The 54,616-nt window shown below is 68.8% G+C and carries 59 protein-coding genes and 2 pseudogenes (1 of these 61 cut by a window edge); 30 read left to right on the forward strand and 31 right to left on the reverse strand.

Going from position 1 to position 54,616, the window contains the following annotated elements; genetic code table 11:
* Positions 1 to 826: 826 nt before the first annotated feature.
* The 3 genes from FLV34_RS13680 to FLV34_RS13690 are packed head-to-tail and all read right to left on the reverse strand — an operon-like array spanning position 827 to position 3,368.
* The gene (locus FLV34_RS13680) at positions 827 to 1,930 is read right to left on the reverse strand and encodes a hypothetical protein (protein ID WP_147943269.1); all 1,104 of its coding nucleotides are present in this window, start codon (positions 1,928 to 1,930) and stop codon (positions 827 to 829) included.
* 14 nt (positions 1,931 to 1,944) lie between these two features.
* Positions 1,945 to 2,613 (reverse strand): metallophosphoesterase, encoded by a 669-nt coding sequence (locus FLV34_RS13685; protein ID WP_168066662.1) that lies wholly within the window; start codon positions 2,611 to 2,613, stop codon positions 1,945 to 1,947.
* 5 nt (positions 2,614 to 2,618) lie between these two features.
* Positions 2,619 to 3,368: a nucleotidyltransferase domain-containing protein gene (locus FLV34_RS13690; RefSeq protein ID WP_147943271.1), complete on the reverse strand. Its 750-nt coding sequence runs from the start codon at positions 3,366 to 3,368 to the stop codon at positions 2,619 to 2,621.
* A gap of 224 nt (positions 3,369 to 3,592) precedes the next feature.
* On the opposite strand from FLV34_RS13690, the gene FLV34_RS13695 reads away from it, so the two are divergent.
* Positions 3,593 to 3,796, forward strand: a complete 204-nt coding sequence (locus FLV34_RS13695; RefSeq protein ID WP_142652681.1) for a hypothetical protein — start codon at positions 3,593 to 3,595, stop codon at positions 3,794 to 3,796.
* A gap of 529 nt (positions 3,797 to 4,325) precedes the next feature.
* Here the strand turns inward: FLV34_RS13695 and FLV34_RS13700 are convergent.
* Positions 4,326 to 4,952 (reverse strand): site-specific integrase, encoded by a 627-nt coding sequence (locus FLV34_RS13700; RefSeq protein ID WP_147943272.1) that lies wholly within the window; start codon positions 4,950 to 4,952, stop codon positions 4,326 to 4,328.
* Between the two features lie 197 nt (positions 4,953 to 5,149).
* Between FLV34_RS13700 and FLV34_RS13705 the strand changes: the two genes are divergently transcribed.
* Together FLV34_RS13705 and FLV34_RS13710 are read left to right on the forward strand one after the other, a co-directional pair.
* On the forward strand, positions 5,150 to 5,521 hold the full coding sequence (locus FLV34_RS13705) for a transposase domain-containing protein (protein ID WP_187280633.1): 372 nt from the start codon (positions 5,150 to 5,152) through the stop codon (positions 5,519 to 5,521).
* On the forward strand, positions 5,473 to 6,777 hold the full coding sequence (locus FLV34_RS13710; RefSeq protein ID WP_147943274.1) for a transposase: 1,305 nt from the start codon (positions 5,473 to 5,475) through the stop codon (positions 6,775 to 6,777). Before FLV34_RS13705 ends, FLV34_RS13710 begins: the two co-directional genes overlap by 49 nt.
* Positions 6,778 to 6,877: 100 nt before the next feature.
* On the opposite strand, the gene FLV34_RS13715 is transcribed toward FLV34_RS13710, so the two are convergent.
* Complete coding sequence (locus FLV34_RS13715; protein ID WP_142619197.1) at positions 6,878 to 7,312, reverse strand: VOC family protein; 435 nt, start codon at positions 7,310 to 7,312, stop codon at positions 6,878 to 6,880.
* Positions 7,313 to 7,434: 122 nt separating this feature from the next.
* On the opposite strand from FLV34_RS13715, the pseudogene FLV34_RS13720 reads away from it, so the two are divergent.
* Positions 7,435 to 7,746, forward strand: a pseudogene (locus FLV34_RS13720) (cell division protein FtsK); the annotation flags it as partial.
* Positions 7,747 to 8,496: 750 nt separating this feature from the next.
* On the opposite strand, the gene FLV34_RS13725 reads toward FLV34_RS13720, so the two are convergent.
* On the reverse strand, positions 8,497 to 9,198 hold the full coding sequence (locus FLV34_RS13725; RefSeq protein ID WP_147943275.1) for a TetR/AcrR family transcriptional regulator: 702 nt from the start codon (positions 9,196 to 9,198) through the stop codon (positions 8,497 to 8,499).
* Positions 9,199 to 9,286: 88 nt separating this feature from the next.
* Between FLV34_RS13725 and FLV34_RS13730 the strand changes: the two genes are divergently transcribed.
* A complete protein-coding gene (locus FLV34_RS13730; RefSeq protein ID WP_147943276.1) occupies positions 9,287 to 10,198 on the forward strand; it encodes an aldo/keto reductase in 912 nt (303 codons plus the stop codon).
* A gap of 186 nt (positions 10,199 to 10,384) precedes the next feature.
* Here the strand turns inward: FLV34_RS13730 and FLV34_RS13735 are convergent, their stop codons facing one another.
* Positions 10,385 to 10,747: a metalloregulator ArsR/SmtB family transcription factor gene (locus FLV34_RS13735; RefSeq protein ID WP_142649110.1), complete on the reverse strand. Its 363-nt coding sequence runs from the start codon at positions 10,745 to 10,747 to the stop codon at positions 10,385 to 10,387.
* Between the two features lie 67 nt (positions 10,748 to 10,814).
* On the opposite strand from FLV34_RS13735, the gene FLV34_RS13740 reads away from it, so the two are divergent.
* Together FLV34_RS13740 and FLV34_RS13745 are read left to right on the forward strand one after the other, a co-directional pair.
* Positions 10,815 to 12,545, forward strand: coding sequence for a heavy metal translocating P-type ATPase (locus FLV34_RS13740; RefSeq protein WP_315985189.1), 1,731 nt, complete (start codon positions 10,815 to 10,817; stop codon positions 12,543 to 12,545).
* A 439-nt stretch (positions 12,546 to 12,984) separates the two neighbouring features.
* Complete coding sequence (locus FLV34_RS13745) at positions 12,985 to 13,452, forward strand: GNAT family N-acetyltransferase (RefSeq protein WP_205830530.1); 468 nt, start codon at positions 12,985 to 12,987, stop codon at positions 13,450 to 13,452.
* 136 nt (positions 13,453 to 13,588) lie between these two features.
* On the opposite strand, the gene FLV34_RS13750 is transcribed toward FLV34_RS13745, so the two are convergent.
* The gene (locus tag FLV34_RS13750) at positions 13,589 to 14,224 is read right to left on the reverse strand and encodes a response regulator transcription factor (protein ID WP_260617364.1); all 636 of its coding nucleotides are present in this window, start codon (positions 14,222 to 14,224) and stop codon (positions 13,589 to 13,591) included.
* Positions 14,224 to 15,414 (reverse strand): sensor histidine kinase, encoded by a 1,191-nt coding sequence (locus FLV34_RS13755; protein WP_205830531.1) that lies wholly within the window; start codon positions 15,412 to 15,414, stop codon positions 14,224 to 14,226. The genes FLV34_RS13750 and FLV34_RS13755 overlap by 1 nt, the downstream gene beginning before the upstream one ends.
* Positions 15,415 to 15,706: 292 nt before the next feature.
* Here FLV34_RS13755 and FLV34_RS13760 point away from each other — a divergent pair, with 292 nt between their 5' ends.
* Positions 15,707 to 16,807 carry an acyltransferase family protein gene (locus FLV34_RS13760; RefSeq protein WP_222709500.1) on the forward strand — a complete coding sequence of 367 codons (1,101 nt, stop codon included), beginning with the start codon at positions 15,707 to 15,709 and terminating at the stop codon, positions 16,805 to 16,807.
* 50 nt (positions 16,808 to 16,857) lie between these two features.
* On the opposite strand, the gene FLV34_RS13765 is transcribed toward FLV34_RS13760, so the two are convergent.
* Both FLV34_RS13765 and FLV34_RS13770 read right to left on the reverse strand, forming a co-directional pair.
* Positions 16,858 to 17,712 carry an aminoglycoside N(3)-acetyltransferase gene (locus FLV34_RS13765; RefSeq protein ID WP_147943277.1) on the reverse strand — a complete coding sequence of 285 codons (855 nt, stop codon included), beginning with the start codon at positions 17,710 to 17,712 and terminating at the stop codon, positions 16,858 to 16,860.
* An 88-nt stretch (positions 17,713 to 17,800) separates the two neighbouring features.
* A complete protein-coding gene (locus FLV34_RS13770; RefSeq protein WP_261985770.1) occupies positions 17,801 to 18,220 on the reverse strand; it encodes a hypothetical protein in 420 nt (139 codons plus the stop codon).
* 195 nt (positions 18,221 to 18,415) lie between these two features.
* Between FLV34_RS13770 and FLV34_RS13775 the strand changes: the two genes are divergently transcribed.
* Positions 18,416 to 19,666 carry a hypothetical protein gene (locus FLV34_RS13775; protein WP_147943278.1) on the forward strand — a complete coding sequence of 417 codons (1,251 nt, stop codon included), beginning with the start codon at positions 18,416 to 18,418 and terminating at the stop codon, positions 19,664 to 19,666.
* 89 nt (positions 19,667 to 19,755) lie between these two features.
* Here FLV34_RS13775 and FLV34_RS13780 read toward each other — a convergent pair whose 3' ends face one another.
* On the reverse strand, positions 19,756 to 20,268 hold the full coding sequence (locus tag FLV34_RS13780; RefSeq protein WP_142649116.1) for a DUF6461 domain-containing protein: 513 nt from the start codon (positions 20,266 to 20,268) through the stop codon (positions 19,756 to 19,758).
* Positions 20,269 to 20,413: 145 nt separating this feature from the next.
* Positions 20,414 to 21,052, reverse strand: a complete 639-nt coding sequence (locus FLV34_RS13785) for an FCD domain-containing protein (RefSeq protein ID WP_315985190.1) — start codon at positions 21,050 to 21,052, stop codon at positions 20,414 to 20,416.
* Positions 21,053 to 21,136: 84 nt separating this feature from the next.
* On the opposite strand from FLV34_RS13785, the gene FLV34_RS13790 reads away from it, so the two are divergent.
* Positions 21,137 to 22,399, forward strand: coding sequence for a CynX/NimT family MFS transporter (locus tag FLV34_RS13790; protein ID WP_205830533.1), 1,263 nt, complete (start codon positions 21,137 to 21,139; stop codon positions 22,397 to 22,399).
* A gap of 76 nt (positions 22,400 to 22,475) precedes the next feature.
* On the opposite strand, the gene FLV34_RS42400 is transcribed toward FLV34_RS13790, so the two are convergent.
* Complete coding sequence (locus FLV34_RS42400; protein WP_142649118.1) at positions 22,476 to 23,786, reverse strand: RICIN domain-containing protein; 1,311 nt, start codon at positions 23,784 to 23,786, stop codon at positions 22,476 to 22,478.
* 524 nt (positions 23,787 to 24,310) lie between these two features.
* Entirely contained in the window at positions 24,311 to 25,357 is a 1,047-nt protein-coding gene (locus FLV34_RS13800; protein WP_205830534.1) for a PaaX family transcriptional regulator C-terminal domain-containing protein, read from the reverse strand.
* Between the two features lie 458 nt (positions 25,358 to 25,815).
* Here FLV34_RS13800 and FLV34_RS13805 point away from each other — a divergent pair, with 458 nt between their 5' ends.
* The 4 genes from FLV34_RS13805 to FLV34_RS13820 all read left to right on the forward strand — a co-directional run bounded on the left by FLV34_RS13805 (position 25,816) and on the right by FLV34_RS13820 (position 30,006).
* A complete protein-coding gene (locus tag FLV34_RS13805) occupies positions 25,816 to 27,093 on the forward strand; it encodes an ABC transporter substrate-binding protein (protein ID WP_142649120.1) in 1,278 nt (425 codons plus the stop codon).
* Positions 27,094 to 27,179: 86 nt separating this feature from the next.
* The gene (locus FLV34_RS13810) at positions 27,180 to 28,136 is read left to right on the forward strand and encodes a carbohydrate ABC transporter permease (protein WP_260617357.1); all 957 of its coding nucleotides are present in this window, start codon (positions 27,180 to 27,182) and stop codon (positions 28,134 to 28,136) included.
* 10 nt (positions 28,137 to 28,146) lie between these two features.
* A complete protein-coding gene (locus tag FLV34_RS13815) occupies positions 28,147 to 28,989 on the forward strand; it encodes a carbohydrate ABC transporter permease (protein ID WP_142649121.1) in 843 nt (280 codons plus the stop codon).
* 216 nt (positions 28,990 to 29,205) lie between these two features.
* Complete coding sequence (locus tag FLV34_RS13820) at positions 29,206 to 30,006, forward strand: aminotransferase class IV family protein (protein ID WP_147943280.1); 801 nt, start codon at positions 29,206 to 29,208, stop codon at positions 30,004 to 30,006.
* 175 nt (positions 30,007 to 30,181) lie between these two features.
* Here the strand turns inward: FLV34_RS13820 and FLV34_RS13825 are convergent, their stop codons facing one another.
* Positions 30,182 to 31,060, reverse strand: a complete 879-nt coding sequence (locus tag FLV34_RS13825; protein WP_147943281.1) for an alpha/beta fold hydrolase — start codon at positions 31,058 to 31,060, stop codon at positions 30,182 to 30,184.
* 14 nt (positions 31,061 to 31,074) lie between these two features.
* Entirely contained in the window at positions 31,075 to 31,440 is a 366-nt protein-coding gene (locus FLV34_RS13830) for a DUF1330 domain-containing protein (RefSeq protein WP_147943282.1), read from the reverse strand.
* A 241-nt stretch (positions 31,441 to 31,681) separates the two neighbouring features.
* Between FLV34_RS13830 and FLV34_RS13835 the strand changes: the two genes are divergently transcribed.
* Positions 31,682 to 32,245 carry a TetR/AcrR family transcriptional regulator gene (locus FLV34_RS13835; protein WP_147943283.1) on the forward strand — a complete coding sequence of 188 codons (564 nt, stop codon included), beginning with the start codon at positions 31,682 to 31,684 and terminating at the stop codon, positions 32,243 to 32,245.
* A gap of 89 nt (positions 32,246 to 32,334) precedes the next feature.
* Positions 32,335 to 32,559, forward strand: coding sequence for a hypothetical protein (locus FLV34_RS13840; RefSeq protein WP_187280634.1), 225 nt, complete (start codon positions 32,335 to 32,337; stop codon positions 32,557 to 32,559).
* On the opposite strand, the gene FLV34_RS13845 is transcribed toward FLV34_RS13840, so the two are convergent.
* Entirely contained in the window at positions 32,508 to 33,053 is a 546-nt protein-coding gene (locus FLV34_RS13845) for a DinB family protein (RefSeq protein WP_261985771.1), read from the reverse strand. The two genes, FLV34_RS13840 and FLV34_RS13845, sit on opposite strands and share 52 nt — an antisense overlap.
* A gap of 96 nt (positions 33,054 to 33,149) precedes the next feature.
* Between FLV34_RS13845 and FLV34_RS13850 the strand changes: the two genes are divergently transcribed.
* Positions 33,150 to 33,464 (forward strand): WYL domain-containing protein, encoded by a 315-nt coding sequence (locus FLV34_RS13850; RefSeq protein WP_147943285.1) that lies wholly within the window; start codon positions 33,150 to 33,152, stop codon positions 33,462 to 33,464.
* Positions 33,465 to 33,467: 3 nt separating this feature from the next.
* On the opposite strand, the gene FLV34_RS13855 is transcribed toward FLV34_RS13850, so the two are convergent.
* The gene (locus tag FLV34_RS13855; protein ID WP_147943286.1) at positions 33,468 to 35,738 is read right to left on the reverse strand and encodes an LLM class flavin-dependent oxidoreductase; all 2,271 of its coding nucleotides are present in this window, start codon (positions 35,736 to 35,738) and stop codon (positions 33,468 to 33,470) included.
* An 88-nt stretch (positions 35,739 to 35,826) separates the two neighbouring features.
* Between FLV34_RS13855 and FLV34_RS13860 the strand changes: the two genes are divergently transcribed.
* Positions 35,827 to 36,354 carry a MarR family winged helix-turn-helix transcriptional regulator gene (locus FLV34_RS13860; RefSeq protein ID WP_142649132.1) on the forward strand — a complete coding sequence of 176 codons (528 nt, stop codon included), beginning with the start codon at positions 35,827 to 35,829 and terminating at the stop codon, positions 36,352 to 36,354.
* A gap of 15 nt (positions 36,355 to 36,369) precedes the next feature.
* Here FLV34_RS13860 and FLV34_RS13865 read toward each other — a convergent pair whose 3' ends face one another.
* Complete coding sequence (locus FLV34_RS13865; protein WP_261985772.1) at positions 36,370 to 36,822, reverse strand: MarR family winged helix-turn-helix transcriptional regulator; 453 nt, start codon at positions 36,820 to 36,822, stop codon at positions 36,370 to 36,372.
* 92 nt (positions 36,823 to 36,914) lie between these two features.
* Here FLV34_RS13865 and FLV34_RS13870 point away from each other — a divergent pair, with 92 nt between their 5' ends.
* Positions 36,915 to 37,370, forward strand: coding sequence for an SgcJ/EcaC family oxidoreductase (locus FLV34_RS13870; protein ID WP_147943287.1), 456 nt, complete (start codon positions 36,915 to 36,917; stop codon positions 37,368 to 37,370).
* A gap of 19 nt (positions 37,371 to 37,389) precedes the next feature.
* Here FLV34_RS13870 and FLV34_RS13875 read toward each other — a convergent pair whose 3' ends face one another.
* Complete coding sequence (locus FLV34_RS13875) at positions 37,390 to 37,851, reverse strand: Lrp/AsnC family transcriptional regulator (RefSeq protein WP_147943288.1); 462 nt, start codon at positions 37,849 to 37,851, stop codon at positions 37,390 to 37,392.
* Between the two features lie 93 nt (positions 37,852 to 37,944).
* Here FLV34_RS13875 and FLV34_RS13880 point away from each other — a divergent pair, with 93 nt between their 5' ends.
* Complete coding sequence (locus FLV34_RS13880; RefSeq protein WP_147943289.1) at positions 37,945 to 38,793, forward strand: LLM class flavin-dependent oxidoreductase; 849 nt, start codon at positions 37,945 to 37,947, stop codon at positions 38,791 to 38,793.
* Entirely contained in the window at positions 38,790 to 39,215 is a 426-nt protein-coding gene (locus FLV34_RS13885) for a nucleoside deaminase (protein ID WP_142649135.1), read from the forward strand. The genes FLV34_RS13880 and FLV34_RS13885 overlap by 4 nt, the downstream gene beginning before the upstream one ends.
* Positions 39,216 to 39,225: 10 nt before the next feature.
* On the opposite strand, the gene FLV34_RS13890 is transcribed toward FLV34_RS13885, so the two are convergent.
* The 3 genes from FLV34_RS13890 to FLV34_RS13900 form a co-directional block, all read right to left on the reverse strand.
* Positions 39,226 to 39,774, reverse strand: a complete 549-nt coding sequence (locus FLV34_RS13890) for a dihydrofolate reductase family protein (RefSeq protein WP_142649136.1) — start codon at positions 39,772 to 39,774, stop codon at positions 39,226 to 39,228.
* A gap of 94 nt (positions 39,775 to 39,868) precedes the next feature.
* On the reverse strand, positions 39,869 to 40,408 hold the full coding sequence (locus FLV34_RS13895; RefSeq protein WP_260617359.1) for an NUDIX hydrolase: 540 nt from the start codon (positions 40,406 to 40,408) through the stop codon (positions 39,869 to 39,871).
* Positions 40,409 to 40,476: 68 nt separating this feature from the next.
* On the reverse strand, positions 40,477 to 41,040 hold the full coding sequence (locus tag FLV34_RS13900) for a dihydrofolate reductase family protein (protein ID WP_142649137.1): 564 nt from the start codon (positions 41,038 to 41,040) through the stop codon (positions 40,477 to 40,479).
* A gap of 177 nt (positions 41,041 to 41,217) precedes the next feature.
* Here FLV34_RS13900 and FLV34_RS42405 point away from each other — a divergent pair.
* The 3 genes and pseudogenes from FLV34_RS42405 to FLV34_RS13910 form a co-directional block, all read left to right on the forward strand.
* A pseudogene (locus FLV34_RS42405) lies at positions 41,218 to 41,277 on the forward strand (WD40 repeat domain-containing protein); the annotation flags it as partial.
* Positions 41,275 to 41,424, forward strand: coding sequence for a WD40 repeat domain-containing protein (locus tag FLV34_RS13905; RefSeq protein WP_260617365.1), 150 nt, complete (start codon positions 41,275 to 41,277; stop codon positions 41,422 to 41,424). The pseudogene FLV34_RS42405 and the gene FLV34_RS13905, both read left to right, overlap by 3 nt.
* Positions 41,425 to 41,468: 44 nt before the next feature.
* Entirely contained in the window at positions 41,469 to 42,140 is a 672-nt protein-coding gene (locus tag FLV34_RS13910) for a hypothetical protein (RefSeq protein ID WP_142649138.1), read from the forward strand.
* A gap of 37 nt (positions 42,141 to 42,177) precedes the next feature.
* Here FLV34_RS13910 and FLV34_RS13915 read toward each other — a convergent pair whose 3' ends face one another.
* The 5 genes from FLV34_RS13915 to FLV34_RS13935 are packed head-to-tail and all read right to left on the reverse strand — an operon-like array spanning position 42,178 to position 46,386.
* The gene (locus tag FLV34_RS13915) at positions 42,178 to 43,122 is read right to left on the reverse strand and encodes a sugar kinase (protein WP_142649139.1); all 945 of its coding nucleotides are present in this window, start codon (positions 43,120 to 43,122) and stop codon (positions 42,178 to 42,180) included.
* Positions 43,119 to 43,751 (reverse strand): bifunctional 4-hydroxy-2-oxoglutarate aldolase/2-dehydro-3-deoxy-phosphogluconate aldolase, encoded by a 633-nt coding sequence (locus FLV34_RS13920; protein ID WP_222709501.1) that lies wholly within the window; start codon positions 43,749 to 43,751, stop codon positions 43,119 to 43,121. The genes FLV34_RS13915 and FLV34_RS13920 overlap by 4 nt, the downstream gene beginning before the upstream one ends.
* Positions 43,752 to 43,756: 5 nt before the next feature.
* Positions 43,757 to 44,902 carry a galactonate dehydratase gene (gene dgoD, locus FLV34_RS13925; protein ID WP_142649141.1) on the reverse strand — a complete coding sequence of 382 codons (1,146 nt, stop codon included), beginning with the start codon at positions 44,900 to 44,902 and terminating at the stop codon, positions 43,757 to 43,759.
* Positions 44,899 to 45,603, reverse strand: coding sequence for a FadR/GntR family transcriptional regulator (locus FLV34_RS13930; RefSeq protein WP_142649142.1), 705 nt, complete (start codon positions 45,601 to 45,603; stop codon positions 44,899 to 44,901). Before FLV34_RS13930 ends, dgoD begins: the two co-directional genes overlap by 4 nt.
* Before the next feature lie 18 nt (positions 45,604 to 45,621).
* Positions 45,622 to 46,386 (reverse strand): SDR family NAD(P)-dependent oxidoreductase, encoded by a 765-nt coding sequence (locus FLV34_RS13935; protein WP_142649143.1) that lies wholly within the window; start codon positions 46,384 to 46,386, stop codon positions 45,622 to 45,624.
* A gap of 162 nt (positions 46,387 to 46,548) precedes the next feature.
* On the opposite strand from FLV34_RS13935, the gene FLV34_RS13940 reads away from it, so the two are divergent.
* From FLV34_RS13940 to FLV34_RS13965, 6 genes are read left to right on the forward strand one after another with little or no spacing between them, the layout of a single operon-like run.
* The gene (locus FLV34_RS13940; protein ID WP_142649144.1) at positions 46,549 to 47,538 is read left to right on the forward strand and encodes a substrate-binding domain-containing protein; all 990 of its coding nucleotides are present in this window, start codon (positions 46,549 to 46,551) and stop codon (positions 47,536 to 47,538) included.
* Positions 47,539 to 47,585: 47 nt separating this feature from the next.
* Complete coding sequence (locus FLV34_RS13945; protein ID WP_147943291.1) at positions 47,586 to 49,079, forward strand: sugar ABC transporter ATP-binding protein; 1,494 nt, start codon at positions 47,586 to 47,588, stop codon at positions 49,077 to 49,079.
* An 8-nt stretch (positions 49,080 to 49,087) separates the two neighbouring features.
* Positions 49,088 to 50,095: an ABC transporter permease gene (locus tag FLV34_RS13950; RefSeq protein ID WP_142649146.1), complete on the forward strand. Its 1,008-nt coding sequence runs from the start codon at positions 49,088 to 49,090 to the stop codon at positions 50,093 to 50,095.
* Positions 50,092 to 51,159, forward strand: a complete 1,068-nt coding sequence (locus FLV34_RS13955; RefSeq protein ID WP_205830536.1) for a zinc-binding dehydrogenase — start codon at positions 50,092 to 50,094, stop codon at positions 51,157 to 51,159. The genes FLV34_RS13950 and FLV34_RS13955 overlap by 4 nt, the downstream gene beginning before the upstream one ends.
* On the forward strand, positions 51,159 to 52,100 hold the full coding sequence (locus FLV34_RS13960; RefSeq protein WP_147943292.1) for a DUF4380 domain-containing protein: 942 nt from the start codon (positions 51,159 to 51,161) through the stop codon (positions 52,098 to 52,100). Before FLV34_RS13955 ends, FLV34_RS13960 begins: the two co-directional genes overlap by 1 nt.
* Before the next feature lie 28 nt (positions 52,101 to 52,128).
* Positions 52,129 to 52,992: a DUF72 domain-containing protein gene (locus FLV34_RS13965; RefSeq protein WP_147943293.1), complete on the forward strand. Its 864-nt coding sequence runs from the start codon at positions 52,129 to 52,131 to the stop codon at positions 52,990 to 52,992.
* Between the two features lie 48 nt (positions 52,993 to 53,040).
* Here FLV34_RS13965 and FLV34_RS13970 read toward each other — a convergent pair whose 3' ends face one another.
* Positions 53,041 to 54,195 (reverse strand): methyltransferase, encoded by a 1,155-nt coding sequence (locus FLV34_RS13970; protein WP_147943294.1) that lies wholly within the window; start codon positions 54,193 to 54,195, stop codon positions 53,041 to 53,043.
* 127 nt (positions 54,196 to 54,322) lie between these two features.
* A protein-coding gene (locus tag FLV34_RS13975) for a helix-turn-helix domain-containing protein (RefSeq protein ID WP_142649233.1) crosses the window boundary here: on the reverse strand, positions 54,323 to 54,616 show its end. It continues 441 nt past the right edge of the window; only the last 294 of its 735 coding nucleotides appear in the window; its start codon lies off the right edge, out of view; its stop codon occupies positions 54,323 to 54,325.

The raw sequence follows: 54,616 nt of genomic DNA on the forward strand, positions 1-54,616 counted from the left end.
ATGATCGATTTAGTGCGCACTTTTCGCCGTTCCGAACCGGGAACCACGAGGTCAGCGCCTCGCGCTCAGCGGCGATCTTGAAACGTGAGCCAAGTCAGGTTCTACCACTAGCGCTCTACCAGGTGGCGCACGATCACGCGGAACTCTGCTGAATTGCGCTCATAAGGATCAAGGCGGCGGCGTGGCGCGCCGCCGTACGGCCCAGCGTCGCGGACCCCGGCCGCGCTGCGGCCTGGGGGCCGGTCACGGCCGGGGCCGCACTTGAGCCGCCCAACCGCCTGCCGGCCCCGCTATATTCACCCGACTCGCCACACGTGGGCCGCGCCACCGCCCGGTAGCACGAACTGTCACAGCTCGCAGGAACCTCACAGCCCGACCTGTAACCGCACCATCAAGACCACGCTCATGGGCTACGACTGCGATCACCCGCTCCGACGACTGGCTCGACAGCGCCGACCATCCCATCTCGCCCGAGGAATGGGAGGCGTTCACGGCCAGCCAGCCCGAACTCCGATAAGACGGCTGGATCGAATACAGCGGATCCGCCCTGGCGCTCCGGCTCCGGGATGACCACCACGGTCGTGCTCACCACCGCCGGACTGTCGGTGGCTGGGGTGAGGGGCCTGTTCATCCCGTCTGCCCTCAACTCGGGACAAGCCGAGCCGGCCCGCGCTCTGCTTCCCCTGCGGGCGGGTCGACGGCATACGGGATGAACAGGCAGGTAAACGGATCCTTTCTGCCTTTCTAACAACATGAGCAGAGCTTATTGCATGTCCGTTCAGGCTCAGCTATCCCGAGTCACAGCCTACCTTTTCGCTCAGACCGATTACCGATCGTAGATCCGAACCGTGACCGCCATATCCGGAGAAGATGTTTCGGAGCGAAGGTCTTCTTCGATAGCACGTGGGTTCCTCAAGCAGCCATCGTAATCGAAAACGAGACAGATGAGGTGTGTCACTGAATTGTGAGCTAGATATCGATCGCGATCCACAATAAGTTGTTCGCCCAGCTTACCATCTTTCAAACTTTCACGAGTATGCTTTAGTTCGATCGCAAGCTTATACTTGGGAAGTAGGAAATCTATGCGAGAATTTTGACCTGCATATGATGGCGTATACTCTTCTTCTCTGATGTCGTCGAAGAATTGGGACAGCAAAGCCCTGAAAAGATATTGATCATCATACTCATTCTCGAACTTTATCGGATTGCCATGAGAACGCACTTTTAAGCTTCGCCGCACCAAGAGCATACGCTCACCGAGTTCTAGAACGAGTGAGACTGCATCAATTTTTGCTCCGGCGAATGAGACGGTACCCGCAGACTCGGCAGTCTTAGCCTTTCCCTCAATAAGCAGTCGAAGGAGCAGGCCAATTATTTTTGCTTTGCTAGCGGCTGAGCGAGCGAGAGCACCCCAATCTTGACGCTCATAGAGCCCGGCCTCGGTCTTGCCATTTTTGAATGATCGAGTATCTAGACCGTTTAGACGCGCAACACTCTCGAGCTTTCCATGCGGTGCGTAATCTTCACCGTAGCGCGCCGCGAATAACCCGTCGACATCCACCCGACGTTCAGGAGTTCGAAACGTCGGAGCCTTCCCAGTGAGATATTCGTATCGTGCAGCAAGGGCGGCGAACCCGTACTCGGGACGATTCATATTCCAGTGCAGGAAATAAGAATCTTCTCGGGATGAGACGTCATGATAGAACCGCTCAAGAAGATGAATCTCACGATCATTTCCTTCTACCGTAGGCGGAGCATCCGACATGCTAAATGCATTGGTGTCTCCTGTCTGGAGGTCGTACAGAGCGATCGATGCTATACCCGCTGGATGAGCGGTTAGGAAAGATTCACAGGCATAATGAATCGCGACCATCGCTTCATTGCGCGCCAGGGCCCTGGTTAATTCCTGAAATACGAGATCAACGTTCATCCTATCTCCCATCTTTAATATTGAATAAGTTTTCTTTCGGGCAATATTACTACAGTGAGAGGTGCTTGGTTGATGGTTCCACAACCGGTATCGATGCAGATGAGATTGGGTGAAATATATGGAACGCCTTGTTCCTGCACGTAGTGACCACATACAGTCAGCGACTTTGGCCACGGTCCACTATAGTGAAACAACCCCGGATGTCCGCGACGATACATTGAATCAGGCGTTCTTGAGTTGATGTCATGGGGATCGAAGCCACAATGCGATATTAGGAAATCCGAATCCTCGTATACGACCTGCGTATTTCGGAGAAGGTCAAAATGCTCACTTGGGAAGGATGAACGAAATTTTTCAATCGCATTTGAATCAACCGTCTCAAGGTATGATCGGATAGTTGATATCCCATTGTGAGCGGCAAAGTTAGCAACATTTCCATCATCAAGAAAATTTAGAAGAGCTTCATCATGATTCCCCCGCAAAAGAGTTATCCTGTCCGGGTATTTATTTATGGCGCTTAGCAATAAGTCTAAAACGGCCTTGGTGTTCAATCCGCGATTGACGTAATCCCCCACAAAAATCAGATGGAGTGAGTCGTCCAGTAGAAGTGAATTGAGCGCTCTAGATAGCCTTACGCTGTCACCATGAATATCGCCGATTACTGCCAACTTGAATTTCTTCAAGAGAATCACACTATCGGCAATGTCAATGACGTATAGTCAATAGTGGAAGCGCCCGCTAGGGCCGATTCCAGCAAGCGGCCAGCAAGCGAATAATCACCCCTTGCCCAAATTGCAAGGGAAGGTAGATCGCGCGGGATACCGTCCGTTGGGCGCTCCTCAAGTAGCCTGTAACCATATTCACGCAATTCGCGAATATGGTCATAACGATCCGTGCGAAGGAGAGTTGCGAGTTTGGGGTACCCAGCTATTTCTGCCGACTGGTCTCTATCGAAAGTGAGATTTCCCAACTCGGCGCATTTTATATAAACCGCAGACCTTACCACGTAGATTGTCATCCTCAGAAGGCCTCTGGCGTACTGGTCTGCATCCAGAGCTTCGGTGCCAGCCAAAGCTAGGCACAGGTTCCTTTTTAGCCTGTTGTAATTTTTCGGTGGCTGATATGAAGCGAGAATACCGGAAAGGACATCATTTGGATCACTGATTATTTTTCCTTCATCCTTAAGATGTCGAACAAACAGGCTGCCACGAGTTGCCAACAGCGTCAGATGATCCGCGGTGTAGGATGCAATATTGATACTGCCGTGAGAGTAAGATCTCGGCCGGTCTTTAACAATTTGCAAAACGTCTATATCGCTATCAGTGCGAGCGCTCCCCCTCGCCCTGCTACCGTAGATCATCATCGCAATAGACTCTCCTCTTAAGTGCGGGTAAATCAGTTCTGTAAGACAGTTAATATCTGTTGTCGGTTCGATCATTGGAGGATTATCCCTGTGCATGCCATCCAGGTTAGGGGAAGCCACCGACAGAACCCGATTGACATGCATCGAGTTGTTCAAGATCAAAGTTCCTCCACGGGCCTCGAGGGATCAGATCGCAGTGGGTACCTTCCCAGCTTGGCAGGATCTTGAGCTTGGCATGCTCCTGTTCGAGAGCGATAGAGGTGCGACACACAGCCCAGGCTGGCCACGTGGAAGAGATCATGCTCCGACTGAATCGGGAGACTACAACGGTCCTGCGTGACCACCTCTACATGCTCGGCGAGCACTTCGCCGCCGGCACGCCCATGGTGCAGTTCCCACCGGAAGACGAGGAACGATTCGCCAAGGTCACATGCGGCCTGGACAAGGCACTCGGCGGCCGTGGCTGCCTCGCATGCGCCATGGGCGGACACTCCCACCGCTGACCGCCTGCGGCCATCAGCAAGATCCGGAACATACGTGGAACACCTGCTCTCTCCCCCAGGCGATCGCACAAGACACCAGCAGATTAGCCCGAGATCAGACTGGGAAACGGCGATCCACTTCTAATCCGATGGTCCTTCGTCCTCCTCGCCGCCTGAGTGTCCCGGCCGTGACCGCCGAGTCAAGGGCGCCTGCGGCGTCGCTTCGCGATCAGCTTCGCTGACCCTTGACGCGGCGGTCCCGTCCCGGGAGTCGGCAGCTACGAGGAGGACGGGGGCGGACCAGGAGACGGGCCGCGCCCGGTACTGGTCGGGGCAGGTCGCGGGCTTGATCGTCGTGCCATTAGCGTGCCATTAAGAGTGGTCAACAGGGGGCACTCACGGTCACTCGCGGACGGCCTCTCGTCCAGGTCGGGGCCGTTGTCCCTGGTGATCGGGCCGATTTGCAAGCAGGAAGTCAGGGGTTCGAATCCCCTAGGCTCCACCTCGAAAAACACCGCCTCCCTGATCTTGGGAAGCGGTGTCCGGGCCATTAGCCCTCAGCACTGCTCTCCTTCTTGTCGTTGGCCGCCTTCCGGTCGGCCTCCACACGAGCGCTCAGTGCGTCCGCGATCCTCTGGTCGGCGTCACGCGTCGCGTGCTGATAGATCAGCGCGGCCCGGTCGCTGTCGTGCCCCATCCGAGCCTTGAGGTCGGCCAGGCTCGCGCCCGACTGCGCGGCGAGCGTGTTGCCGGTGTGCCGCAGGTCGTGGAAGTGCAGCCCCTTGACGCCCATCTCCTTGAGCGCTTCCGCCCACTTGGCCTCACGCCGAAAGTTGCCACCGCGGAGGAACGCACCGCGCTTGCCGAGAAAGACGAACGCGTCCTCGCCTGTGCCGGTGAACTGGTCGAGGTGGTCGACGAGCGCCGGGACGATGGCCGAAGGGATGCTGACCGTCCGCTTGCCGGCCCGCGACTTGGGCGGCGCGAGCACCATGTCTCCCCCGTCCAGCTCGATGAGCTGTTCACGCACGCGGACGGTGCGCGCCTCGATGTCGATGTCCGAGCGCCGCAGCGCGATCACTTCGCCCCAACGCAGGCTCGCGAAGGTGGCCAGCAGGATCAGCGCGCGGAAGCGCCCGTCGGCCATCTTGTCGGCCAGCTCGAAGACCTGGGTCACGGTGAGGATGGGCCGCTCTGGTGTCTGCTCGTTGTCCGCACCCTTGATCCGGCACGGGTTCCGGCTGATCAGCTTGTCGGGGGTTCCCCCAAGGCCAGGTAGTTAAGAGGATCTGGTTCTTGTCAATCGGCTGAGACGGGCAACGGGACTCCTGTAGATCAGATATCGGCGAAGATCATCTGAAGAGTGGAGTCCCGTTGCGGGATCAGTCTGTCATTTCCCGGGTGGTGCGCGTGGCCGCGGGAGTGTTCGCACCGGGCCACCTGGGAGAACTCACCCAGGTTGTGCCGTTCGAGCTGGTGGACGCGGTGCTGGCGGAGACGTGCCGGGTTCAGCACCGGCTCCGAGCGCTTCCCTCCCGGGTCGGGGTGTATTTCCTGCTGGCGATGTGCCTGTTCCCGGAGGTCGGACACCGGCTCGTCTGGGACAAGATGACCAGCGCTCTGGCGGGGCTGCCCGCTGTTGCCGCACCGACCGCCAAGGTGTTCGCGACCTGCGCCGCCGGGTGGGCGTTGCGCCGATGCGAGCGCTGTTCGAGGTTGTGTGCGGTCCGCTGGCGCAGCCGGTGACGCCCGGGGTGCGGTTCGGCCGCTATCGGATGGTCTCCTTCGACGGCTGCAGCTCACTGAAGGTGCCCGATACCGGCCGGAACCGGGCCTGGCTGGATCGGCTCGCGCATGGCGGTTATACCCAGCTGGAGCTGATGACCCTGGTCGAAACCGGCACCCGAGCAGTGATCGGCGCTGTCTTCGGGTCCACCGCCACAGGCGAGACCGACTACGCCGGGCGGCTGCTGCACCTGCTGAGACCGGACATGCTGGTGCTGTGGGACAAGGGCTTCGACGGCAACGACTTCCTCGCCGCGGTGACGGACACCGGAGCCCAAGTCCTGGGCCGGCTACGCAGCAACCGCCGCGCGCCGATCCTGTCCCGCCTGGCCGACGGCTCCTACCTGTCCCTGATCGGCACGGTCAACGTGCGGATCATCGACGCGCAGATCACCGTGACCTGCGTCGACGGCACCGCCTTCACCGGCTTCTACCGGCTGGTCACCACCTTGACCGACGCCCGCCGCTACCCGGCCGCCGTCCTGGTCAGGCTCTACCACCAGCGGTGGGAGCACGAATCGGCGTACTACGCCCTGCGCCACACCCTCATGCATGGGCGAGTCCTGCGTTCCGGCGACCCGGCCGGCTTGGAGCAGGAGATGTGGGCGTTGCTCACGCTCTACCAACTCTTGCGCACTGTCATGGTCGACGCCGCGGAGTCTCTGCCGGGTACCGACCCGGACCGCTGCTCCTTCACCATCGCCCTGCAAAGCGCCCGCGACCAGGTCATCCAAGCCGCCGGCGTGACCGGCGACGACCCCAACCCAGCCACCGGAGCCATCGCCCGCGCCCTTCTGGCCGGACTGCTCCCAGCCCGCCGACTGCGGGTGAGCACCCGGAAGGTCAAATCACCCGTCTCCCGCTACAAAGAACGACTCGATGACGGCAGACCCAACCACAGCCGCACGATCACCGGCCTGGTCATCACTTTCCTGCAACCGACGCCCATGCCGCCTGCCGTCTCCCGGGACGAACGACCCCTGGTCACAGCCGACCGCCGCCGGCAACAACAGGTCCTGGCCCTCCCCCACCAAGATCCCGACCGCTCCTGGCAGGCCCGCGACATCGCCCGTCACCTCGGTGATGTCACCCTGAACACCATGTACCGGCAGCTGTCCCGCTGGGCCAACAGCCAGCTCATCCACAAGATCGGACCCGGCATCTACACCGCCCGGTCAATCTCCCCACCACTCTTGCCAGCAGCCCAAAAACCTTAACTACCTGGCCTTGGGGGAGGGCCCGGGAGAGCTGACGGACAGCCATCCCCGTGGAAGCCGATCAGCGAGTCAGGTACGCGTTCAACGAGGTAGACGTTCGTCAGCTCAGGCAGAACTCGTTGCCCTCGATGTCCTGCATCACGAGGCACGACTCGTTTTCTTCATCGGCGGGCAGGAGCCGCACGCGTTTCGCGCCGAGAGGGATCAATCGTGCGCATTCGGCCTCGAGGGCTGCCAGGCGCTCTGCACCGACGAGTCCGGTGCCGACCCGCACGTCAAGGTGCAGCCGATTCTTGGCGACCTTGCTTTCGGGAACGCGCTGGAAGTACAGCCGCGGACCGACACCCGAGGGGTCGCTGCATGCGAACCATGAGTCCCGCTGCTCGGGCGGCAGCGTGCGATTGAAGTCGTCCCAACTGGCGAACCCCTCAGGCGGCGCCGGCGCGACATACCCCAACACCTCGCACCAGAAGCGACCGACACGCTCAGGTGAAGCGCAATCGAAGGCGACTTGAATCTGCTTAACGGATACCATGGGAAAATCCTGCCATAGATCACTATGCATACCGTAATCGCCCACCGTGCACCCTGGCCGGATTGGCGAAGTCCTGAAAAGATCCACACCTCCAGCCTGAACGCCTCGCCCGTCGAAGGGTCCTGGTGCAGGTCTGGGCGCTCGACCCCCAGCGGATGGAACTGTCCTTCGGTCGGGCGCTGTTCGGCTCCCGGTACGCCGCCGATCCGAAGGAGTGCGCCGACCTGCTCGATGAGGCGGTCTCGGTGATGCAGGAGCGGGCCGACCGGTTCGCCGGCCTCCAGCGCTCCCACACACCAACCCCCGCTGACCCGTTCGTCCTGGTGCTCGTGGACGAGGTGGCGTTCCTGACCGCCTACCAATCCGACAAGCAGCTTCGCCAGCGCATCACGGCGGCCCTGGCCACTCTGACTACGCAAGGGCGCGCGGTGGGCGAGAGTGCTGAAGTCAATCCTGGTCTTAGGATCTCGCGTCCACATCACATGGAATGGCGCAGTTCGTAGCGGGGATGATTAGGTTGAGTTGGATTCCCAGTGAATCAACGGCCTTTGTGCGCCGATGTAGATGGTTCTAGGTGCTCAAAGGAAAGAATGACTGTCACGGGAAGAGGTACCTTCGTGCTCGATCCTGACTACTCCAGGCTCAACTTCGACAGATCGTAGGCGAATGGATTCCTCTGTGCCTTCTGGCCAGACTGTCGAGGATGACCATAGCGCCCCAGCGATTTTGTAGAGCGAGAGCTTGACCGAAGAAAGATCTACGTTCCTGAGATCGGCTCCTGATAGGTCGAGTGTCAGAGCGCGCGCCAGAGCATCGGCGAGGGCATGAGCGCGCTCTAAATCATGTGCGGGGTCTCTCGCCCAGGTCGGGGCCGTTTCCCCTGGTGATCAGGCCGATTTGCAAGCAGGAAGTCAGGGGTTCGAATCCCCTAGGCTCCACCAGCCAAAACGCCGCTTCCACGATCACGGGAAGCGGCGTTCGTGCCATTAACGGGCCATCAGCTCTCAGCACTGCTCTCCTTCTTGCCGTTGGCCGCCTTCCGGTCGGTCTCTACCCGGGCGCTCAGTGCGTCAGCGATTCTCTGGTCGGCTTGCGCTTGTCGGCCTCGAAGTCCTGTGGAATCCGCTTTCCCGGATGAGCCTGTGGCTCAGTTGGCTCGTGATTTTGATGGCATGGCTGGGCGATCAGTGGGCGAGTTGGTGGAGCCAGTCGCGGAGGAGGGCGGTTTCGGTCGGGCGGAGCGGGAGGGGGGCCCCGTCCGCGGCGGTGAGGGCGGCATCGAGGGCGAGGGCGCGGGAGGCGAGGCCGGGGTCGGTGGCCGGGGGCGGGTCGGTGGTGAGGGAGTCGATGAGGGTGTCGCGCATTCTCGTGGAGATCTCCGGGTCGCGGTCCTCGGCAGGCACGCAGATCAGCGACAGGGTGGCGCCCGTGACGGCGGCCAGCAAGAGGCGGGCGGCGAGGGCGGGGGGGATCCGGAGGCGGCCGGCGGTGGCGGCGCGGTCGAGGAACTTCAGTAGGAGGTCGTGGGCCCTGTCGGCGGCGGGTGGGCGGCGGCCGGGCCGGTCGGTGCCGTACATCAGCAGGTAGAAGGCGGGGTGGCGCAGGCCGAAGTCGACGTGGATGTCCCAGCCGCGGCGCATGTCGTCGACCGGGTCATCGGTGTGCGCCAGGGTGCGCTTCTCGGCCAGGTAGAGCTCGAAGGCGTGGATGGCCAAGGCCGCGAGGAGGCCGTCCTTGTCGCCGAAGAGCTGGTAGAGGGATGCGGCGCGGATGCCGGCCGCCGCGGCGACCGAGCGGGTGGAGACCGCCTGGGTGCCCTCCCGTTCCAGGATGTCGGCCGCTACCTCGAGGATGTGCCGCCGGGTACGGGTCTTCGCATCGTCCACGGTTGCAATGCTACGGCATTTCGCGTATCACTGAAACGAACAGTGATACGCGGATCGGCGTGGCAGTGATACATCGAGGGGGAAGCCAGTGGATCGTGTCGGATACGGCGCCATGCAGCTCGCCGGACCGAACGTGTGGGGGCCGCCGGTCGACCCCGGGTCGGCGCGGCGGGTGCTGCGCCTGGCGGTCGAGCTGGGAGTCACGTTCTTCGACACCGCGAACGCCTACGGGCCGCGTACGGTGAACCGGCTGATCGGGGAGGCGCTGCGGCCGTTCCCGGAGGGGGTGATCGTCGGCAACAAGGTCGGCGCCGGGCGCGGCCCAGGCGGGTCGTGGATCATCACCGACCACCCGGACACGGTCCGCCGGCAGGTCCACGAGGCGCTGACCGACCTGGGTACGGAGGTGAGCGAGCTGACGTACCTGCGGCTCGGCGGCGACACTCCTGGTGCGCAGAGCGAGGAGAGCGACGTGCCGCTGGAGGACTCGCTCGGCGTGCTCGTCGAACTGCGCGACCAGGGGCTCATCCGCCGCATCGGTCTGTCCGGCGCGACGCCGCAGATGCTGGCTCGCGCGCAGAAGATGACGCCGATCGCGGCCGTGCAGAACCGCTTCAACCTGCTCGACCGCAGCGGTGTCCAGGTCCTCGCCGACTGCGAGGCGCAGGGCATCATGTTCGTTCCCTACTTCCCGCTGGCCTCTGGGCGGCTCACCAGCTACGACGCGCTGACCGGCCCCGCGGAGCGCCTCGGCGCGACGCTGGCCCAGGTAGCGCTGGCCTGGCTGCTACGCCGTTCCCCTGCCATGGTCGTCATCCCCGGCACGACCAACCCCGATCACCTGCGCACCAACATCGCCGCGGCCGAGGTCGCCGAGAACCTGACCGACGCCGAGGTAGCCCGCCTGACCGGCCTCGTCGACGAGTCGAAGGCCGTCCTCGACCAGCCACACCAGTCCACGCTCGACGCGCTCAGGTCCGCGGCGGAGAGCCACCGCTGAACAACAGCTCGACGGCGGCGGCCACCTCGCCGGCTGGCCGCCGCCCGTCGAGCTCCACCGAGGCATCCCGCCCGAGCAGCGGCCCGACCTCGCAGACGTGACGTCAGAACATCACTTCTGATTGATCGCCTTCGGCGCCAGGCCGAACCTGGGTACGTCCCTCCTCGGCACACAGCCTGAGAACTGCTAGGCAGGCGTGCGTGTCGATCCGGGTGAGATCGCGGACTCATCGCGGTCAATGTGATCAGCATGGTAGAGAGCCTGTGCCAGCAAGCGTCGGACGTGTTCGTCAGCGGCGGTGTAGTAGACGAAGGTCCCTTCGCGCCGGCCCTTGACCAATCCGGCGAGGCGAAGCTTGGCCAAGTGCTGGCTGACTGCCGTGGGGGCGGCCTGGGCGAGTTCGGCCAGGCAGGCCACGGACGACTCCCCTTGCAGCAACGCCCACATGATTTTTATCCGCGTCGGGTCGGACAGCAGTCGGAACGACTCGGCGGCCAGCTGCACCTGTTCCTCGTTCGGCATGTCGAAGTCGGGCAGCGAGGTGTGCATGCCGCCAGCATAACCCGAAAGGCCACTTGCTTGCGTATCTGCATAAGTGCGCATATACGATGACACAATGACTGTGGACCTGGAAACCTCCCCGCAGCCTGACGCCACGTCAGCACTGCCTGATCGGCTGCCTTCCCGTCGCTCCAGCACCTGGGCGCTGCCTGAGGTGCGTTGGGCGCTGGCGGCAACGGCGCTGTTCGCAGCGGGTGGTATCTGCCAACTCGGCGGAGCGCCATCGTGGCTGTGGTGGAGCCTCTACCTGGCCTGCTACGCCGCTGGAGGATGGGAGCCCGGCCTGGCAGGGCTCAAGGCGCTACGTAACAGAACATTGGATGTCGATCTGCTGATGGTGGCTGCGGCGATCGGCGCCGCCGCGATCGGGCAGGTCTTCGACGGCGCACTGTTGATCGTCATCTTTGCCACCTCCGGAGCGTTGGAAGCGGTGGCCACCAAGCGCACCTCCGACTCTGTCCGAGGGTTGCTCGACCTGACGCCCGACCGGGCGACGCGCGTGACCGATTCCGGTGACGAACACATCGTTGAGGCCGTCGCGCTGGCCGTTGGCGACATCATCGTGGTGCGGCCTGGAGAGCGGATCAGCGCTGACGGCGAAGTGGTCGCCGGTGCCGGCGACGTCGACCAGGCGTCCATCACCGGGGAGAGCCTGCCCGTCGACAAGCAGCCGGGCGACGAGGTCTTCGCGGGAACCCTGAACGGCACCGGCGTTTTGCGCGTACGGGTGACCCGACCAGCGAGCGAGACGGTAATCGCCCGGATTGTCGCCATGGTGGAGCAGGCCAGCGCCACCAGGGCCCGTACTCAATTGCTCATCGAGAAGGTCGAGCAGCGATATTCCCTGGTCATGGTCATCGCCACCATCGCCTTGTTCGCGCTGCCGCTGCTGTGGGGCGTGGCTGTGCAGGACAGTTTGCTCCGCGCGATGACCTTCATGATCGTCGCATCGCCGTGCGCGGTCGTGCTCGCCACCATGCCCCCGCTCTTGGCCGCCATCGCCACCGCCGGCCGTCATGGAGTGCTGGTCAAGTCCGCTGTGGTGATGGAACACCTCGCCTCCATCACTCGGGTCGCCTTCGACAAGACCGGCACCCTCACCGAGGGCCGCCCCCACATCGCCCAGATCCGCCCTCTGCCCGGCACCAGCATGAGCCGTGATGACCTGCTCACGCTGGCCGCATCAGCCGAGGCGGGCTCGGAGCATCCGCTGGGCCGCGCGATCGTGCAAGCCGCCCGTCACGCCAACCTGACCTGGCCTACCGCCGAAACATTCGAATCGCTACCCGGACGTGGTGTCCGTGCCCAGGTGAACGGACATTCAGTGGAGATCGGCAGCCCCGTACGCCTCCCCGACCGCTCAGGCGCGGCGCACGCGGTAGTGACCGAACTGGAGGACAGCGGCCACAGTGCCGTGCTGATGCACCTGGACAGTCAGCCGGTCGCCGTCTTGGCTCTGGCCGACCGTATTCGAGCCGGCGCCGCGGATGTGATCGCCCGCCTGAACGCCATGACCGATTCCCCACCAGTCCTGTTGACCGGTGACAACCCTCATGCCGCAAATCGGCTGGCCGGCTTGGTCGGCATCAGGGACGTACGTGCCGGACTACTGCCCGAACAGAAAGTGGAGGAAGTACGCCGGCTGGAGAACGGAGAGGCACGGGTGGCGCTGGTCGGCGACGGCGTGAACGACGTCCCCGCGCTGGCATCCGCACACGTGGGCATCGCCATGGGCCGTCACGGGTCCGACCTCGCTCGACACGGCCGACGCGGTCATCACCCGTGATGACCTCGGCACCATACCCGCTGTAATAGCTCTGGCCCGACGCGCCCGCCGTCTGGTCGTCGCCAACCTCGTCGTTGCCGCGACATTCATCGCCGTTCTGGTCGCCTGGGACCTGATCGGCGAGCTGCCCCTCCCACTCGGCGTGGCCGGTCACGAGGGCTCCACGGTAATCGTCGGTCTCAACGGCCTGCGCCTGCTGCGCGACGCGGCCTGGCGACGAGCATCCGCCGCCCCTTCGACCCAAGGCGAAGGTCTTGGGCCGAGTGAACGCATTGAGGTCGTGACGTGAGCCCGCTGGACATCGACCACTCCGAAAACCGTTGGACACGGTCCGGGGCGCTCCGCAATCATCCGCGCTGTGACAGATGAGCCCGAACGCCGGCCACCAGCACGTACCGACCTGAGGTCAGTGAGATTTGTCGATCTGACGAGCACGGCCATGGCCGCCTTGCTGGAGGACGACCTTGCCCGGGCCAGTGCCGAGGCAGGAGTCGAGCTCACGGACTACTTCCTCACCGATCAGGCAAAGTGGGTCTGGCGGTATCGGGTCAATCAGCTGGCCACGGACCCGGGTAGCGCGGGGTGGCTCACCCGAGCCGTAGTGGCCGAGCCCGAGGGCGTCGTGGTGGGGTATGCCGGGTTCCATGGGCCGCCGGATGAGACGGGCATGGTGGAGATCGGTTATTCGGTGGCTCCCGGCTACCGCCGTCAGGGGTACGCCAGGACGATGTTGACCGAGTTGATGCGTCGGGCCGTAGCCGAATCCGGAGTGAGAACCGCGCGGGTGACGATCAGCCCCGAGAACACCGCGTCCCTGGCCACTATCTCCGGATTCGGCTTCGTCGAGGTCGGAGAGCAGTGGGACGAGGTGGACGGCCTCGAGCTCATATTCGAAGTCCCTGTCTGAATGAGCTGCTGCCAGAAAGCGAGGTCGCGAGCCTGATCGCCGGGCCATTAGCGGCCATGAAGGGGCGGTCAGCAGCGGGCACTCGTGGACTGTTTCTCGCCCAGGTCGGGGCCGTTGTCCGCCGTAGCCCGGCGGCTCAATCGACCAGGCGGTGTTCCCACGCCCAGGCCGCGATCTCCACCCGGTTGCGGGCGCCCAGCTTCATGTGCACGCTGCCCAGATGCGTCTTGACGGTGCCGACGGCGATGAACAGATGCTCGGCGATTTCCGCGTTGGTCAGGCCTCGGGCGATCAACTTCACCACGTCGAGTTCCCGCGGCGACAGGCCCGCGTCGTCGTGCGCCCGGGCCGGGGGGCTGAGATGCTTCAGCAGCCGCACCGTGATCGACGGGCTGATCATGGCATCGCCCGACACCGCCGCCCGGACCGCCTCCACCAGTAGTGCCGGCCCCGAGTCCTTGAGCAGGAACCCGCACGCGCCGGTGCTCAGTGCCGTGTGCACGTATTCGTCGAGATCGAAGGTGGTCACCACGACCACTTTGATCGGGTCGGCGACATCCTTGCCCGCCAGCAGCCGGAGCGCCTCCAGGCCGTCCATCCGGGGCATCCGGATGTCCAGCAGCACCACATCGGGCCGGAGCCGCCGGGCCAGGTCGACCGCGGCCACGCCGTCCGCCGCCTCGCCCACCACTTCCATGTCCGGCTGGCTGTCGATGATCATGCTGAAGCCGGTCCGGACCATGGCCTGATCGTCGGCGATCACTACTCGAATCACCGCGCCGCCTCGTGTTCGAGCGGCAGCTCCGCGTCGACCACCCAGCCACCCCCGGCACCGGGCCCGGCGGAGAACCGTCCGCCGAGGGCATGGACCCGCTCGGTGAGGCCCATGAGACCGTACCGGTGCTGTCGCCGGGGCCCGGCGGCGCGCGGGGTGGCGCCATCATCCGTCACCCGGACGAAAAGGGACTCCGGGCCGCGGGAGATCTGCACGTCGATCGATCGGGCGCCGGCCGCGTGTCTGCGGGTGTTCGTCAACGCCTCCATCACCACCCGGTAGGCCGTCGTGGAGACCTCGACGGGAATCCCGTCCAGATCTCCGTCAACGTTCAGGTGGGCCACCGGCGCACCTGAACCGTTGAAGCCCGCCAGCAACGGGTTGAGCTCCGTGAGCCCGGCCAGCGGCGTCAACGGCGCGTCCGGTGCGGCGTGCGGGTCGCGCAGCACGCCCACCATCCGCCGCATCGAGTTCATCGTCTCCGCGCCGGCCTGCTCGATCTGTTCCAGGGCGAGGATCACCCGCTGCGGATCCTGCTCGGCGATGAACCGCGCGCCCTGTGCCTGAACCACGATTCCCGTGACGTGGTGGGCGATGAAGTCATGCAGTTCCCGGGCGAACTCGGCGCGCTGCTCGGCCCGCATCGTGACGAGAACCTGCTCCCGCCCACGGTCCAGGAACCGCAGGTAGGCCCCACCCGCGCTCGCGCCGGCCACGCCGAGGGCGACGAGGAGCGCGGCTATGACGTACTGGTCGTCGGCGACACCGCGCAACGGCAGCAGGACCCCGGCCAGCCCAAGGGCCAGAACCGCGGCGACCGACGACCTGGGCGCCCCCCGGCGCGCCACCACGTAAATGCTCGCGAGCAGGCCGCACGTCTCGGCGAAGCCCCACGCGCCCGCCGGGCCGAACCCGGCCCTCAGCGTGGCGACGGTGCCGGCGATCGACGCGGCGGCGAGCAGCAGAGCCAGCGACGGCAGGCGTCGGGAGTTCTGCGGGTGTTCGGGGAGCCAGACGCCTACGGTGGCCACGGCCAGCCCCACCCGCGCCAGGGACAGCACAAGGCCGACAGGGGAGAGCTGGAGCATGCCGTAGCGCAGGTCGATGATCCCGAGCAACGCCATCACGATCAGCCCGGCCACCTGGCCCAGGCGTAACCACAAGCGTCGGATCTGCGGCATCGTCATCGTGACCAGCGTAGTCAGAGTGCGGGATGCCGAAATCGGCCGAAAGGTAGAGCCGGTGCCGGGCAGATCCCTGCCCTGAGGCCGATGCGCCGTCCCGTGCCCGGCAGCGAAGCTTTTCCAGAGCCGACAGCCGCCTTCAAGAGGCCCCCCGGTCCGCTCAGCGGGACCTCCCACTCCCACGCGCCCTGGCCCTGACAGGCCGCTGCCCCCCGAAGCAGGAAACCCGGCCGGAAACCGAATCAGCCGCCCGGGGGCTCCCGCGCGCCCTTCCTCACGCTGACCAAGGAGAATCGTGACGACCGTTCGGATTCACGACGGGAACGCCCGGACCACGCCCGGTGCCGACGCGACCCGGCAACGGGCACAGTGGGCGGACGTCGCCAAGGGCGCCTGCATCATCCTCGTGGTGTTGTGGCATGTCATCGTCAAGGACTATCTGCAGATCAGATGGCATGCCGGCTCTCCCGTCCCCAGTGCCTGGGGAACACTGGGCGAGCAGCTTCTGCCGCTTCGGATGCCGCTGTTCTTCACCATCTCAGGGGTTTTCGCGGCGAACGCCGTAAACCGCCCGTGGCGGGTGCTGGGCAGATCCCGCGTCGCCAAATTCCTGTACTTGTACGCCGTCTGGCTGCTCATCCACACCGTGATCCTGGCCGCGGTCCCGGATTTCGACACCGCCCACGCCGATTCCGTGCTCGGGCTGGTGGAACAGCTGACCATCACCCCGTCCAACCTCTGGTACCTGTACGCCCTCGCGCTCTATTTCGCGTTCGCCAGGGCCGTACGGCGGGTGCCGTGGCCGGTGATCTTCGCGGCCGCCGCGGCCCTGTCCGTCATCGCGGCCGCCGGCGTGCTCGCCACCCCGGGCGACCGTGGCGGTGTCTACCAGAACCTGGTGTTCTTCCTCGGCGGTCTGTACTTCAAGCCGTACGTCGAACGGTGGGCGACGACCGCCACGAACCGCCGCCTGGCCCTGACCCTCGTGGCGTACGCCGCGGCGCTGACGGTCATGGCCGTGACCGGCGGTCAGCGGTGGGTGGGGGTGTGGCCGGCGGTGTCCGTCGCGGCGGTGGCCTTCGGCGTGACCGCCGCCGCGCGAGTGGGCAGGTGGCGCCCGGTGGGGGACGCGCTCGCCGCCCTCGGACGACGAACGCTGCCGATCTACGTCATCCACATGCCGCTGCTCGCCCTGCTGCACGGGTTCCTCGTCGGTCCGATGTCCGGGCTGGGTGGCATCGGACAGGCGCTTATGGTGGCGGAGTATCCGATTCTGCTGACCGCCGCGGTGATCGGCCTGAGCCTGGCGATCCACTGCGGGCTGCTCGCAGTGCGCGCGACGTGGCTGTTCGAAGTTCCCCGACGGCGGCGACAGGCCACACCGCGGCGGACCTGAGCGCTTCACCCGTGGAGCGCTCGACGGAGGCGCATCCGGGGTGTCGGCGGCTACGAAGAGGACGGGGTGGAACAGGGAGCGCCCGTGCTCGCCGACAGGTCTGGCCGCTGCTTCGCCGAGGGACGATGGGCGGCCATCCAGTCTGTCGCGAAGTCGACCAGAGCGCGCTGGGACATCAAGCGTGCCGTCGCACAGCCGACCTTGCCGGACATGGCCGCGCCCGTGGCCTCGAAATCGGTGCCGAGCCGCTCGAAGTCGTCCGTATCGGGCACCACGTCGATCCAGGTGATCCACTGGCTTGCCCCGTCGGGCTGCCGGACAGAGGCGCCGGTGATGGCGCGTGGCGGTGATGCCTGCCGCCACTCGGCCAGATGGAGCGACGTGTTCGAGCCGTGCTCGCACCCCAGCAGCAGCACCTTCCCATCCAGCCGGTATACCGCGCCCAGCGGTGAGCGCTCCCCCAGCGCGTCGTCGAGCCGGTGCCCGTCGACGATGTCCGCGGCGTGCCTGCCAAGCGCGGCGAACGAGACATGTGGGTGATCGCTGCGCCGGGCGCCGGGCCATCTGCGCACCGTTTCGGCGATGACGCCCATCCACTGACTCGGTGTACGCAACGGGTCGAAGCCGGGCGCCTGTTCGCGGATCACCGGCCACCACGCCTCAAGGACGGGCGGATGCCGCCAGCCGGCCGGATCGGTGTTCGCAGGCGTGTGGGTCGGTACGACGAGGGTGCCTTCCGGGCCGAGCACGTCGAGCAACGCCTGCACGACGGCATGGGGGCCGCCGGCGACAAAGCCGATGCTTCTCATCGACGAGTGCAGGAGCACGACGTCGCCCGCGGTCACGCCGAGCGCGTGCAGGTCCGCCGCAAGAGACCGAGCCGTGTGGGGCAGGGGCTGATCCATTCGGCGGAGTGTAGCCGGGGCGCGCCCGCAGGCCCGCCGCCCGTCGCGGGGCCGTCCTCTCTAACACTGCACGCGCTGCCTGCGGCGGCTACTGGAGCCGGTGGCGCACCCAGACGTTGGGTTCGACGTACACCGCGCGGCCGTGGTCGGTGTCGCAGTGGACGGGCACCAGCGCCCCCGGAACCTCTACGTCGCCCGTCCTGTCGAACGGAAGGCCGGTCCAGCCTCGCCACTCCTCAAGGGTGCCCGCCACCACCATGGAGCGCCGGGCGATCTTTTCGATCACTCCGCCGGCACGTACGTGCACGCGCAGCCAGGGATCGACGGGCAGGCCGTCCTCGCGGCGAAGCGCGGCGTAGTCGGCCATAGGGACGCGGGGCTGGAGGTGCTTCCTGTTGGGACGTACGGGGGCGAACAGCTCGCTGAAGATCGCCGCAGTGCGTTCGGCCGCGTCGCGTGCGGGCTGCCAGTGCGGATCGGTCGGGATGATCGACAAGATGTCGCTCACAGATTCGCTCGATTCGCCGTTGTCTCATCAAGCATGCTGACGGTGCACGATAGCCGGTCGCGCCCCCTCACCGACCGGCTCCGCCGCTGTGCCCGCGATGCGATCAGGCTGTGTGCGGCGCGACGCGGATTGTCGGTGGTATGGGTCATACTCCGCCAAGCCAGGATGATCACCGACAAGGGCGAAGGCGCTGACATGGCACAGTTGCTGCGCAGGCTCGACGACCAGATCCACATCGAGTACAACACGTTCGGGCTGGACGGCACCGACCTGCCGGCGTGGAGCTCCCCGACCGAGGAGATCCTCCACTTCCCCGCGGCCGTACGGATGGAGTCCTGGGACGCCGAGCCCGAGCGCGCGGATGCCTCGTGGACGCCGGTCAGCTCGGCGACGTTCGTCGCGGAGAGCGGCGTGGTCTCGATCGACTCGATGGCGGACGGCAGGAGACATGACTTCCTGATCGGGCCGCCGCATTTCGAGTACGGCGTGGACATGTACCTGCGTGAGCCCGAGCCGGGCGACGGACATGGCACAGGCGAGTGCGAGGAGTCGTGGCTGCTGAGGTTCTGGCCGATCCGGGATGTCTTCGACCCGATCAAGCATGCGGCGCCGTTCTCCTATATCGCGCGCGGGGTTCTGTACTACTCGATCGACCTCGAGCCCGAGCAGCTCGTGCAACCGCCGGCGAGGCGGGAGGTGCCGGTGCCGGTCTCGGCGGTGGCGGACTGGGCGTCGCTGCGCACGGACCCGGACCTGGACACCTTCGACGGCTGGCTGCACAGGATGCGCCGCAAGGCCGAGGAGAGGGGCGGCTCCCTGTACGAGTTGCTGCGCGCGGCGGGGGCGGACATCGAGGACGGCATGGACCTCACTCCGGCCTCCTGCACACCGCCGCTCGCGCGTGCGGGGCGGTTCAAGGATCCGCTGATCGACCGCTACTACGCCGAGCAGGCACGGTGGGGCTCGTTGCCGGGGCGGCACCTGGGCGAGGAGCAGCTGCGTGAGTACGCCGACGGCGAGCGCATCGCCAAGGAGCTGTGCCGCAGCGGCACCCTGACGTTCTCCGTGCCCGTCGAAGGCCGCGGCGCCCTGCATATACCGCCGGGTGTCAGCCGCCGTGTGTGGCGGTGGGAGGACGACCTGCTCGGCGGCGAGCTCATGGACGGCGGGCTGACAGTGGACCGGCAGATTCTGGCCAGGAACCCGTGGACCAGGCAGATCCTCGTCTCCGGCATCGTGACGATCCTCCGCCGCGATCACGAGAGGCCAAGCCGCGGCGAGAGCGTCTGGTACGTGGTGCGCGATGCCGAGCCGCACGAGGCGGCCAGGGTTCTGTGCGCGGAGGCCACCTGGGAGGAGGACCCGGATCAGCGCCGGGCCCTGGACGAGGTGGCCCGGGAGAAGCTGATCGAGCTGCGGGCCACCTACCGGAGCCGGGAAAGATGAGGGCCGTCCCTGTCGCTCACGGAGGGCGTGTCCGGGCCGGAAACAGGGCGAGGGCCGCCGCGCCCGCCGCCGGTGGCGGCGGAAGCGGCTCAGTATTCGAGAACGGCGTGGGCGGCCACGGTGTCGCTGGAGGCGTTGGGCCGCACTTCGGTGATGCGCTCGGCCAGCAGCAGCGCAGCGGCGAGCCCGCCCTCCGACTTGTCACCGACCAATCCGAGCTCGGCCCGGTCGGCCAGGTAGTCCTCCGGGATGCCATCCTCGTCGCCGGGAAACAGCGGATCGAAGGAGAGGATTTCGCGGCCGTCAGCGTAATGCACGAAGGACGCGAGCCTGTTCACGTTGACGAAGACACTCGCCGTGACCGTCCCGGCCGACAAGGGCCGCAGGACCTCGTCCAGCGTGCCGGCGTAGCCGTTCCACTCGCTCAGAATGGTCCCGCCCTCGGCCGGCCGGGCACAGATGAGGCCCTCATCGATTTCGCCTTCTTCGTCATCGCCGTCGAACACGTCGATGCCAAAGCGGGCCAGCGCCTCGTGCGGGGTGAGGCCGCGGACGAAGGTCGCGCAGAAGGCGTCGTCATCGAGCCACTCGTAGCCGCTCATGGGAATCCTGTTTTTTCCTGGGGACAGATCACGGAGATCCTGGCATACGAGTGCGACAAAAGGTTCGGGCATTCGATTCGCCGTCCCTCCGGCGCCGGGTAGCTGGCCGGCAGCGATCACCTGGGGCAGCGGGTGGTCGCGTGGTTCAGCGCATGAAGAGTTTGAAGATGGCTCCCACCTTCATGGCGGCACGGTCGGCGTCCCCGTCCGCGATCGCCTCGACCAGCTCGCGGTGGTGGCGGTGCGCCGCGGCCTCGTCCTCGTTCTTCTCGTCGCGCATGTGGGCGGCGAAGATGTCGAGCATGCTGGCGTACAGCTTGACGTAGAGAGGGTTGTGCGTCGCCGCCACGATCGCCCGGTGCAGGGCGAGGTCCGCGCTCGCGCGCAGGTCGGGGTCGTCGGACGACCAGCTCGCTTCCCGGCGGTCGCACAGCTCGCGGAGCAGTTCGACGTCGGCGTCCGAGCGGTTCATCGCGGCCAGTGACGCTGCTGCGCTGTCCAGGGCAAGGCGGAGTTCCAGGTAGTGGCGACGGGTGCCGCCGCCGAGCTGACGTTCGAGAGTGCCCGTCAGCTCCGAAGTGGAGATGACGAAGGTGCCGCGGCCCTGCTCACGGCGTAGCAGACCCGCGTGCACCAGCGACTGCACCGCCTCGCGCACGGTGTTCCGGCCGATCCCGAACTGTGCCACCAGTGCGGCCTCGGACGGTATCCGCTCACCGACCGGCCAGCGTCCGGAGGTCACCTCCTCGCGGAAGCGCTCGGCGGCCTGGTCGATAAGACCCACTCGACGCACCGGCTGTCGCGTGTCAGACTCTTCGTGGGTCATCCCATAATCCCATCATCTGCTGACCTTACACTGGAGTATAACGTGACAGCGCTCTCCTCGTCGCTCGTTCCGTTACGCCGTGGGCGTCTGACCCTGTGGGCCTGGGTCGCCATCGCCCTGACAGCGGTCAACCTGCGAACGGCCGTGACCGGGTTCACTCCGCTCCTGGAAATCATCGGATCCGATCTCGGCTTCGGGGTGGCGCTGTCGGGCCTGCTCGGCACGGTGCCTGCGGCGTCCTTCGGCATCTTCGGGTTTCTCGCCCCGGCGGTGACGAGGAGGTTCGGACTCGAGCGCACGGCCACTGTGGCGCTGGGCCTGACGGCCCTGTCGCTCCTGACGCGCGCCTTCTCGCCGGCGCCCTCGCTGCTGCTGCTTTCGACCGTGCTGGCACTGGCCGGAATCGGAGCCGCGAACGTCGTGATCGTTCCGCTGGTCAAGGCATGGTTCGCCGACCGGGTGGCGCTGGGAACCTCGCTCTACCTGATCCTCCTGCAGGCCGGTCAGTTCACCGCCCCGCTCCTCGCGGTTCCGATAGCTGAAGCGGCGACGTGGCGGCTCTCGGTGGGCATCTGGGCGGGACCGGCCGCGGTGGCCTGTGTGGTCTGGCTCGTCCTGGCGCTCAGGCTGCCCGCCGATCACCACGCGCCCGCGGCCGTGACGGCTGCCGATGCGCGACCGAGGATCAGCCGGTCATCGACGGCCTGGGGCCTGGTGATCCTCTTCGCGATGATGTCGCTGTCCAACTACGCGATCATCACCTGGGTTCCGGCCGTGCTCACCGACGCGGGAGGCAGCGCGGCCCTGGGCGGAACCATGGTCGCGCTCTACTCGGCGTGGGGCATGCTCGCGGCCTTGGTCGTTCCCCACCTGGCCACGCGCATGACGAACCCGTTCGTCGTGGTCGTCGGGTGCGCGGTCTTCCTGGTGGCGGGATACCTGGGCCTGCTCCTGTCCCCGCTCGGCGGCACGCTGGTATGGGTGTGCGCGCTGGGGATCGGGGTGAGCACCTTCCCGCTCTGCATGACCCTCATCAACCGCCGGACCAGGAGCCCGCAGACGGCCTCCGCCGTGTCGGGCTTCGTTCAGGGCATCGGTTATGGACTGGCGTGCGTCGGCCCGATCGGTCTGGGCCTGCTGCGCGAGGCGACCGGATCGTGGTCGGTCCCGCTCGTGGTGCTCGCCGCGACCGCCGTCCCCGGGGCGATCGCCGGCTGGTTCGCCTGCCGTCCTCGCTTCGTGGAGGACGACGCGCCGCAGCCGGCGAAGCCCGACGCCGAACAGCAGCCGCTCGAACGGGGTTAGTCGCAGCGGCCGAGGCACGGCCGGAGTGGCCTGCGGTGCGGGGTGGGGGGTACGCACCGCAGGCCACGGACGCGGGTCAGCTGTTCCAGGTCCACTTCTGGTTCGTGCCGCCGTGGCAGGAGTACAGCTGGATCTTGGTGCCGTTGCCGGTGCCGGCTCCGACGGCGTCCAGGCACAGCCCGGACTGGACGCCCTGGATGGAGCCGTCCGAGTTGAGGCGCCACTTCTGGTTGTCGCCGCCCCAGCAGCTGTAGATCTGGACCTTGACGCCGTTGCCGGTGCCGGCCGCGTCGAGGCACTTGTTGCCGTAGACCCGGAGCTCCTGCGAGGAGGTGTAGCTCCACTGCTGGTTGCTGCCGCCGTGGCAGTCCCAGATCTGCACCTGGGTGCCGTCGTTGGTGCTGGCGTTCGGCACGTCGAGGCAGCGGCCGGAGGCCACCCCCCTGACCGCCCCGCTACCGCCACCGGGGGTCGGAGACACGGTCGGGCTGGGGGTCGGGCTGGGGGTCGGGCTGCCGCCGGGTGACGGGGAGGGGCTGCTGTCGCCGAGCGTGAGGTTCTTCTGCTGGACCTGCCACTGCGTGTTGCACAGGCCGCAGTTGGGGCCGACGAAGTTGGTGCCGGCCGTGGTGTCGCCCTTCAGCCGCCACTTGAGGTAGAGCACCGCCACACGGCCGAACTCGCCGCCGTTGGTCTGCGTGTAGGTGCCACCGTGCCCGACGTTCAGGTTGCCCATGAACGCGGGCAGGCCCGCGGGCAACTTGCCCCAGTCGTCCATGGCGTTCGGGTAGGCGATGTCACTGGGACCGCCGATGAAGTAGGCGATCGGCTTCGTCAGCCGGTAGAGCTGGTAGTCGTCGGAGTCGTTCAACAGGCCGCTGCTGAAGATGGTGGTCGTGGTGATGCGCGAGTCGTTCGAAACGGCGTAGGCCTCCAGCCCGCCGCAGGACCAGCCCCCTACGGCGATCTTGCTGGTGTCGATCTTGCCGTTGTATTTGCTGCCCTGACGGTTGTTCTCCGCGACCGCCCAGTCGATGGACTGGGTGAGCATCTGGGACGTCGTCGATCCGGAACCGCCCGGGCTGCCGCTGGCGATGACCAGGAATCCGTGCGAGGCGATCTCGCGGAGGAAGGGCAGTTGTCCCGTCCCGTCGGCGGAGCATCCTCCGTTGCCCCATACGAAAACGGGGAGTTTTTCGGACGGGAGGGTGTTGGGCCGATAGATGGTGTGATTGGGCAGGCTGGTGGAGGTCTCGTAATCAGCCGGGTAAGGGCCCGAGCCGCCGGTCGCCGCGGCGGCCGGCGTAGTGGTCAGCGCCACAATTCCGGCGCAGACCGGGGCGACCGCGGCCACCACTAATGCGCTGATGATCGAGCGTTTTCTCATTTCGCCCTCCGACAGTGTCACGACGGCACTCCGCGCCGGACGTCGCATACGGGCGCACGCCGAGGGAGTCCGACAACGGAAACGGCAGCTCCCACCGCGGCCAGGCTGGTGGGCGCCGACCGAATCTGGAGATCGATGTGGCGAACAATCGACTGCAGGTTTCGCCCGTGTCAGGCGAAACGAGCCGATGAGAGCAGCGTGCAGTTAATATCACGGTGGTAATAAAAAGTGTCAAGCAACGGCATTCGGGCAGTCGGCCGGCAGGCGTGCGGACCGATGACGCCCCTTGATCATCCGGGTCCGGGCGTGGGCCGGCCGGCTGGAGGAAGGGCATGACCGGCTCCTGCCTCGTGCCGGGAGGACAGGCCGGTGCCGGTCACTCCGGCGCAGGTCACGATGCCCGTCGGCCCGAGGCTTCGGCGAAATCTCGTACGGCGGCGGGCCGGCCGAGAAGGCACGTGCCGCGGCGGGCACGGAACGCGCTCCGGCGGACGGGCAAGCCGTTCGAGCGCGTGAAAGTTTCTTCAGCCGTTGCCGCCGATGCCGTCTCCGCCGAAGCCGTCTCCGCCGATGCCGTCCCCGCTGACGGAGGCCGCGACCTCCGACGCCTCGAAGTGGGTGATCCATGACGCGGCGTCCGGCCAGTATGGTGTCGCGACCTCGATGAGCCGCGCCTCGGCGAGCGAGCCCAGAGCGGAGTGGATCTCCAGCATGAGTTCCCTGGCCGCCTGGCGGGGCCACGGTGCCGGCAGGAGGTGCTCGGGGAGGTCAGGGTCGATGTCCGGGAACTTCCGCCAGGAGTCCATGACGGAGGTCCGGGCCACCAGCGCCCGGGTCGCGTCGACATCCCCGTTGCGGACGGCCACCCGCAGGTCCGAATACCGCGCGATGAAAGCCTCGTAGGCCGAGGCGAGGCCGGCCAGATCGTACGCGGCGGCCGGGCCGTGCGGGCCGGTCTCCTCGGCGAACCGCGTGATCATCACCGACCATCGAGCGCCGTCGACGTCGTCGAGGATGTCGCGCAGCGCCTGACTCACCGGGGCCGGGTCGGATCCCGGCCGGATCCACACGCTGTCGTACAGCCGTGCGAAACCCAGCGCGCCCAGAGCCTTGCGGACCGCGTGCCGAGGGGCCTGCCCGGTCTGTGCCTGCCCTGATTGTGTCTGCCCGGATTGTGTCTGCCCGGATTGTGGCTGCGCTGATTGGGGGATCGAGAAGGAGACCGTCACCCACTCGCCGGTCCATTGCCGCGGGCGAGCGCCGAAGCTCAGGAAATGATCCATCCTGGCACGATGCCTGGCGATCGCCTGAGGAGTGAGGTGATAGACGGGCGGCCGCCCGGAACCCCGTACGGCGATCAATCCCCGCTTGGTCAGCCGGGACAGCGCGGCCCGCGCGCTGGGCTCGCTGATGCCGAACTCCCTGAGTATCGCGACCACCGCCATCGAGGGAAGGCTCGCGTCGTCGGAGTCGAGGTACTCGCCGAGCAGGGTCGTCAGCAGGTGCTGCGGGTTGGGGCCGACCTGCGCGCGTGGGGCTCCGGCATCGCCGCGAGGTGCGTGGTCACTCACGCCATCAGCTTGCCTCACGACGACGCCCCTGCCGTACGGGTACGTGATCGCGGGGCGGCTCGGTCCCCAGGTGGAGGGCGATCCGACGGCCGAGCCGCCGGTGCCCTGCGCCGTACAGGGCGAGCCCGAAAACATAAAGCCGCCGGGCCGATTGTTTCAGGAACATTGCTCGGAAAATCTTGACGCTCCGGTTGGCAGCAGCCTAGTGTCCTGGATCAACGATCCGCATGACAACTCCGAAAGTTTCATACTCAAGGGTGATGTCAGAGGGCTTGTAACCGAAAGACCAGGTCGGCATGGCGGTGCCGAACCTGTCGGGCACGTGCGAACCGAAGCCTGAAGCGGCACGGCGCCGTCACCGTTCTGCACGCGTAGGAGGTGTCCGGCGAGCGCAGCGCACTCCCGCTGCCGGGCCGCGCATCACATCCCTGACCACCAGCAAGCGAAAAGAGGTCGCCGTGAAGCTCCGCAAAGTCTCAGCGGTCGCGCTCGCCGCTACCGCGGCCCTCAGCATGGCAGCGTGCTCAGGCTCGTCGTCCGAGACTTCCTCCGGCGGGTCGGACAGCAAGTCGTTCGAGTTCTGGTCGTTCACCGGGATCAACGCGAAGGGGTCCGCCGAGGAGTACAAGAAGATCAGGCCGGACGTCGAGATCAAGCTGACGGAGGTGGGGAACGCGCAGGAGACGGCGCAGGCGCTCACCACCGCACTCGCCGGCGGCAAAGTGCCCGACCTGGTGCTGATCCAGGGCGACGACCTGCCCAAGTTCGTCCAGCAGCCGCAGAACTTCGTCGACCTGCGCACGATGGGCGCCGACAAGATCAAGGGCGACTACCTCGACTGGGTGATCAGCCAGTCCACGACCAAGGACGGCGCGATCATCGGCATCCCGACCGACGTCGGCGGCATGGCCATCGCCTACCGGGCCGACCTGTTCAAGGAAGCCGGGCTGCCGACGGACCGCGAGGAGGTCGGCAAGCTCTGGCCCACCTGGGACGCCTTCATCGAGACCGGCAAGAAGTACACGGCGGCCACCGGCAAGGCGTTCATCGACAACGCCGGCGGGAGCATCTACTCGCAGGTGGTCAACCAGGGGGATCAGAAGTACTACGACCCCGCGGGCAACCTGGTGTACGAACAGAGCCCCCAGGCCAAGACCGCCTTCGATCTGGCGCTCAAGGCCGTGGCCGCCGGGATCACCGCCAAGCAGAGCACGTTCACCGAAGGCTGGAGCGCCGCGATGAAGAGGGGGGACTTCGCCGTCGTGTCGGCACCGGTCTGGTTGCTCGGCTCCATCCGCGACAACGCCCCCGACACCGCGGGCAAGTGGGACATCGCCACGATCCCCGGCGGCTCGGGCAACTGGGGCGGCAGCTTCCTCGCCATTCCCAAGGGCGCCAAGAACCCGCAGGCCGCCTGGGACTACATCGCCGCCACGCAGTCGCCGCAGGGCCAGCTCGATCACTTCGCTCAGGCCAGGTCACTGCCCTCGACCCCGTCGGTCTACCAGGACCCGAAGCTCACCTCGGTCAAGGACCCGTTCTTCTCCGGCGCGCCCATCGGCACGATCTACACCAACTCGCTGCTCGGCCTGAAGCCGTTCGTCATCGGGCCGGACAGCACCACGATCGGCATCGAGTTCACGAACGCCATCGCCAACGTCGAGCAGGGCAAGGGTGATCCCGCGAAGGCGTGGGACGCGGCGGTGACCAATATCAAGAACGCGATCGGCGGCTAGGGAGATCACGACCCAGGACCTTTCGCATACGCCGCCGGCGCGGGCCGTCCCCCCGGCCCGCGCCGGCGGCGAGGAAGTGAGCAACCGTGACGACGAGCATCAGTGCCACCGAGGTGGGCCTGCCCCCGGCCCCGCCGGAGGAGACGGCGCGGCGTCGTTTCACCGAGATCGTCGCCCCCTACGCCTACATCGCCCCGTTCTTCGTGCTCTTCGCGGTGTTCGGCCTCATCCCGCTGCTGTTCACCTTCTACGTGGCGCTGTTCGACTGGAACCCGATCGGCGAGCACGTGTTCGTCGGCCTGGACAACTTCAGCCGGCTGGCCGGGGACGTGCGGTTCTGGAACGCGGCGCGCAACACCGTGAGCATCTGGCTGCTGTCCACCGTGCCGCAGTTGCTGATCGCGCTGGTGCTCGCGCACCTGCTCAACCACGTACGGCTGCGCCTGGCTCTGTTCTTCCGCATGACGATGCTCGTGCCGTACATCACCTCGGTGGCCGCCACCGCCATCGTGTTCGCCCAGATGTTCGACCGTGACTACGGGTTGCTGAACTGGCTGCTCGGCCTGATGGGCTTCGAGCACATCGACTTCACCCAGTCGGTGGTGGGGAGCCATGTGCTGATCGCCGTCATGGTGACGTGGCGGTGGTTCGGCTACACGGCGCTGCTCTATCTGGCCTCCCTGCAGGCCGTTCCCCGGGCGATCTACGAGGCGGCCGCCGTCGACGGAGCGGGAGGCGTGCGGCAGTTCCGGCACATCTCCCTCCCCGCGTTGCGTCCGGTCATCGTGTTCACGATCGTGACCTCGACGATCGGCGGGCTGCAGATCTTCACCGAGGCCCTGCTCATCAACCGCGGCGCGCCCAACACCTGCGGGCCGATCCGCCAGTGCCAGACGCTCACGCTCTTCCTGTTCGAGCAGGGGTTCACCCAGTTCAAGTTCGGCTACGCCGCGGCGATCGGCGTGGCGCTTTTCGTGATGGTCGTCGCGCTCGCCGGCCTCAACTACTTCCTGTCCACCCGGATCCGCCCGGTCAAGGGCTGAGGGGGCGATCATGCGCACGACGAGGCCGCGCTCGGGTGATCGGGTCCGATGGTGGGTCTACGCGCTGCTGGCGCTCGCCGCCTTCGCCTGCCTGTTCCCCCTGTACTGGATGTTCATCGTCGCCACCACCGACACCGCGACGGCGATCAAGCTGCCGCCCGAGATCGTGCCGGGCGGCAACTTCTTCCACCTCGCCGGGCTGGTGTTCTCGACCGTGCCGTTCGTCCGGTCGATCGTCAACAGCCTGATCGTGGCCGGGTCGATCGGCGTGGGCCAGGCGGTGCTGTGCGCGCTGGCGGGCTTCGCGTTCGCCAAGATGCGCTTCCGCGGCCGCAACGCGCTGTTCCTGTTCGTCGTCCTGACGATGACCGTGCCGACCCAGCTCGCCATCGTCCCCCAGTACATGATCATCTCGTCGCTGGGCTGGGTTGACACGCTCCAGGCGCTGATCGTCCCCGGGCTGGCCAACGCCTTCGGCATCTTCTGGATGCGCCAGCACATCGCGTCCGCGATCAGTGACGAGATCCTTCAGGCGGCCCGCATCGACGGGGCTTCGACCTGGCAGGTCTTCTGGCGCGTCGCGTTCCCGCTGGTGCGTCCCGCCGCCTTCGTGCTCGGTCTGCTGGGCTTCGTCACCGCGTGGAACGACTTCCTGTGGCCGTTCGTGGTGCTGAAGTCGCCGGAGATGTACACCGTCCAGATCGCGATCAAGGCGCTGCAGAACAGCTTCAACATCGACCTCGGCCTCGCCATGTCCGGGTCGTTCCTCGCCACCCTCCCGCTGCTCGTCCTGTTCGTCTTCGTCGGGCGGCGCATGGTGGCCGGGATCATGAACGGCGCCTTCAAGGGCTGAGCCTGTCGTCAGGTCACCCCTCGCGCTGTTTCCGAACGGCGAGGCGGACAGGCCGTTCTCGCGATGCCGACGTCTCCCGGCCTGCCCGTACGGCTGCGGGCCGCATAGGCCGGGTAGCGGAAGCTCGATCGATGTGAGGCGCTAACGTCGCTCCGTGGCCGGACATCTCGCGCGGTTGTCCGCAGTCCACGCCATTTCGTACGTCTGGAGCGATGTATGCCCTATGTTGCGCAACGTAATGGCCGGGAGGCGAGCGCCGAGGACCTGGCTCCCCTCGCCTTCTGGGGCTATGCGCACTTCACCGCCATGCAGGTGCGTGGAGGCCGGGTCCGGGGGCTCGACCTCCATCTGGAGCGGCTGCGATCCGCCTCCGAGGAACTGTTCGGCCGGGCGATGCCCGATGATCGCGTACGGGCCTGCCTGCGGGCGGCGGTGCAGGCTGGTCCGGACGACCTTTCGCTGACGGCCACCATGTATCCCCCGCCGGGCGAGTTCCCGGTGACCCGGGCTCATGGGGAGCCCGAGCTGCTGGTGCGTACCGGACCGGCCGCGTCCCCGCCGCACGGGCCGCTCGCGCTGGCGGTGGTCGAGTACGAACGGGTCCGCCCGGCCGTGAAGCACGTCGGCGAGATGGCCAAGACGTACTTTCCGCGTCAGGCCGTCCGGCAGGGCTTCGACGACGTCGCGTTCGCCGACCGCCGGGGCCGGCTCAGCGAGGGGTCGATCTGGAATCTGGCCTTCTGGGACGGCGCCGCGGTCGTGTGGCCCGAGGCCGAGATGCTGATCGGCACCACGATGGGGATCGTCCGCAGGCAACTGGACCGCCTGGGCGTGCCCCAGCGCGTACAGGAGATCACGCTCGCGGACCTGCCGGCTCTGCAGGGGGCCGTGGTGATGAACTCGTGGACCCCGGGAGTGCCGGTGCACCGGATCGACTCCGTGTCCGTGCCCGAGGCGCCGTCGTTCGTACGGATGCTGCACCAGGCCTACGAGGCCGAACCGCTCACCTCTCTATAGGAAGCCCTCGCGGGCTCAGCCGGCGGTATCCACCGGCCGAGCGGCCGGTGGGTGCGATCAGGCCGCTGTCGGACCAGAAGTGATCTGGCCTACGGTTCACAGCTCTGTTCCGTCAGTCACACCACGAGCCTGCACCTTCGAGCGCTCGAAACTCAAGCCGGACGACGTACGCGGCTCAGTCGCGCGCGAATTCGAGGATCGCGCCGGCGAACTCCCGGGGCTGTTCGAGATGGCCCATGTGCCCGCTGTTCTCGAGCACCTTCAGGCGGGAACCCGTGATGATCTCGTGGGCGAGGCGTGCCCAGCGCGTGCCGCCGAAGAAGTCGTGGACACCGGCGATGATCAGTGTGGGGACGTCGAGCGAGCGGAGCTCGTCCCGTACGTCGAACGGCGCGGGCTCCTCGCCGCGCATCGGGTCGATCCAGGCGTTCAGGCCGGCGCGCAGCGGCTCCAGGTCCTGCTCGTTCGCCCAGTAGTCGCCGAAGTACAGCGGGAGGATCTCCTTCAGGGACGTGGTGTACGCCTCGTCGTCCTGGGCCGCCAGCGCGCGCTGGAACGCGGCCGGGAGCTCACCGGCCGCGGGCCGGTGCGGGAGACGCTGCGGAAACCTGCCGATGTTCTCCATCGCGTCGGCCCAGAACTCCTCTCCCGTGACCGGCGAGGTGCCGTAGAGGATCGCCCCGGCGACACGATCTGGGTGATCGAGCGCGTAGCGCTGGACGACGAATCCGCCGTGCGAGTGACCGAGCAGGTAGACCTTGGGCGCGGCCAGGTGCTCGACCACGCCATGGACGAACCGGGCGTAGGTGTCGATGCGGTAGTCACGGATGTCGTCGAGGCGGCCGGACGACCCGGTGCCGATCGGCTCCAGATAGACCATGGTCAGGTGCTCTTCCAGGGCCGGCATCCGCAGGTACTCCCAGGCGATGCCGGGGCCGCCCGAATGCACCAGGCACACCGGGCCGGTGCCCGCGATGTGGAAGACCTGCCGTGTGCCCTCGATGGTGATCTCATGCCTGCCCTGCGCGAGGGAGCGGGAGATGGTGGAGCTCATTCGTCATCCCCCGCTCAGCTGCCGGAGCCGGATGCCGCCTGGACGGCCGCCCGGATCTGCTGGGCGAATCCCCGCACGCTGTAGTCCGCGGGAAGGCTGTCGATCAGCACGAGATCGGAGATGGCGTTGTCGACGCGCAGGGGCAGGATCTTCCGGTACTCCGGCGAGTTGTACCACCGGTCGACGGCGGCGCGGTCGGGGAACTCCATGAGGACGACCAGGCCGGGCCAGGCTCCCTCCACGACGCTGACCTCGCCGTTGGCGAGCCACCTGCCGCCGTAGGGCTTCACGGTGGCCTCGACCTGTTCGAGGTAGGACAGGCCCGCTTCGTTGGGGACGTCCCCGGGGATGCGGAGATGGTTGATCAGGTAGGTGCTCATGTCGACCCTCCCGTCGAGTGGCTGCGCACGCGGGTTCGCCGCAGCGCCTCTAGATTACAGTCATAATCTAAGTGGGCCGTACGCGCGTCCGGGTCTCGTGACGCACCTCATGGTGAATCTTCTGGCCGGCCGGCCCGGTATAGATTGCGCTTGTAATCCGGTTTTCCGCGGTACGCCGCCCCCCGGACACCTGGCAGCAAGCCTCCGACACGTTCTCGATCGGAGCGACGAGGGATCGAAGATGAGCCGAGCATCACAGGCCGAGGCACGGGCCAATCGACAGCGTGTGGTGAAATCCGCCTCGCGGCTCTTCCGCGAGAAGGGGGTGCGCGATGTGAGCGTCGCCGACGTCATGCAGTCGGTCGGCATGACGCAGGGTGGCTTCTACAAGCAGTTCGCCTCCAAGGCGGCGCTCGTCGACGAGGCCACGGCCGAGGCGTTCTCCGACATGCTGCGGCGTCTGGCGGCCCTGGACGGCGACCACGCCGGTCACGATGCCGCGTGGTCGTCGCTGATCGACGCCTACCTGTCACCCGAAGCACGTGACGACCCCGGCAACGGATGCCCGGCGGCCGGGTTCGCCGGCGACTTCGCCCGGGATCCCGAATGGCGCGACACCTACGCCGCCGGGATTCGCGACATGGCCGGGTGGATCGCTCCGGGGGACACCGGGCTGGCTGCCCTGTCCACCCTCGTGGGTGCTCTCCTGCTCGCCCGGGCGACGGCGGGCACCCCTGTCTCCGAAGAGATCCTGCACGCGGCGAGGAAGGCGGCGGCCCGGCTGACCGAGACACCCGAGCAGTGATCGGCACAGCCGGAGAAGGCCCGGGCAGGGGATTTCTTCCACAACAGCGTCGCCTCCCGGGTGGACGCCACCTCGTACGAGGAGAAGCCATGACCGAGCCGGAGCGGACCTTCGTCCGCGGCAATGACCGCCTGGAGCGACTCCTGGCTGATCCGGACATCGCGGCCGAGGTCGCCAAAGCACACGAGTCGGCCGAGGAGATGGATCGCGTCCACGCGATGAACCTCGCGATGATCCGCAAAGGCGGGCAGCTGACCGCGGCTCAGCCCATGCTCTTGGCGCCGTCCAGGGACTCGCGGATGATGTCGGCGTGACCGGCGTGCTGGGCGGTCTCGGCGATGATGTGCGCGAGCACGCGGCGGGCCGACCAGCGCGCACCGGGCTCGAACCACGGGGCCTTCGGCAGCGGCCAGGTCGCGCCGAGGTCGGGCAGCGTGGCCACCACTTCGTCCGTACGGCGGGCCACCTCGGCGTAGGCGGCCAGCACGTCGGAGAGCGTCTCGCCGGGCCGCATGTGGAACTGGTCGGCCCACCAGGCCTGCTCGGCCTCGGTCATGGTCGAGGCGTCGCCCATCGCCGACGGGCCGTTCAGGATGAAGTCCACCCAGTTGCGCTCGACCAGGGCGACGTGCTTGATCAGGCCGCCCAGGCACAGCTCGCTGGCCGTGGTCCGCTGCGCGGCCTGCTCATCGGTCAGGCCGCGGGTGGTGAAGCGCAGGAAGTGCCGGCTCTGGGCCAGCGCCGCCAGCAGGTCGGCGCGCTCGCCGCTGATGGCCGGGGCGTCGATGCTCGTCTCGGTGGTGGTCACAAGCTCCGCCTTCCGTTGTTCCGTTCGTCGGTCGGTGACCACGCTAGGAGCCATAGCGGTCACTTTCTGACCTGAATCGACGCGACAATCGGAGACATGGCGAACACCAGCTCGCGGACGCTGCGGTTGCTCTCCCTGCTCCAGACCCACCGCTACTGGCATGGCGGTGAGCTGGCCGAACGGGTGGAAGTGCTCGCCGACGTCCCGGCCTCCGTCGCGCGCGAACGGATCGGCCGGTGGTGCACCGTCGAGGAGGTCGACGCCGGGCGCTGCCGCATCCGGATGACCACGCACTCCCTGGATTGGCCGATCATGTCGCTGGGCGTGCTCGGCGCGGACTTCAACGTCGTCCACCCGCCCGAACTGCTCGACCGCGTCCACGAATGGGCGGCCCGGTTCCAGCGCGCCTGACGTTCACTCCTCCGCCGGGGGGATGGGGAAGTTCGCCCGGAACACGTTGTCCGGGTCGTAGGCGCGCTTGACCTGCCGCAGCCGGGCGAGGTTGGCCTCGCCGAACGCGTCGAGCAGCCGTTCGGGCCGGCTGTCGGTGTCGAAGGACAGATAGAGGCCGTCGGTGTACGGCGCGACCTCGGCGTCCCACGCGGCGTTCATGGCCGACTGCGAGGCGCCCATCGCGGTGAGCGCGAAGTTCTGGTGCCGGTGCGGATAGGCGGTCGCGTCGGGGGCCAGGTCGTGCGAGGCCCCGCCGGTGGCGCGTATCTGCAGGAAGTAGGACACCCCGGAGCGCGCCACCCGCTCGAAGGCGCGGCTCACGTCACCGTCGAGATGGCTGACCAGGCCGGACCGTACGGCGGGGTTGCCGCCGCCGGTGTGGTGTTTCTCGGCCGGCTGCACCACCGCCGAATAGGGCAGCACGTATCCCTCGTGCCCCAGCAGCGGACCGGCCTCGGCGAGCCGTTCGAGCTCGCGCACCGCGGCCTCGGTGTCCGCGCCGGCGTACACGGTCATGAGCTGGGCGACCGAGTCCTGGCCGCGGCGCGGCGGGGAGAGGATGAGGAAGCTCGTCAGCTCACGCGGCGCCTTCTCGACCGCGGCGCCCCAGCGCTCCAGGAGCCCGGCCGTGTCACGGGCGTCCAGGGTCATCTGGGAGAAGACGATGTCGCCGAGCTCCATCGCCTCGATCTCGACCCAGGTGACCACGCCGAGGTTGCCCCCGGCGCCGCGCAGGCCCCAGAACAGGTCCGGGTTCTCCTCCGGTGAGGCGTGCAGCACCCGCCCGTCGGCGGTCACGACCTCCGCGGCGACGACGTGGTCGATCGTCAGGCCGAACTTGCGTCCGAGCAGGCCGATGCCGCCCGTCGTCGCGAGGCCGCCCACGCCCACGCCGCCGAAGTCGCCCGAGCTGATCGCCCAGCCGTACGGCACCAGCGCCTCGGCGACCTTGCCCCACGTCGCGCCCGCGCCCAGCCGTACGCGGCGGGTGGCCGGGTCCACGACCTCGACGGTGTCGAGCGCGCCGACGTCGAGCACGATGCCGCCGTTGTTCGTGGAACGGCCGCTGATGCCGTGCCCGCCGGAGCGTACGCCGAGCGGGACGTCCTGGGATCGGGCGTACGCGAGCCCCTCGACGACCTGGCCGGCCGTCCGGGGGCGCAGCACCAGGCCGGGGGATCCGGTGCGCAGGTAGTTGTGCCGCACCGACTCGTACGCGCGGTCGCCGGGCTCGACGGCGTCGGCCGCGAGGCTCGCCGGGACCTTGTCGTAGTCGATCCCCTCGCGGCGCAGCGCGATGGCGGCGGCGCCGCGGCGGGCGGTCGCGGGGACGGTGCCGCTGGCCGTCCGCTCGCGCGCCACCGCGTCCCGTACGGCGGGGGCGATCTCCTCGCCGTACACCTGGATGAGCCGCGGGTCGTCGGAGGCCAGGATGAACGTGCCGATGCCGTCCTCCAGCGCCAGGGCGGTCAGCTCCTCCACCCACTGCTCGACCGGCCCCTCGAGGAAACCCTGGCGGGTCTCGGTGACCGCGCCGCCGATGTTCAGCAGGCGACGTATCTGCGCCGGATCGCGCCCGGCCTCCGCGGCGGTCTCGTCGATGATCTGGTTGCCGCGCCGCAGGTCGCCGTCCTTGAGGTAGAAGAGCGAGGGCAGCCAGCCGTCGGCCTCGCGTGCCACCAGGCGCAGCATCCGCGGCTTGTAGGCGCCGAGCCAGATGGGGATGTCGTGCGCGGGGGCCGGGCCGCGCTTGGCGCCCGCGACGCGGTGGTGCTTGCCGTCGACGCGGAGGATGCGGCGCTCGCCCGCGTCCCAGATGCCGCGGAAGATCTCGATGGCCTCCTCCAGCGCGGTCACCGACTCGGCCGGCGTCAGGCGGGTGCCGCCCATCGACTCGATCGCGTCCCAGAAGCCGCCCGCGCCGATGCCGAGGGCGAACCGGCCGCCCGACAGCAGGTCGAGCGACGCCGCGGCGCGGGCCAGCACGGACGGCGGGCGCAGTGGCAGGTTGATGACGTTGCCCGAGAGCGTGACCCGCTCGGTGCGCGCGGCGACCCAGGACAGCAGCGTCCAGGTGTCCAGGAAACCCGGCTGGTAGGGGTGGTCCTGGAACGTCACGAGATCCAGCCCGGCGGCCTCGGAGACCTGGGCGAGCCGGACCGGCCCCTGCGGGTCGCGGTTCTGGGGGGTGAGGAACGTGCCGAAGGCCAGTTCGTGGCCGTAGTCCGTCATGCCGACCTCTCGAGAACTAATCTGTCCAACAGACTATATGCGGCACAACTCATCGAGAAGTCATCGTATTCCGCGTTAGAGTGGAGAGGTGACCACACACGAAGCAGCCGAAACCGCGACACTCTCCCCGCAGGGCTCGTCACACGGTTCTGTGCTCGGGTGGTCCCTCGCCGTGCTGCTGCGCGAGTGGAGCGCGCGCGTCGAGGAGGCTTCGCGCGACCTGCCGCAGGGCGTGCGCGGCTATCAGGTGCTCTCCGCGGTCGTGCACGATGCCCCGCCCACGCAGGCCGCGCTCGCCGCCCGCCTCGGCATCGACCGTACGGTCATGACCTATCTGCTCGACAAGTTCGAGGGATGCGATCTCCTGGAGCGCAAGCAGGACCCGTCCGACCGCCGGGCGCGGCGCATCGTGCCGACCGAGCAGGGCCGGCGGCTCCTCGCCGAAGTGGACGCGCGGGTCGCCCAGGCCGAGGACGAACTGCTGTCCACCCTCCCGCCCGAGGACCGGCGGGTCCTCCTGGCCCTGCTGGAGCATGCCGCCACCGGTGCGGCTCCGGCGGGAGAGGACCGCTGCTCGGCCGTCGCGCGTACGGCCGTGCTGACCCGGGAGGCGTGACCCGGCCGGCGTCGGTCAGCCGGTCGGCTTGTCGTTGAGCTCCGCCGTGGCTTCCACGTACGCGTCGGCGGCGCGGGCGAAGTAGTCGAACAGGACGGCCTGCTGCTCGGGCGAGTAGCCCTGCACGATGGCGCCGATCTTCCGGCGGGCCGGGGCCAGGGCCTCGTCGAGGCCGCCGGGGCTGGCGACGAGTTCGATGATGACCTTGCGGCGGTCGTCCGGGTCGGGCGCCCGGCGCACGTACCCCGCCTGCTCCAGGCGGTCGATCAACCTCGTCGTGGGCCCGGTGGTCAGGCCGGTGCGCCGGCCGAGCTCGCCGGGGGTCATCGCGCCGCCCAGCCCGAGGATGTTCAGCGCGTACAGGTCGGTCGCGCCCAGGCCGACGGCCTTCGCGCCGGCGTGACCATGCAGCATCACGGCGCTGAGGTAGCGCCGGTAGACCGCTCCCGGGTCGTCTGGTGTTGACACGTGCCGACCCCCTTCCTAATCTCTTCCTCAGAGAAGAGAAATCTTTGGAGAAGTAACTGCTTCGAAGAAGTTATCACGAGAGGGCATGCGCCATGAACGTCTCCACCACCCCCGAGGTCGCCGCCGTCACCGCCGTTCTGGACCGCCTCACCGCCGCCTGGAACGCGGGGGACGGCGCCGCGTACGGCGCGGAGTTCACCGCCGACGCCACCTACGTCACCTATGTCGGCACCCTCTACGTCGGCGGCGCCGAGATCGGCCGTGCCCACCAGGCCCTGTTCGAAAGCTTCCTCAAGGGCACCCGGCTCGCCAGTGAGATCGTCGGCGTCCGCTTCTCCGGCCCGGACACCGCCCTGGTCGTGACCCGCGGCGACGTGCACAAGGGCAGGCCCGGCAAGCTCGGCAAGATCCAGACCTACACCCTGGTCCGTCAGGCGGACGGCGGCTGGAAGGTGGCCGCCTTCCAGAACACCAAGCACAGGGCCCTCATCGAGGCCGTCTCGTTCAGGGCCCGGCCCGCCACCAGGCCCGCCGCGGTCTCGTCCTGAGCGTGGCCGGGGACCTCGCCTACCCGCCCGGCGGCGCGGGAGCCTGTGGTCCTCGGTAGGGGAGCGTCTCGCTGTAGACGATGTTGGTGGTGGTGCTGCCGAACCGGGCGAGCTCGTCCATCACCTTTTCCAGGTGGGCCATGGAGGTCGCGGCGACCTTCAGCGTGTAGCAGTCGTCACCGGTGGTGCGCAGGCACTCCAGGATCTCCGTACGCTCGCCGAGCAGCCGGTGCAGCGGCTCGTGTCGATTGCCCGGATATTTCAGCCGCACCACGGCGAGCACGGCATATCCGACCTTCCCCAGGTCGACGACCGCCCGATAGCCGCTGATGACGCCGGCCGCCTCCAGCCGCCGTACGCGCTCTGTCGCCGCGGAGGGACTGAGGCTGACCCGCCGGGCCAGCTCGGTGAGGGGAACGCGGCCGTCGCGTTGCAGCTCGGCCAGGATGGACCAGTCGGTCGCGTCAAGACTCTCGGCCATCGGCCGAATATACCGGGAAATCCACGGCGGAACCGCCGATAACCAGGGAGTTCCTTCTTCCGGGCAGCGTGATCGCGTCAATAGTCTGGTGCGGTGAAACTAGGCGTCAACGTCCCGAACTTCGGGCCGGGCACGCGGCCCGGCGTGCTGCGCGGCTGGGCCGAGACGGTGGAGGGGCTCGGGTTCGATCTGCTCATGGTCTCCGATCACGTCGTGGTCACCCCCGACGTGGCCGGGCAGTATCCCGCGCCGTTCTACGAGCCCTTCACCACGCTGTCGTGGCTCGCCGGGATCACCACCAGGATCAGGCTGGGCACCACCGTGCTGATCGTGCCCTACCGCCACCCGCTGCTGACCGCCCGGATGGCGGCCAACCTCCAGGATCTGAGCGGTGGACGGCTCGTCCTCGGCGTGGGGGTCGGCTGGGCCAGGCAGGAGTTCGAGGCGCTCGGCGTGCCGTACGAGCGGCGCGGCGCGCTGACCGACGAGCACCTGCGCGTGATGCGCCTGGCCTGGCAGGACGAGGAGGACTACCGCGCCGGGCACATTCCGATCTGGGTCGGCGGCGGCAGCGACGCCGCTCTGCGCAGGGCGGTGCTGCTCGGCGACGCATGGCATCCGCTGCGCTTCACCCTTCCATGGCTGGACGAGCGGATGGACCGGCTGGCCGCCGTCGCGGAACGCCTCCGGCGCGCGACACCCATGCTCGCCCCGCGCATTCTGCTGCGGCTCACCACCACCCCGGTGACGGGCGAGGGCCGCCGGGCCGGCGAGGGCACCCTCGACCAGGTCATGGACGACCTGGACCGGCTGCGCCTCCTGGGCGCCGAGACCGTGCTGCTCGACCCCTTCAACGGGGACCCCGATGAGACGAACCATCCGGAGACGGCGTGGCACCTGCTCGAAACCGTGGCCGCCGCCTACACGAAGGAGCATTCATGACATCCGCCGACGAGAAGTTCCTCCGCAGGGCGATCGAGCTGGCCGCCGAGGCGCGGGCGGGCGGCAACCCGCCGTTCGGCTCGCTGCTGGTGGGCCCGGACGGCGACGTGCTTGTCGAGGAGCGCAACACCTCGATCACGGAGGCCGACATCACCGCGCATCCCGAGCTGAAGCTCGCGCGCTGGGCCGCCCGCGAGCTCGACCCGGCCGTCGCGGCCGGCACCACGATGTATACGAGCTGCCAGCCGTGCGGCATGTGCGCGGGCGCCATCGAACGCTCCGGGCTCGGCCGTGTCGTCTTCGCGCTCTCCACCGAGCAGCTCGGCACGCTCAAGCCGCCGGCCGGCCCGTCGGCCTTCCGGCAGGAGGGGCCGGCGCTCTTCGACGAGGCGCGCGTGCCGGTCGAGGGGTACTACCTCTGACGCGCCGCTCTCAGCCTGCGTCCGGGACGTAGCTCAGGTTGAGCACGCCGGTCGTGAACGTCTCCGACTTCACGAGCTTCAGCTTGTGAGTCGGGGTGTCCTCGAACAGCCGCTGCCCCCGGCCGACGACGATCGGGTGGACGAGCAGGTTCAGCTCGTCGAGCAGCCCGTTGGCGAGAAGCCACCGCACGGTCGTCGCGCTGCCCGACATCTGCAGGTCGCCGCCCTGGATCCGCTCCTTGAGCTCGCGCAGGCGGGCGGCGACGTCGCCGTCGACGACGGTGGTGTTGTTCCAGTCCGCCTTCTCCAGGGTGGTCGACACGACGTACTTGGGTGCGCTGTTGAAGGCCGCGGCGATCTCCGGGTCCTGGTCCGTCGTCGTCCAGTAGGCGGACCACTCGTCGTAGAGCCTGCGGCCCATCAGCATCCCGGCCGAGGTCTGCATGCCCGCCTGGATCACGGCGCCCATCTCGTCGTTCCAGTAGGGGAAGTGCCACTGGTCGGGCGACTCGACGACGCCGTCGAGCGAGATGAAGAAGTTGGCGACGATCCTGGCCATGTGCTCCGCTCCTCTGGTCGTATGACGGTGGCTGCGGAGCGACACTAGGCGGGCACGCCCGCGCGGGTCTTGTACGGAAACGACATGGCCCGCGCTACGGCCGGCGCAGCCGCCACAGCAGGTAGGCGGCGACGGACGACGAGTCGCTGACGACGCCATCGAGGATCATCTGCTCGAACTCGGTGTGATGCACCCACCGCTGGCGCATGTCCTGCTCCGTGTGCTCGCGCCGGGGTTCGCCCTTGGTGAGGCCGGTGGCCACGTAGACGTGCAGCCCCTGGTCGGTCATCCCGTGGGCGCTGTCCATGCGTCCCAGGTAGCGCATCCGGTCGGCCCGGAGCCCGGTCTCCTCCACCAGCTCGCGCCGGGCCTCGGCCTCACGGTCGTCGGCCTCGGCGCCGCCCTGCGGGAAGCTCCACGAGCGGCGGCCGATCGGATAGCGGTATTCCTCCACGATGTGGAAGCCGTCGCCCTCCTCCGGCACGATCAGCACGAAGTCGGGCCTGACCACATATCCGTACAGGCCGGGAGAGCCGTCGGGGTGCTCGATCGCGTCCTCGCGGACCGTCATCCACGGGTTGCTGTAGACGACGCGGGAGGACACCTGCCGGATCACGGGCTGCGCTTCGGTCACGTGGCCGGATCCTACCCACGCCCGGGGCCGTACGTCCGTGCGCGCTCGGCCCGGCGGTCACTTCTCCGTCACTTCTCCGTGGTCTGGTCGGCGGCGGGCCGGTAGGCGAGGGACAGCACGCCGGTCGGGAAGGTCTCCGAGGACGCGAGCGTCATCGGGATCTCCAGGCCCTCCTCGAACAGGTGCTGGCCCTTGCCCACGACGATCGGGTGGACCAGCAGCCGGAGCTCGTCGAGCAGGTTGTGGCGCATCAGCGAGCGGACGAGGTTGGTGCTGCCGCTGATGCCGATCGTCCTGCCGGGCTGCCGCTTCAGCTTGGTGATCTCCTCGGCGAAGTCGCCGGTGACGAGGGCGGAGTTCTGCCACTCCACCGTGTCGAGGGTCGTGGAGACAACGTACTTGGGGACGTTGTTGATGAAGTCGGCGAAGGGGTCGTCCGTGCCGGCCTTGCCGGGCCAGTAGGCCGCCCAGCTCTCGTACATGACCCGGCCCATCATCATCGCGTCCGACTCGGACATCAGCGCGCCGACGGCCGCGCCCATCTCCTCGCTGAAGTAGGGGAAGTGCCACTGGTCGGGCGCCTCGACGACGCCGTCGAGGGACATGAAAAAGCTGGCGACGATCTTGCGCATCTGGGTCTCCTCGGTCTCGCGCTTGCGTGACCCCAGACTCGCAGCCGACCACTTCTACTGTCAAGACAATCTTTTTTGTCGGTGGTGCGGCGGACGCCGGGCGGGATATGCCCCTGCCGATATCCCGCCTGGTGATCCGCCCGCTCGCCCTGAGGAGGACGACGGGCGCACGTCAGGGCCGTCGCCTTCAGCCCGGACGGCGGGACGGTCGCCACGGCGGGCGCCGACCGCACCGTGAAGCTCTGGGACACGCGCACCTGGGCGTCGTACGCCACGCCGACCGGGCACACCGCACCGGTGCAGGCTCTCGCGTTCAGCAGGGACGGGCGTTCGCTCGCGTCCGCGGGAGACGACCGCACGATCATGGTTCGGCGCACCTGCTGACCGCCATCGTCCGGTCTCCGCTCGCGTTTGCCAGACTGCCGGACATGACACGCCGGTCTTCCCTCGCCGATCTCCGCCGCAGGCTCGCGCACGTCCGCTGGATCGCCGGCGGCACGGGAGCCGGCAAGAGCACCGTCACCCAGGCCCTGGCCGAACGGCACGACGTGCACGTCTACGACGGCGACCGAGCCGAGCTCGGCTACGTCAAGAGGTGCGATCCGCGGCGGCAGCCCCACCTGTGGGCGTTGCTGCGAACGCCCACCGAGGACAGATGGGCGGGCCGCACCGCCGAGGAGATCTTCCACGCCATGCCCAGCCTGCACGGCGAGACCTTCGGGTTCGTCCTCGACGACCTGCTCGCCCTGCCCGCCGACCGGCCCGTCCTCGTCGACGACTTCCGCACGCTGCCGAGCGAGGTCGCGCCGCTGGTCACCCGGCCGCAGCAGGCCGTCTTCCTCCTGCCCGCGCCCGAGTTCCGGGCCCGTGCGCTGGGCGCCCGGTTCGCCGACCCCGCCCGGGCGCGGGCCAACTGGGGAGACGGTGACCACGCGGACGCCCTGGCCAAGCGGCTGGCCCGCGACCTGCTCTGGGACGAGGAGGTGCGACGCCAGGCCCGCGAGCTCGGGCTGCCGGTCGTGCACGTCGACGGCTCCCGGAGCGTCGCGGACCTGGCCGCGGACCTGGCCGCGATGTTCCGGCTCGATCAGATCACGTAGGTCCGGGGAAGGCGACGTCGGAGAGCGGGCCCGCAGGTCAGCGCAGCGTCTCGCCGTCGGGCAGGGCCAGCGCGGGCAGCTCCGCCCGGGTGGGCAGCCCCTCCCAGTCTCCGGCGCAGGCCACGCTGGCGGCTCCCAGCAGGGTCGCCCGTTCGAGCCGGCCGTACGCGTCGAGCCCGTCGAGCCGCCCGGACAGATATCCGGCGGTGAACGCGTCGCCCGCGCCGACGACGTCCACCACGGGCACCCGCCGAGCCGGGACGTCGAACGAGGTCCGCGCGTCGTGGTAGCTCGCGCCCGCCGCGCCGCGCTTGACGACGACCTCCTCCACACCGGCGTCCAGCAGGGCCGACACACGCTCGCGTTCGCCGTCGCCGTCCGCCACGAGGCCGAGCTCGTCGTCGGACGCGATCAGCACCGTGACGTACGGCAGCAGCGGGCGCAGCGCCCGCGCGGCCGCCTCCCTGCTCCACAGCAGGGACCGGTGGTTGACGTCGAGGCTCACCCAGGCGCCCGCCGCGCGGGCGTGTCCGGCGGCGGCGGCGACGGCCTCCAGCGGCGCGGGCCCGAGCGCCGGCGTGATGCCGGTGATGTGCAGGCCCGTCTGCCCGGCCTCGACGGCGGGGCGCACCTCGTCCCACGACAGCGTCGAGGCGGCCGAGTCCCTGCGGTAGTAGTGCACCCGGGCCCGGCCCCCGGCGGCCACGTCCCGCAGCAGCAGGCCGGTCGGGGCGTCCGTGCGCCGCACGACGTGGTCGGTCAGCACGCCCTCGGCCCGCAGCGTGCGCAGGACCAGCTCGCCGGGCTCGTCGTCGCCGAGCGCGCCGGCCCAGCGGGCCGTGTGCCCGAGGCGCGACAGGGCGATCGCGACGTTGGCCTCCGCGCCGGCGGTGGACATCCGCGAGTCGCCGCCGAGGCGCAGCGGCCCGGCGCAGCGGACCGTGACCATCGCCTCGCCGATCGTCAGGACGTCCGCCCTCATCGCGCGCCCACCAGGTCGAGCGCCGTTCTCACCCGGCGGCGCAGGCCGTCCAGGTCGCCGCCGCGCGGGGCGTCGCCGAGCAGCGGCGAGCCGAGCCCGACCGCGACGGCACCGGCCTCAAGATAGTCGCGCACGCTGTCGAGCCCGACGCCGCCGACCGGCACGAACGGCACGCGGGGGAACGGGTCCCGCAGCGCGCGCAGATAGGAGACCCCGCCCGTGGAAGCGGGGAAGAGCTTGACGGCGGCGGCGCCCCGCGCGGTCGCGGCGATGACCTCGGTGGGTGTCATCGCCCCGGCGAGCACGGGCATGCCGAGGCGCAGCGCCTCGTCCACCCCTTCGCCGAGGCCGGGGGTGACGGCGAACGTCGCGCCCGCGTCCCGGGCCGCGACGGCGTCGCGCGCGGTCAGCACGGTGCCCGCGCCGAGGTGCACGCCCGCGCCCAGGCTGGAGGCGGCCTGCCGGATGACCGACAGCGCGTCGGCGCCGCTGAGCGAGACCTCCATCAGGGTCACGCCCTCCTCGGCGAGGACCTCGACGCTGCGCAGCGCCGCCGCCGGGTCGTCGCCGCGGACGATGGCCAGGAGCCGCCGGGTCGTGAGGAGATCGAGCAGATCGTGTGGTTGCACGCCGGTCACCATTCTGCGAAGGAGTGGTCGGGGTAGCGCCAGACCGGGGAGCGCCAGGCGTGACCCCGCTTGTCGGCCTCACGTACGGCCGCCTCGTCGACCACGATGCCGAGGCCCGGCCCGGTCGGCCGGGAGAGGCGGCCCTCGCTGAACGCGAAGACGGATGGATCGACCAGGTAGTCGAGCAGTTCGTTGCCGTCGTTGTAGTGGATGCCGATGCTCTGTTCCTGGATCAGGAAGTTGGGGGTCGCGAACGCCACCTGGAGGCTGGAGGCCAGGGAGATCGGTCCCAGCGGGCAGTGGGGCGCGAGCAGCGCGCCGAACACCTCGGCCTGGGCGGCGATGCGGCGGACCTCCGAGATGCCGCCGGCGTGGGACAGGTCGGGCTGCGCCACGGCGACGCCCGCCTGGAAGGCCGGCAGGAAGTCCCAGCGGGAGTAGAGCCGCTCGCCCAGGGCGATGGGGATGTTCGACGCCTCCACGAGGCTGCGCACCTGGGGCAGCGACTCCGGCACGACCGGTTCCTCGACGAAGAGGGGCGTGAGCGGTTCGAGCAGCGGCAGCAGCCGCCGGGCGTTCGGATAGGAGACCCGGCCGTGGAAGTCGACCGCGATGTCGCGGCCCGGGCCGAGCACCTCGCGGACCGCCGTGACGCGCGCGATGACCTCGTCGATCTCGCCCGGGCCCGCGATGGGGGACATGCGGCCGCTGGCGTTCATCTTCACCGCGGTGAAGCCCGCCTCCACCTGACGCCGGGCCTCCTCCTCGATCTCGCCGGGCTCGTCGCCGCCGATCCAGGCGTACGCCCGGACGTGGTCGCGTACGGGACCGCCGAGCAGCTCGTGTACGGGAACGCCGCGCGCCTTGCCGGCGATGTCCCACAGGGCCTGGTCGAGACCGGCGACGGCGCTGGCGAGCACCGGCCCGCCGCGGTAGAAGCCGCCCTTGGTCATGACCTGCCAGTGGTCCTCGATGCGCAGCGGGTCGGCGCCGATGAGCAGCTCGGCGATCTCGCCGACCGCCGCCCTGACCGAGCCGGCCCGCCCCTCGACGACGGGCTCGCCCCAGCCGACGTGTCCCTCGTCGGTCTCGACCCGGCAGAACAGCCACCGGGGCGGCACCAGGAACGTTTCGATGCGCGTGATCTTCACCGGTCTCCCTGGAGGCGGGCCGCGCGGTCGACGTCGGCCATGGACTTGTCGAGCAGCGCGAGCGCGCAGGTTCTGGCGGCCTCGCCGTCCCCCGCCCGGATGGCGTCGAGCAGGGCCCGGTGGCTCGGCACCGGGTCGTCGGTGGTGACGACGTCGTGGACGATGCGGTCGCGTTCGGCGAGCACCGACTCGATGACGACCTCCATGCGGACCAGGAGCTCGTTGCCCGTCGCGGCCAGGACGGCGCGGTGGAAACGCAGGTCGGCGGAGGCCGCCTCGGCCGGTGTCGTGGCCGCGGTCATGTCCTCAAGGGCCGCTTCGAGCTCGGCGAGGTCGGCGTCCGTGCGCCGGCCGGCGGCCAGCGCGGCGGCGGCCGGTTCGAACATCTGCCGCACCTCGGCGAGCTGCCCGAGCATCTCGCTGCCCCGGTTCTCGAACTCCCAGCTGATCACGTCGGGATCGAGCAGGTTCCACTCGCTGCGGGGGCGCACCACCGTGCCCCGCTTCTGCCGCGAGTCGACCAGGCCCTTGCCGGCCAGCACCTTCAGCGCTTCACGCACCACGGTGCGGGACACCTGCAGCTCGGCCTCCAGCTCGACCAGGTCGATGCGCCCGTTCTCGGCGAACTGCCCGGTGACGAGGCGGCGGCCGATGATCTCGACGACCTGGCCGTGGATGCCACGCCCTTTGTAGGTGCTCATGCTCTGCGGTCATACCTCTCAGGAGGAGTTCTTCGTCGCGCTCCAGCCGCCGTCGACGACGAGGGTGGTGGCGGTGATGTAGGACGCCTCGTCCGACAGCAGGAAGGCGATCGCCGCGGCGACCTCGGCGGGGTCGCCGAACCGCTTGGCGATGGTGGCCTCCACGCTCAGGCGCCGGTCCTCCTCCGCCACGCGGTCCCACGCGGGGGACATGATCGGCCCGGGCAGCACGGTGTTGACGCGCACGTCGGGGCCGTAGTCCACCGCGAGCTGGCGGCCGAGACCCACCAGCGCCGCCTTCGTCGCCGCGTACGCCGGGTGGCCGGGCAGGCCGACGAGGGCGTGCACCGACGAGACGAGGACGACCGCCCCCGACGTCGCCCGCAGATCCTCGTGTAGCGTGCGAAAGGCCAGGTAGGAGGCGGTGAGGTTCACTTCCAGCTGGCGGTTCCACGATGCCGCGCCCAGGTCGTGGACAGGTCTGACGTCCACGACGTAGGCGTTGCTGACGAGCTGCCGCACCGGGCCGAACTCCCGGTGGGCGACGCGGCGGAGCTCCCCCCACGCGCTCTCGTCGCTGACGTCCATGCGCACGAATCTTGCCGTGCCGCCCGCCTCGACGACAGCCGCGGCGACCTCCTCCCCCGCCGGGGAGATGTCGCACAGCAGGACGGGCATGCCCGTCGCGCCGAGGCGCCTGGCGGTAGCCGCGCCGATGCCGGAGGCGGCGCCGGTCACGACCGCGCAGCATCCGGCCTCCGTGGAAGGTCCGGGGAGGTTCACACCGTCACTCTACGATAAGTGTTTTTTTATGACAATTTATTGACAGGCACGTTACGACCGCCTCATCATCTGGACGTGGCGCAGCGCGCCCTACCCGGTGGCGTCGCCAACCGAAGACAGACTCATGGGAGGCCATTCGTGGCATCAGTTCGACTCACGGCGATGCGCTGCATCGCTCTGCTGGCCGTCGGCGCCGTGCTCGCCGCCTGCGGTCAGTCCGCCGGGTCCGGCGGCGCATCGGGCGGGAAACAACAGCTCCGCGTCGGGGTGATCTACCTGGACTCGCAGGGCTTCTACGCCGGCGTGAAGAAGGGCATCGAGACCGCCGCCGCCCAGGACTCCGAGCTCAAGCTGCTGGGCAACAACGCGCAGGGTGACGCGGCCAAGGAGTCCTCGTTCATGTCGACCCTGGTCGCCTCCAACGTGGACGCGATCATCACCTCGGCCGTCTCCGCCACGGCGTCCACCCCGGCGATCGCGGCGGCGAGCAAGGCCGGCATTCCGGTCGTCTGCTACAACACCTGCATCAACGACGCGGACGCCAAGAAGTACGTGTGGGGCTACGTCCTGTCCGATCCGTACGTCTTCGGCAAGAAGCTGGGTGAGCAGGCCGGGAAGTACTTCACCTCCCAGAAGATCGACAAGCCGAAGATCGCCATCCTCAACTGCGACTTCGTCGAGGTCTGCAAGGAGCGCAAGCGAGGCTTCAAGGACGGCCTGGCCGAGTCGGTGCCCGGCGCCCAGTACGTCGCCGACCAGGAGGGCGCGGTCGTCGACAAGGCCACCCCGGTCGCCGAGAACATCATCACCGCCAACCCCGAGCTCGACGCGTTCTACGCCGTGGCGGGCGGCGGCACCCTGGCCGGCATCAAGGCCGTCACCACCCGCTCCCGCGTGGGCAAGACCGTCGTCTTCGGCAGCGACATGACCGTCGACATCGCCAAGGCCCTGGTCGACGGCAGCATCCTCAAGGCCGAGATCGACGTCCCCGCGCAGACCGTGGGCAAGCTCGCGTACGAGGCCGCACGCAAGGCGTCGAGCGGCGCCAAGAACGACTCGTTCGTCATCCCGGTCGACCCGATCCTCTACACCGCCGACGACAAGGCCACCAACGAGAAGTGGCTGACCGAGCACGCCGACGGCATCCCGTAAACCGTCCAGGCGACTCGTCCCCATTGAAGGCTCCCAGGAAGGCTCCCATGTCGAACACCGACGTCGTCGCGGAGGTGCGCGCCGGCACCAAGCGCTACCCCGGCGTCACCGCTCTCAGCGACGTCGACTTCGCGGTGCGGCGCGGCGAGGTCCGCGCGCTGCTGGGCAAGAACGGCGCCGGCAAGTCCACCCTGATCAAGGTCCTGTCCGGCGCCGAGCACCTCGACTCGGGCGAGGCGCTCGTACGCGGCACGTCGCTGGCGGGCCTCGGCACGCGCGACGTCGCCGCGCTGGGGGTCGCGACCGTCTACCAGGAGCTGAGCCTGGTGCCGGAGATGACGGTCGCGGAGAACCTGTTCCTGGGGGCCTGGCCGCGCTCGCGCGGCGCGCTCGACCTGCGCAGGATGCGCGCCGACGCGAAGGAGGCGATGGCGCGCATCGGCGTGGACATCGACGTCGACAGCCCGGTCGGCGCGCTGGGCTCGGCCGGGCAGCAGCTCGTGGAGATCGCCCGCGCCGTCGCCCAGCGGCCCACCCTGCTCATCCTCGACGAGCCGACCAGTTCGCTGGCCGCCGCCGAGGTCAGGCAGGTCATCGACGTCGTACGGACCGTCGCGGAGCAGGGCGTGGCGGTCATCTACGTCAGCCACCGCATGGACGAGATCCGGCAGGTGGCCGACACCGCCACGGTCGTCCGCGACGGCAGGATCGTCGAGACGCTGCCGGTGCGCACGGCCTCGACGCACGAGATCGTGGCGATGATGCTCGGCGCGGCGCCCGAGGCCGTCGCGGGCCGGACCCGCCGCCCCAGCGCCGAGCCGCCCGTGCTGTCGGCGCGCGGCCTGGTCAGCGACCGGCTGAACGGCCTCGACATCGACGTGCGGCCCGGCGAGATCCTGGGCATCGCCGGGGTGCTCGGCTCGGGCCGCACCGAGACGCTGCGCGCCCTGGTCGGGCTCGACCGCCCGGCGTCCGGCGAGATCCGTCTGCGCGGCGAGCCCGTACGGCCCGGCGCGTTCGCCGCGATGCTCGCCAAGGGGCTCGGCATGACGCCGGAGAACCGGCGGCGCGAGGGGATCGTGCCGCTGATGGGCGTCGACGAGAACATCGTCATCAGCGACCTGCGCAAGGTGAGCAGGTCGGGCGTGCTGGACCGCCGGGCGATCCGGCAGGCCGCCCGGGCGCTCATCGACCGCCTGGCGATCAAGACGGCCCGCCCGGGGACGCCGATCGGCACGCTCAGCGGCGGCAACCAGCAGAAGGCCGTGCTCGCCCGATGGCTGCACGCGGGAAGCGACGTGCTGCTCCTCGACGAGCCCACCCGCGGCGTGGACGTGGAGGCCAAGCGCCAGATCTACGACCAGATGCGCCTGCTGGCCGACGACGGGCGCGCCGTGGTCTTCGTGTCGAGCGAGGTGGAGGAGCTGGCCGACGTCTGCGACCGGATCGTCGTCCTGCGCGGCGGGCGCGCCGTCGCCGAGCTGAGCGGCGACGAGATCGAGCTGAACCGGGTCATGGCCCTGGCCATTGCCGAGGAGTGAGGGAGAACATGAGCACGACCACGCCCACCGGCCCGCCCGCGACCAAGGCGGACGCCCGGGGCGGGCAACGCAACACCCAACGGCTGAACGAAATCGGGCTCATCGGGGCCATCGTGGTGCTGTTCGTGGTGCTGTCCGCCACCGCGCCGGGCTTCCTGTCCGTGACGAACCAGCTGGCCATCCTGCGCGACGCGGCGACGATCGGCGTCGTGGCCTGGGCGATGACCCTCGTCATCGTGGCCGGTGAGATCGACATCAGCATCGGCCCCGCCGTGGCGTTCTCGTCGGTCCTGCTGGCCAAGGCCACCGGGGAGTGGCACATCCCGTTCGCCCTCGCCGTACTGGTCTGCCTCGCGGTGGGCCTGCTGCTCGGGGCCGGGGCCGGATTCCTGCGCGCCCGCTGGGGCATCCCGTCGTTCGTCGCCACGCTCGGCCTGTGGAGCGCGCTGCGCGGGCTGGCGCAGTACATGACCGACGGCCTGCCGGTGCCGCTGGACGCCAACGGGTTCCTCGACGTGCTGGCCGGGAGCATCCTCGGCATCCCGACCCCGGCCATCATCATGGCCGTCCTGTTCGTCGTGTTCCTCTTCGTGGCCAACCGCACGGCGTACGGCCGCTCGGTCTTCGCGGTCGGCGGCAACGCCGAGGCCGCCCGCCTCGCGGGCATCAACGTCTCGCGGATCCGGGTGATCCTGTTCGCCACGACCGGCCTGCTCGCCGCGGTCAGCGGCCTGCTGCTGGCCGCGCGCCTCGGATCCGGCAACGGCGGCGCGTCGGTGGGCCTCGAATTCGACGTGATCGCCGCGGTCGTGATCGGCGGCACCTCCCTCGCCGGCGGCAAGGGATCGCTGCTCGGCACCCTGCTGGGCGTCGCCTTCATCACCGTCATCGGCAACGGCCTCGTGCTGCTCGGGGTCAACGCCTTCTTCCAGGACGTGGTGCGCGGCGTGATCATCGTCGGCGCCGTGCTGATCAACGTGTTGCTCTCCAAGCGGAACGGAGCCCGTAGCGCATGACCACCATGAAAGGCGTCTACCTGCCCGGCGACTTCACCGCCGTGCTCCGCGACGTGGAGGTGCCCACGCCCGGCCCCGGCCAGCTGCTCGTACGCGTGGGCGCGTCCGGCATCTGCGGCAGCGACCTGTCGTACATCTACCGGGGGCACAAGACCCACGTCGGCCAGGAGGGCGCGGCGTACAAGGGGGTCGTGGCCGGGCACGAGCCCAGCGGCCAGGTCGTGGAGGCCGGGCCGGGCTGCCGCCGGTTCGGGGTGGGCGACCGCGTGATCGTCTACCACATCTCCGGCTGCGGGCTGTGCCCGAACTGCCGCCGCGGCCACATGATCAGCTGCTCCGACCCCGAGCGCAGGTCGGCGTACGGCTGGCAGCGCGACGGCGGCCACGCCGAATACATCCTGGTCGAGGAGAGCACGGCCGTGCCGCTGCCCGACGAGCTGTCCTACGTGGACGGCGCCCTGATCGCCTGCGGGTTCGGCACGGCGTACGAGGGCCTGCTGCGCACCGGGGTCGGCGGGCGCGACGACCTGCTCGTGGTCGGTCTCGGGCCGGTCGGGCTGGCCGCCGCCATGATCTCCCGAGGGCTCGGCGCGACCCGGGTGCTCGGCGTGGAGCGCTCGCCCGAGCGCGCCGCGCACGCCCGGTCGCTCGGCCTGTTCGACGAGGTCCTGATCGCCGACGACGGGGTCGCCGAGGCCCTCGACGAGGCGACCGAAGGACGCGGCTGCTCGGTGACGATGGACTGCTCGGGCTCGGCCGCGGGCCGCAGCGTCGCGATCCGGGGCGCGGCCGAGTGGGGCCGGGTCTCCCTGGTGGGCGAGGGCGGCCGGTTGGAGACGGAGGTCTCCGACCTGCTGCTGCACCGCCAGCTCACCCTGTACGCCTCCTGGGTCACCTCGCTGCAGGCGATGGAGGAGCTGGCCTTCCGCCTGGTGCGGTGGGGCGCGAGCCCGCAGCGGCTGGTGACCGACGTGCTGCCGCTGGAGCAGGCCGACGAGGCATACCGGCTGGCCGACTCCGGGCGCACCGGCAAGGTCTGCCTGGTCCCCGCGCAGCGCGCGTGATGAGCGAGGAGCCGCTGATCACGCTGGCCGCGCCCTGGGGAGAGGCGGTCGTCCTGCCGGGGCGCGGCGGGCGGATCATCTCGCTGCGCGCCGCGGGCCGCGAGTGGCTGTGGCGCAACCCCGACCTGCTCGACGCGTCGCTCGCGCTCACCCCCGCCGCGCGGCGGCTGCCCGCCCCCACCGGGTTCGCGAGCTGGGCCAACTGGGGCGGCGACAAGACCTGGCCCGCCCCGCAGGGGTGGTCGTCGCCCGAGGAGTGGGCGGGGCCGCCCGACCCGGTGCTCGACGCCGGTGCGTACGCGGTGCTGGAGCGCGACGACCTGCGCGTACGGCTGCGCAGCGGTGACGACCCGCGCACCGGGCTGGCCGTCACCCGCACGGTGACGATGCAGGCCGACCAGGCGGTCCTCGTGGTGGAGAGCGAGCTGGAGAACGTCACCGATCACCCGGTGCGGTGGGCGGCCTGGACGGTGACCCAGTTCGAGACCGAGTCGTTCCGCGGGCACGACGATCCCCGGTGCGGGGTGTGGGTCGGGCTGACCGACCGCCACCGGGCGCCGGTGACGTTGTTCGCGCCCGACGGCGCGCCGGTCCTGGAGCGGGTCTCCCCCTCGGCGGGCCGGGTGCCGGTGCGCGACGTCGTCGGCAAGATCGGCATCGGCGGCACGGCCGGATGGCTCGCCGTGGTCGCCCCCGGCGGGGCGACGCTGACGCAGCGGTTCGACGTGCGGCCGGGCGCGCCCTACCCCGACCAGGGCTCCGAGGTCGCGATCTGGATGCAGTACCCCAAGGACGAGGAGCTGGAGGGGCTGGAGGGCCTGCGCCCCATGGCACGGCTGGTCGAGGCCGAGACCATGTCGCCCCTGACCTCGCTCGCCCCCGGAGAGGTGTTGCGCCACCGCGTGACCTGGTCCGTGACGCCGACGCCCCCGCACGTCTGAGTGATCCCGACCGGATAACGTCGGGGCCATGCGGCTTCATGTGGGATGCGCGATGTGGACGCACGCGCCGTGGCAGGGGCGTCTCCTGCCGCACCCGCTTCCTCCGGGGGAGCGGCTGCGCGCCTACGCCACCTGGTGCAACGCGGTCGAGGGCAACACGACGTTCTACGCCACGCCCTCGCGGAGCACGGTGGAGTCGTGGGCGGGGCAGACCGATCCCGGCTTCCGCTTCGTGGTCAAGCTGCCCCGGCCGATCACCCATGAGCGCCGCCTGACCGGGGCCGACGACGACCTGCGGGCCTTCCTCGACGCGATCGAGCCGCTGGGCCCGCGCGCCCACGCGCTGTGGATCCAGCTTCCCGGCTCGTTCGGCCCGGCGGACGCCGGGGCGCTCGCGGCCTTCCTCGGCCGGCTTCCCCGCGACCACCGCTACGCCGTCGAGGTGCGGCACCGCGCGTTCTTCGAGGACACCCGGGCCGCGCGGCTCCTTGAGCGGGTGCTGGCCGGGGCGGGCGCCGAGTGGGTGCCGTTCGACACCACCGTGCTGTTCCGCACCCCGCCGACCAGCGACGCCGAACGGGACGCCTGGTCGAAGAAGCCGCGCGTGCCGCTGCGGACCGCCGCCCTCACCGACCGCCCGATCGTCCGCTACATCGGCCGCGACGACCCGGAGCGTACGGCCGAGGGCTGGCGCCACTGGGTGGAGACCGTCGCCGGATGGCTGCGCGAGGGACGCTCGCCGACCGTGTTCGTGCACACCCCGGACAACGCCGACGCGCCGACGCTCGCCCGGCGCTTCCACGACGACGTACGCGCCGAGGTGCCCGGCCTGGAGCCGCTGCCCGAGCCCATGGCGCCGGAGGCGCCGGACGAGCCGCTGACTCTGTTCTGAGCCGGTTCGGAGCTGCCGGTTCGGAGCTGCCGGTTCGGACAGCAGGGGTCAGCGCTTGACGGCGCGGAGCACGACGAACTTGGGGTCGCTCGCGACGACCGCGCAGTTGCCGAAGAGCCGGCGCAGCTTCACGTGATAGCCGAGGTGGCGGTTGCCCACCACCCACAGCTCGCCGCCCCGCCGCAGCGCGGCACGCGAGCCGTTGAACATGCGCCAGGCGGTCGCGTCGGTCCTGCCCCGATGGGTGTGGAATGGCGGGTTGTTCAGCACCAGGTCGGCGGTGCCCGGCGGGAAGCCCGCGAGGCCGTCGGCCGCCTCGAAGCGCGCGGCGGCGTCGTCCGGTGCGTTCGCCCGGAAGGTCGCCTCGGCGGAGGCGAGCGCCTGGTAGGACTCGTCGATGAACGTCACCTCGGCCTCGCGGTTCGACAGCGCCGCGGCGAGCCCGATCACCCCGTTGCCGCAGCCGAGGTCGACCACGTGCTCGGGCCCCGTACGCGCGGGCAGGGCGCTGAGCAGGAGGCGGGTGCCCGCGTCGAGGCGCTCGGCGGAGAAGACGCCCGCGTGGTTGACGACGGTCAGGCCGGAGAGCACGCCGATATCGGCGGGCAACGCGTAGCTGCGCGGCCACGGATTCGCGCCGCGCGACAGCCCGGGATCGGGCGAGCAGAAGATCAGCCGCGCCTTCCTGACCGCCAGCGAGGTCCGCGTCGGCCCGAGGACGCGCTCGAACAGCTTCAGCGTCGAGGTGTGGATCTCGGTGACCATCCCCGCGCCGACGACCACCGTGTCCTCGTGCACGTGCGGGGCGAGCCGGTGCAACTGGTCCTCCAGGAGGGCCAGGCTCTTGGGCACCCGCACCAGCAGCACGTCGATCCGGTCCGGCGGCGCGTCCCTGGTCGTGCGCAGCCGTACGGCGTCCGCGCCGAGGCCGTTGCGCTCCAGGTTGGCGCGGGTGGCCTGCTGCCCGAGGTAGGAGTCGCCGATCTGCACGGGATCGTGGGCGGCGAGCGCGGTGGACAGCGCCCCCCACCGGTCGCCCACCACGACGAGGCTCCCCGACAGGTCCACCGGCCCGCCCTCGCGCTCGTCGAGGTGCCGCAGCAGGTAGGCGTCGGCCGCGTCCCACGCGCGGAGCGGGTCGCGGGGATCCTCGGGAAAGCGGGCGAGGTCGAGATCACCCCGCGCCGTCGTCATACGGTCCATCGCCGCTCAGGCTAGTGGGCCCTCCGCCCGGGTCCGTGCGATGAGTCCCCATCAGCCGCGCGTGACGTCTCGGGACAGGCGTCCCGGCGGTGGTGGCAGAGGCCGTCCACCCGTGACCCGGGCGTGCTCAGGGAGCGCTGTCCGAAGTCGTCTCGACTTTCGTGTGGAGGATCTCGCGGGCCTGGTCAGCGGCCCGGACGATGCTCTCGGAGACGAAGGCGACGAAGCGTGCGATGTTCTCCAGACGGGCGGCGGCCGCGGTTCCGGGGCCGAGGACGCCGACGCCCTGTCGTGCGACCTCGCCGAGGTGGGCGGTGGCACGGGCGCTGGCCATCATCGACTGATACAAGACGTCGTCGTCGACGACGTAGCGCTCGCGGCGGCGTTCGTCGCGTTCCCGGCGGATCAGGCCCTGGCTCTC

Origin of the sequence: Microbispora sp. CSR-4, assembly GCF_008033685.1 — a bacterium.
Lineage (GTDB): Bacteria > Actinomycetota > Actinomycetes > Streptosporangiales > Streptosporangiaceae > Microbispora.

Bases quoted from the DNA above. Each gene is read 5' to 3' on its own strand.
- FLV34_RS13680 (WP_147943269.1), bottom strand. From the start codon at position 1,930: ATGAACGTTGATCTCGTATTTCAGGAATTAACCAGGGCCCTGGCGCGC.
- FLV34_RS13690 (WP_147943271.1), bottom strand. From the start codon at position 3,368: ATGATCGAACCGACAACAGATATTAACTGTCTTACAGAACTGATTTAC.
- FLV34_RS13695 (WP_142652681.1), top strand. From the start codon at position 3,593: ATGCTCCGACTGAATCGGGAGACTACAACGGTCCTGCGTGACCACCTC.
- FLV34_RS13710 (WP_147943274.1), top strand. From the start codon at position 5,473: ATGCGAGCGCTGTTCGAGGTTGTGTGCGGTCCGCTGGCGCAGCCGGTG.
- FLV34_RS13715 (WP_142619197.1), bottom strand. From the start codon at position 7,312: ATGGTATCCGTTAAGCAGATTCAAGTCGCCTTCGATTGCGCTTCACCT.
- FLV34_RS13735 (WP_142649110.1), bottom strand. From the start codon at position 10,747: ATGCACACCTCGCTGCCCGACTTCGACATGCCGAACGAGGAACAGGTG.
- FLV34_RS13740 (WP_315985189.1), top strand. From the start codon at position 10,815: ATGACTGTGGACCTGGAAACCTCCCCGCAGCCTGACGCCACGTCAGCA.
- FLV34_RS13745 (WP_205830530.1), top strand. From the start codon at position 12,985: ATGGCCGCCTTGCTGGAGGACGACCTTGCCCGGGCCAGTGCCGAGGCA.
- FLV34_RS13755 (WP_205830531.1), bottom strand. From the start codon at position 15,414: ATGACGATGCCGCAGATCCGACGCTTGTGGTTACGCCTGGGCCAGGTG.
- FLV34_RS13765 (WP_147943277.1), bottom strand. From the start codon at position 17,712: ATGGATCAGCCCCTGCCCCACACGGCTCGGTCTCTTGCGGCGGACCTG.
- FLV34_RS13775 (WP_147943278.1), top strand. From the start codon at position 18,416: ATGGCACAGTTGCTGCGCAGGCTCGACGACCAGATCCACATCGAGTAC.
- FLV34_RS13780 (WP_142649116.1), bottom strand. From the start codon at position 20,268: ATGAGCGGCTACGAGTGGCTCGATGACGACGCCTTCTGCGCGACCTTC.
- FLV34_RS42400 (WP_142649118.1), bottom strand. From the start codon at position 23,786: ATGAGAAAACGCTCGATCATCAGCGCATTAGTGGTGGCCGCGGTCGCC.
- FLV34_RS13815 (WP_142649121.1), top strand. From the start codon at position 28,147: ATGCGCACGACGAGGCCGCGCTCGGGTGATCGGGTCCGATGGTGGGTC.
- FLV34_RS13820 (WP_147943280.1), top strand. From the start codon at position 29,206: ATGCCCTATGTTGCGCAACGTAATGGCCGGGAGGCGAGCGCCGAGGAC.
- FLV34_RS13825 (WP_147943281.1), bottom strand. From the start codon at position 31,060: ATGAGCTCCACCATCTCCCGCTCCCTCGCGCAGGGCAGGCATGAGATC.
- FLV34_RS13830 (WP_147943282.1), bottom strand. From the start codon at position 31,440: ATGAGCACCTACCTGATCAACCATCTCCGCATCCCCGGGGACGTCCCC.
- FLV34_RS13835 (WP_147943283.1), top strand. From the start codon at position 31,682: ATGAGCCGAGCATCACAGGCCGAGGCACGGGCCAATCGACAGCGTGTG.
- FLV34_RS13840 (WP_187280634.1), top strand. From the start codon at position 32,335: ATGACCGAGCCGGAGCGGACCTTCGTCCGCGGCAATGACCGCCTGGAG.
- FLV34_RS13850 (WP_147943285.1), top strand. From the start codon at position 33,150: ATGGCGAACACCAGCTCGCGGACGCTGCGGTTGCTCTCCCTGCTCCAG.
- FLV34_RS13855 (WP_147943286.1), bottom strand. From the start codon at position 35,738: ATGACGGACTACGGCCACGAACTGGCCTTCGGCACGTTCCTCACCCCC.
- FLV34_RS13870 (WP_147943287.1), top strand. From the start codon at position 36,915: ATGAACGTCTCCACCACCCCCGAGGTCGCCGCCGTCACCGCCGTTCTG.
- FLV34_RS13875 (WP_147943288.1), bottom strand. From the start codon at position 37,851: ATGGCCGAGAGTCTTGACGCGACCGACTGGTCCATCCTGGCCGAGCTG.
- FLV34_RS13885 (WP_142649135.1), top strand. From the start codon at position 38,790: ATGACATCCGCCGACGAGAAGTTCCTCCGCAGGGCGATCGAGCTGGCC.
- FLV34_RS13890 (WP_142649136.1), bottom strand. From the start codon at position 39,774: ATGGCCAGGATCGTCGCCAACTTCTTCATCTCGCTCGACGGCGTCGTC.
- FLV34_RS13900 (WP_142649137.1), bottom strand. From the start codon at position 41,040: ATGCGCAAGATCGTCGCCAGCTTTTTCATGTCCCTCGACGGCGTCGTC.
- FLV34_RS13910 (WP_142649138.1), top strand. From the start codon at position 41,469: ATGACACGCCGGTCTTCCCTCGCCGATCTCCGCCGCAGGCTCGCGCAC.
- FLV34_RS13915 (WP_142649139.1), bottom strand. From the start codon at position 43,122: ATGAGGGCGGACGTCCTGACGATCGGCGAGGCGATGGTCACGGTCCGC.
- FLV34_RS13930 (WP_142649142.1), bottom strand. From the start codon at position 45,603: ATGAGCACCTACAAAGGGCGTGGCATCCACGGCCAGGTCGTCGAGATC.
- FLV34_RS13940 (WP_142649144.1), top strand. From the start codon at position 46,549: ATGCGCTGCATCGCTCTGCTGGCCGTCGGCGCCGTGCTCGCCGCCTGC.
- FLV34_RS13945 (WP_147943291.1), top strand. From the start codon at position 47,586: ATGTCGAACACCGACGTCGTCGCGGAGGTGCGCGCCGGCACCAAGCGC.
- FLV34_RS13950 (WP_142649146.1), top strand. From the start codon at position 49,088: ATGAGCACGACCACGCCCACCGGCCCGCCCGCGACCAAGGCGGACGCC.
- FLV34_RS13955 (WP_205830536.1), top strand. From the start codon at position 50,092: ATGACCACCATGAAAGGCGTCTACCTGCCCGGCGACTTCACCGCCGTG.
- FLV34_RS13960 (WP_147943292.1), top strand. From the start codon at position 51,159: ATGAGCGAGGAGCCGCTGATCACGCTGGCCGCGCCCTGGGGAGAGGCG.
- FLV34_RS13965 (WP_147943293.1), top strand. From the start codon at position 52,129: ATGCGGCTTCATGTGGGATGCGCGATGTGGACGCACGCGCCGTGGCAG.
- FLV34_RS13970 (WP_147943294.1), bottom strand. From the start codon at position 54,195: ATGGACCGTATGACGACGGCGCGGGGTGATCTCGACCTCGCCCGCTTT.